This window comes from Streptomyces sp. NPDC049541, assembly GCF_044465725.1.
Classification (GTDB): domain Bacteria; phylum Actinomycetota; class Actinomycetes; order Streptomycetales; family Streptomycetaceae; genus Streptomyces.
Genome location: NZ_JBITLY010000004.1, coordinates 675,100 through 730,224, shown reverse-complemented (window position 1 = coordinate 730,224; position 55,125 = coordinate 675,100). Strand labels below are relative to the sequence as shown.

Sequence of the window (55,125 nt, the reverse complement as noted above, 5' to 3'; positions counted from 1 at the left end):
CGCGGATCGCGGGCCGGGTGCCGTACGTCTACACCGCCCAGTACGAGGGCGGCGAGCGCACCCCCGGAGTCTTCCTGACCGGCGAGACCGATGGCGCCCAACTGCTCCCTGCGATGCGGCTGTTGGCCGAGGCGACCGGGGCGCGGCGTTGGTGCACGGTGGGCAACGACTATGTGTGGCCGCGGGTGACCGCTCGTGCCGCGCGACGGTATGCCCGCGCCTGTGGTGGCCGGGTGCGGGACGAGGTCTTCGTGCCGCTGGGGACGCACGAGTTCGGGCCGGTGCTGCGCCGGATCGAGCGGAGCGAGGCCGATGCGGTGCTGATGCTGCTGATCGGGGACGACGCGGCCCGCTTCAACCGGGCGTTCGCCGCATACGGTCTCCACCAGCGGTGTCTGCGCCTGAGCACCCACATGGACGAGAACATCCTGCTGGCCACCGGCGCCGAGGCCACCGAGGGGCTCTGGGCGGCGGCCGGGTTCTTCGAGACGCTCGCGACCGCGGAGAGCCTGGACTTCAGCGCCCGTTACGCGGCCCGCTTCGGGGTGCAGGCACCCGTCGTGGGGAGCCTCGGCGAGTCCTGCTTCGAAGGGGTACGGCTGCTGGCCGCGCTGGCCGAGCGGACGCGGTCGCTGGACGTCCGGGCGATGTGCGCCGTCGCGGACACGGTGTCCTACGAGGGCCCGCGGGGCGTGCTGCGGCTGGACGGCAACCATCTCACCCAACGGCTGTATCTGGCACGGGCGGACGCCTTCGACTTCCACATCGTCGCCCAACTCTGACTCCCCGCCCTCCAGTTGGAGCTGGTCGGCGCACCCCTCAGGCCGCTGTCCCGCGTGGCCGTTGACAATACCCTGCCGCAGAAATAGTTTCTATGGGAAGTATCAAGCGAGGCAAGTCGCCATCCATGACGCAGGCCGCGCTGGGCACCTGCCCTCCCGCCTTCCCACCCGGTGGCGCGAGACGGGCACCGACGAATCCCCGCCGGACCGTACGCAATCGCGAAATTCACCCTACCCCGTAAACAGCCGTCACCCACCCGGCCGTTCGACGGAGAATTGCGTCCGGAATCCGCACGGCACCACTCATCCTCAGCCGCGGATAGCAACGAAGTTACCAGCTCAGAGAGCACATCCAGACACCCTGACCACCTTCTTCAATTCGGGATACCCTATTTTCTACGCGCGTCACATAAAGGGATCGTCAAAGAACTCGCCTTTAAAGAACGCGAAACGCTCAAGAAACAGAAGGCCCTGACTCTTCCCTGAAAACACCCGGGGTCATCCGGGTCGTGTCCCTGCGTCCGGAAGAGGGAAGAGTCGTGACGGAGATCGTCGACAAGGAAGCGCCACCGGCGAGTGCGGGCGGACGGACGTACAACAACTGGGCACAGAACGACACGTTGGAGGACTACTCGCTGCGCTACGCGCCGAAGTCCTTCCGCCGCTGGACCCCCTACGTGGTGGCGACCACGGCGCTGGGCGGCATCGCATACCTCGCCGACTTCGCCATCGGCGGCTCCATCGCCATCTCCAACGGCTTCTCCAGCGCCATGGTGGCCATCCTCGCCGCGGCGGTGGTCATCTTCCTGACCGGCATCCCGATCTCGTACTACTCGGCGAAGTACTCCATCGACATGGACCTGTTGACCCGGGGCGCGGGCTTCGGCTATCTCGGGTCCACGCTCACCTCGGTCATCTACGCCAGCTTCACCTTCATCTTCTTCGCCCTCGAAGGCTCGATCATGGCGCAGGCGCTGGAGCTGGGGCTGCACATCCCGCTCGCCGTCGGCTACTTGATCTGCTCCCTCATCATCCTGCCGCTGGTCATCTACGGCATGACGGCGCTGTCCAAGATGCAGGTGTGGACGCAGCCGGTCTGGCTGGTGCTGATGGTCGCGCCGTTCGTGTCCATCGCCATCCAGGAGCCGGGCAAGTTCTCGCAGTTCACACACTTCGCCGGCAACTCCCCCACCGGCTCCAGCATCAGCATGCTCGGCATCGGCGCGGGCGCCGGCGTGGCGCTGTCCCTGATCGCGCAGATCGGCGAGCAGGTCGACTACCTGCGGTTCATGCCCGACAAGACGCCCGAGAACAGCCGGAAGTGGTGGGGCGCGGTGCTCTCGGCCGGCCCGGGCTGGGTGGTGCTCGGCGCGGCCAAGCAGATCGGCGGGGCGTTCCTCGCCTTCTACATCGCCGGCAGTGTGGGCCTGGCCAAGGCCAACGAGCCCATCCAGCAGTACGTGCACGGCTTCAAGACCTTCGCCGCGCCCGTGGCCCTGGGCCTGGCCACGTTCTTCGTGATCCTCTCCCAGATAAAGATCAACTCGACGAACGCCTACTCGGGTTCGCTGTCCTGGTCGAACTTCTTCTCCCGGCTCACCCATCGTCATCCCGGTCGGGTCGTCTACATCTTCCTCAACGTCGGGATCGCCCTGGCCCTGATGGAGGGCGGCGTGTTCGGCTTCCTCAACACGGTGCTCGGCTTCTACTCCAACGTCGCCATCGCCTGGATCGGCGCGGTCGTCGCCGACCTCGTCATCAACAAGCCGCTGAAGCTCAGCCCCTCGTACATCGAGTTCAAGCGCGCCCACCTCTACAACTTCAACCCTGTCGGCTTCGGTTCGATGCTCATCGCCTCGGCCGTCTCCATCGCCGCGTACTTCAACGCCTTCGGCGACTACGGCAAGGCGTACTCCCCGTTCATCGCCCTGTTCCTGGCCATGGTGCTCTCGCCGCTCTTCGCGGTGCTGACCAAGGGCAAGTACTACATCGCCCGTGTCGACGACCTGGAAGAGCCGCTGCTCGGCGCCGACGGCCTGCCGTCGGCGGTCACGCTCACCTGCACCGTGTGCACCACCGACTTCGAGCGGCCCGACGTGGCCAACTGCTCCTTCCACTCCGGGGCCATCTGCTCCCTGTGCTGCAGCCTGGAGAAGGACTGCCACGACTCCTGCAAGAGCGGCGCCGGTACCGGACCGGTCATACTCGCCATGCCGACCGTCCGATCCGCGGACTGACCCCCACCCGCACATCCATGAGTGATCGGCTCCGGCCCGCGTCCTTCGACGCGGGCCGGAGCCGATGTCGGTTGCCCTTCGGGCGGTGGGTCCCCGCCCTGGCCTGCGCACCACCGCCACCCGCGAACTGTCCGGAAGACCTGCCCCCCACACAAGTCGGAGCCGCGGGTCGTTCAGTTCCCGGCCATCCCGGCGATATCGAGGCACCGGAAGCGCGGGAGGAGCACGAGCGCGCGCCGGACGTCGACCGCGCACCCAGCCGAGGCGGAGGCGCGCGTCCGGCCGCGTCGCGCCGGGTATCCCTCGGACGGTCCCTGCGGCCGGCGGTTTCGGACACCGATGCGCCGCGACCCCACATTCACGGAGGTGGAGCAGCATGCCCGAGACCAACGGACTGGAGCCCGTGGCGACCTTCTGCGGCAACTGCGACTGCGGTTGTCCCCAACTGTTCGTCGACCCGAGCGCCCCCGCCGAACAGCGAATCATCCTGACCGACGACTTCGGCCAGCGTGTGCAGATGAGCGCTGACCAGTTCTCCCACCTGGTCTCCGAGGCCAAGGCCGGCAAGCTCGACGGCATCGCCGTGCCCTGATCCCCGGCTACCGCGACTCCGGTCGTCGTCGCCCCGGTGATCGCCTGCGACAACCATCACGAAGAACGCACAGGTCCCACGCACAGCTCACCGCGGCACCCGCCGCCGGTGGAGGGCGACTTTACGGTGGCCGAACGGCGTAGCGATGCCGCGGCAAACGGCGGGGCCCAACTTACCTGTGCATGACGACGGGTTGGCTCAGTTCCGCGCGGCCGGTGATCAGGACCCAGGTCCGGTGGCTGGTCCGGTCCCTGGTGGTGTGCGCCGCGGTGTGGGCGGTTTCCCTCGCAGGTGCCGCAAACGCCTCGGCGCATGCCGCCCTGTTGTCGACCGACCCCGCCGCTAACGCGATCCTGGCCACCGCACCCCCGCACATCACGCTGACCTTCGGCGAGGGAGTGGGCATCGCCGACGACTCGGTCCAGGTCTACGGCCCGAGCGGCAGCCGTGTGGACGACGGCCCCCCACAGCACGCCGCGGGCGGCGACGCGATCGTGCGCGTGGCGCTGCGGGGCGGTCTGCCGCACGGGACGTACACGGTGACGTGGCACGTCGTGTCCGCCGACACGCACCCGGTGGCCGGGGCGTTCGTCTTCTCCGTCGGCGCTCCGTCCGGTCGTCTCACGGCCCCGCGGACCGGCTCGCCGAACGCGAGCGCGGCCGGTGTCCTGTACGGCCTGGGCCGGTACGCGGACTACATCGGCTACATGGTGCTCGTCGGAACGGGCGTCTTCGTCCTGCTGTGCCGGCCGACGCGGCAGGCGATACGGCCGCTGCGCCGGCTGCTGCTCACCGGCGGGGCGGCGACGGCGCTGTCGACGCTCGCCCTGCTGGTGCTGCGCGGCCCGTACACCGAGGAGCAGGGGCTGGACCGGGTGCTGGACGTCACGCTGCTCCGGAACACCCTGGACAGCACGGCAGGCATCTTCCTCCTCGTACGGCTGCTGCTCCTGCTGGGGACAGGTCCGTTCCTGCTCCTCCTGGCCGGGCGCTTCGGCTTCCCGTCCGCACTCGGCGAGGAGGACGCGAGGAAGGGGCGGGCCCGTCGGCTCGGCCTGTCCGTCGCCGTGGCGGTCACGGCCTTCGGCCTGGCGGTCACCTGGTCCCTGGCCGAGCATGCCTCGGTCGGCCCTCAGGTGCCGCTGGCGGTGCCCCTCGATGTGCTGCACCTCGTGGCGATGGCGGTATGGCTGGGCGGCCTCCTGGCCCTGCTGACCGTCCTGTACCGCGCGCCCGCCGATCAATCCGCCGATGCCGAGACAGCACGGTGCTTCTCCGTCGTCGCGCTCGTCGCCGTCGTCACGCTCGTCGCCACCGGCCTCTATCAGTCGTGGCGTCAGGTGGGTTCCTGGGATGCGCTCGTCACGACCGCGTACGGGCGGTGGCTGCTGCTCAAGGTCTACGGCGTGCTGATGATGCTGACGGCCGCCTTCTACTCCCGGCGCTGGACGGCGGGGCTGCGTGCGAGGGCCCGCGTCCGGGAGAGCGAGCCCGTGCCGGTGATGGCGGGTCACTCCGGCGGCACCCGGCCCGAGCGCATCGGTGACGCCCCGTCCTCGACGGCACCGCTCTCCACGGCCTCGGACACGGTCGGCTCCTACCGGCGGGCCCTTCGCCGGACGGTCGGCATGGAGGCGGTCGTCGGCATCCTCGTGCTCGCCGTGACCACCGTGCTCACCAACACCCAGCCGGCGCGAACGGAGGCACACGGCGCCGCCGCCTCGCAGGCGGGGCCGGTGCACGTCGCCGTCCCCTTCGACACCGGTCAGGCCGACGGCACAGGCCGAGGAACGGTCGAGATCACGCTGGCCCCGGGCGGTCCGGGAACAAACGCCCTCAAGGCCGTCGTCCTGGGCCCGCACCACACCGCCGTGCACGTCCCGGAACTGGACGTCGCCTTCGCCCTCCCGGCGCGCGGCATCGACCGACTCAGGGCAGTCCTCAAGGAATCCGGGAACGCCTGGGTGGCACGGGGGCTCCAGCTGCCCGCCCCGGGAACGTGGCAGCTCTCGGTCACCGTACGGACCACCGCCATCGACGAGGTCACCCGGACCAGGACGGTGCGGATCCCCGGAGAGGGACGGTAAGCCTTGGCCCGCGTCGTCCAGCTCACGGAGCACTCCCGCCGACACAGGCCCCCAACTCGCCCGTGCCGCACGGAAGTTCACCACCCGGCGTCGAGGGCACTGCGGAGCCTGCGGGCCGCCGTGTTCGCCGCGGTGTGCGTGACGCTCGCGGCGGCCGGACACAGCCTCGCGGGACATCCGGCGCCCGCCTTGTGGGCCGACGGCATCGGCTTCGCCACGGTCTTCGCCCTGGGCTGCCCGCTCGCGGGCCGCGAGCGGTCGCTGGCCGGGATCTGTGCCGCCATGGCCGTGGTCCAGGTCGGCCTGCACATGATCTTCGACGCCACGTCCCTTCACACCGGGCCCGCCACGCCTGGTGCACCCGGCTCCATGACGGCGTCCGTGATGACGCAGCACGGAGCCGACGGACGGGCGATGACGGCGCACGCCGCGGCGGCACTGGTGGCCGCCTGGTGGTTGCGGCGCGGTGAGGCGGCCGTGTGGTCGCTTCTGCGACAAGTTGCCACGCTGGCCCGCGGTTCCGGCCTCCGGTGGCCGGTGACCGTCGCCCTCGCCGAGCCGCCGCCCCACACGGTCGTCCGGGGGCGTGACGCGCGGCAGCGATGCATGCGGCAGCTCCAGCTGCGGCATGCCGTGACCCGCCGGGGACCTCCTTCGAGGGGGCCGGTCACGGCCCCGCCCCGGTGAGCCGTCCTCGTACGGCTCCTTCACCCGCACCCGCCACGAACGGCGGCCCCCCTTCGACGCTGCACCGGCGCACTTCGCTGCCGCCGGTCGCCCCTACAGACCCTTTCGGAGTCCTCGCATGTCTGCGACCCCTCTCGCTTCCACCCCCCTGCGCGGGCTGCGGCGCCTGGCCGTGGTGGGCGCCCTGACCACCGCCGGTGTGCTGGCCGGTGCCGGCGCGGCGTTCGCCCACGTCACCGTCCACCCCGACAGCTACCCGCAGGGCGCCTCCGACGGCACGTTGGCCTTCCGGGTGCCCAACGAGGATGACCACGCCCGCACCATCAAGGTCGACGTCGTCTTCCCCGCCGACCATCCGATCCCCTCTGTCCTGGTCAGTCCGGTTGCGGGCTGGACGGCCCGGGTGAAGAACACCCACCTCAAGACGCCGATCAAGACCGACGACGGCGACATCACGAGTGCCGTCTCCGAGATCGTCTGGACGGGCGGCGGGATCGCCCCTGGCGATTACCAGGACTTCACCGTCGCCTTCGGGCAACTACCGAGCGGCACTGGTCAACTGGCGTTCAAGACACTGCAGAGCTACTCGGACGGCAGGATCGTCCGCTGGATCGAAGAACAGCAGCCCGGCCGTCCCGAGCCCGAGAACCCCGCCCCGACGCTGAAACTGACGGCAGCGACCACCTCCGACTCCGACTCACCGGGCGCCGCCTCGACCGCCTCCGCGAAAGCCAGTGACTCCACCGCCCGTGCCCTGGCCGTCGGCGGCCTCGTCGTCGCCGTACTGGCTCTGATCGCGGGCGGCCTGGCCCTGTCCCGAGCTCGTCGCGCTCGCCAGTAACCGCACCTGGTGCAGGGGCTCCGACCGGAATCAGGCGGTCGGAGCCCCTGGGGCGGCCGGTGCTGCACGGGCACTGGCGCCCGACGACGGCGACGGTCCGCGGCAGCAGCGGGTAGTTCACCGGGGGCGGGTTGCGGCGTCGCCCGAGCAGACTGCGCACCGCCTCGGTCAGGCGCCGGCGGGCCGGGCCGTGGGCGGCGGCCGGGGCGGCCTGGTAGCGATCGCCGCAGGCTTGTGGCAGCGCTCGTCCGGCTTCGGGCCCGACGAGGTCCGTAGCGCCCTCGGCCCCAGGTCGGAGCTGGCGCAGGTCACCGAAGCGGTGCGCGAGGCGGCCGACGAGATGCCGCCGGGGGATGCGACACCGGGGAACACCGCAGCGACACATATCGACTTGCGCAAGCTCTAAACTGATCGTCGTGGAAACGATCGGCATGACGGGGTGGGAGACCGCGGTGCTCACCGGAGGGCCCGCGGACGGACTGCGGATGAAGGTCTCCGACCGGCCGCGGGTGATCCAGGTGACGTATCCGTGCCAGGTGGAAGCCGGACCGGAGGGTCTGCGCGCGGACGGGGTGTACCTCTACCGCCGCGACTACGGCGTCACGAGCGAGCCGCTGCGGTACGGCTTCGACATAGCCAGCCCCTGATGCACGGGGCGCGCTGAGATCAGCGGGCCGGGTGGCTCTCCGCGGCGCGGCGTACTCACGCCGGGCGCAGGGCCGACGAGGTGACTTTTCGGCCATCGAGAACCAGTACTCTTCCGCCTGCGTCGTACGGCAGTGTGCCGACGGCTCGACCTGTGGGGGGACCACATGAGCAGTGAGATCTACTTCAGCAACAACTACCGTGACCTGTGTGAACGCAACGGCACCGGGGCCGGTTTCCAGTTCGAGTTCTCCTGCTCCCGCTGCTACGACACCTGGCGGTCGCCCTTCGAGGCGTATGTCGGCGAGCGGGCCGCGAGCTGGCTCCAGAAAGGGGCCGACGTCGCCTGGAGCCTGCTCGGCAACACGGGCAGGGGTGTGACGTCGGCGGCCGACGGGCTCGCGGGGGCCGGCTGGGGACAGGCCCGCGACCACGCCTTCCAGCGGGCGATCAACAATCCGCAGGGGCACTTCAACCGCTGCGCCCGCTGCACCAACTACGTCTGCGGGCGCTGCTGGAACGCCGCGCAGGGACTGTGCCTGCACTGCGCCCCCGACACCGCGGCCGAGGCCATGGCGGCCCAGCAGCGTGGGCTGAACGACATGGCCTCGCAGCGGTCCTACGCCGCGGGCCAGCAGGCGGGGCAGTCCTACGACCCGTCCACGCCCCGGCAGTTGGTCTGTCCGCAGTGCCGTACCGAGACCCATGGAGCCGCCTACTGCTCCGGCTGCGGCTACCACCTCGCCCAGTCCGACCGGTGCGCCTCCTGCTCCGGCGTCGTGCCGACCGGTGCGGCCTTCTGCCCGGGCTGCGGCACACGCCAGTAGCCGGCCCGGCAGAGGCAGCCGCGTACGCCTGCGCCGGGGTCATCGGCACGCCGTTGAGCTGCACCGTCCTGCAAGGGCTCAACCGGCTGTGACCACGCTTCCCGCCTTGGCCCAGTTGGCGTTCAGCTGGTCCAGGTAGGACTGCGCCTGGCTGCCCGGGGTCGCGCCGCGCGCGAAGGCGAGCATGTTGCCCGCGCCCGTGTTGTAGCCGAGGGCCAGCAGTTCGTTCTTGGTGTACGCGCCGCGCCAGGTGGCGGGCAGCTGGGCCGCGAGGTCGTGCAGGTACCAGGCTTCGGCCTCGATGGCCAGGTCCCGGTCGTCGGGCAGCTCCTCCCACCGCCGGTCGGCGAAGTCCCGCCCCTTCTTGACCTCGTCGAAGGTGGCGCGGTGCATGTTCGCGATGCCGAAGGCGGCGTCCGGCTTGTACTTCTGCCAGGCCCGCTCGAGGGACGGGTCGTGGGGTTTGTACGACTCGTTGTAGAGGATCGCCATGAGCAACTGGGCGCTGACGCCCGTCTGTCGGGCCCGGGTGCGGACCTGGGAGGCGTAGTCGGCCGGGTCGTACGACGAGGCCGTCGTCGCCGAGGTCGAAGGAGCCGCCGTGGCCGCCGGTGTGGAGACGGATGCTCGTGCCCGGGGTTGCGCGTCGCCCTGCGGGGTCCCTGCCGCACGCACCATCACGTACAGCGCCAGGGCGAAGACCACAACCGGGCACCACCGCCGGCGCTTCGGCGTCTTCGACTCGGACATGCCTCGCCCTCTCCTGCAGCGCGCCCCGTTGGCCGGCACCCTTCTACAACAGGCGCATTAAGACCTGCGTGAGGCGCCGCTGTGTCCGCGCCGCAGCCTGGTCCGGCTCGGTCCCGCCGTAACGGCCGCGGCGGACTCAGACACCTGCCGCGTTCAGTCGGCGCACCGGTGCTGCGGCCTTTCGCGTCCGGGCGGTCAGCTGCCCGACCATCACGCGGACCACGGTCACGACGTCCGGGTCGTCCACGTAGTAGACCTGCCGGCGGCCGTCGCGTCGGGCGCGGACGAGCCCGGCGAGCTTCAGCTTCGCCAGGTGCTGGCTGACCGCGGGCAGCGCGCCGCCGACCCGGTCGGCAAGATGCGTGACGTCGCTCTCGCCCTGGGACAGCGCCCACATGATGTGCAGCCGGGCCGACGAGGCAAGCAGTCCGAAGGCCTCGGCCGCCTCCGCCAGGAGCTCGGCGGACGGATCCTCATAGCCACCGACGTTCCGCGCCACAGTCGTCTCCCGCCCCCAGCCTCGTCACAGTGCCCGCACACGCGCGCACCCAGTGTAGGCGTACGGCCTCGGTGTACAGGTGGTACCGGGTACCCGGCCGTCCCCGTCGGAGGCCGGGCAGGCCGCACTTCCCCGGGTCATTCCTCGTAGTAGTTATTGACGATCACGTCCGGTTCGTCGTCGTCGAACGCCTCGTTCAGCAGCGCGCCGCCGACCAGACCGGCCGCACCGGCGCCGATGAGCGCTCCGGCGCCGAAGCGGCGACCGCCGCCCTGCTGCTGTTGGTGGTGGTCCGCGTACGGCTGCCCGTAGCCCTGCTGGGGATAGCCCTGCGGCGCGGGCTGCGGGTAGCCCTGCTGGGGCGGCGTGTAGAACGGCGGCGGCGTGCTCTGCACGCGCTGAGCGCAGCCGCCGCACGCCTGGATCGGCCGGGGCACTCCCCACTGCGGAAACCAGGTCACGGTCGTCGTGCCGGGGCCGTGGTGGGGGTCGAAGAAGCACGTCACGGGGGAACCTCCGGTGGGTTGCGAGGTGGGGGCGAACGCCGGTGGCGGCGGGGAGACGACGGTCGGGGTGGGGGGCGCGGGCGGCACGTACGCAGGACTGCTCACCGGCGCCGCGGCGCTGGGAGCCGAGTCGGGGGGCGTGTCGCGCAGGACGTTCACGCCGTAGTCGGTGGCAATGCCGGCCAGCCCGGAGGCGTAACCCTGGCCCACCGCCCGGAACTTCCACTCCGACCCGTGTCGGTACAACTCGCCCACGACCAGGGCGGTTTCGCTCGACAGGCCGCCGGAGGCGAGGTCGTAGCGGGCCAGTTCGGTGCCCGCTTCCCGGTCGAGGACGCGGATGTGGGCGCGGTGCACCTGCCCGAAGCTCTGGCCGCGGGTGGCGGCCTCATAGAGGGAGACGAGAAAGACGATCTTCGTGACGCGGTCCGGGACCAGGGCGAGGTCGACCTGGATCTGCTGGTCGTCCCCGCCGACCGCACTGCCGCCACCGGAATGACGGACCGAACCGTCGGGACTGGTCAGGTTGTTGAAGAAGACGAAGTGCTCGTCGGAGAGCACCTTCCCGGACTGGTCGCACAGCAGGGCGCTGGCGTCCAGGTCGTAGCCGGTGTCCGCTTGCCAGCCCAGCCCGACCGTGACCGCAGTCAGGCCCGGGGCCTGCTTGCTGAGCGACACGTTGCCGCCCTTGGTCAGGGACACACTCATGCACGTCCTCCGCAGTTGCCGTTCCGCTTTCCGCGGGCCTCTTGGTCAACTCGACCCTAACCTTTCACTTGCTGGGTTGCGCAAATGTCTTGATCAGGTGACAGAACCTCAACGGCTCGTCTGCAGTGACCAGCAGGCTCTCGTCAACGCGCCCCGGCCGTTCCTAGGCTTGCGCAAACACGCAACACGCAGCATCAGGACTCGGCGGACCCCGCCCGGCCCGACCCGACTGGAGGACAACACCGTGGGCATCATCAGCTGGATCATCCTCGGCCTGCTCGCCGGAGCGATCGCGAAGGTCCTGCTGCCCGGCCGCGACCCGGGCGGTCTGATCGGCACCACCCTCATCGGCGTCGCCGGTGCCTTCGTCGGCGGCTGGCTCTCCGCGCGGTTCCTCGACCGCCCGGTGGAGAAGAACTTCTTCGACCTCTACACCTGGGGCGCGGCCATCGGCGGCTCCCTGATCCTGCTCATCGCCTACCGGATCCTGTTCGGCAACTCCCGCGACTGACCTGCGGACCGGCCCGCGTGGCGCCACGGCGAAGGTCTGGCCGGCGCCCCCGGTCCTTTGGTGAGGCTGGCGGACAGGCGGACGGGGCGGTGGGTGCAACGGGAGCACGCGGCCGTGCTCAAGGTGGCAACGAGCTGTTGCATCCGCCGGTCGAGCCGTGGCACCGGACTGCGGAGCGTGGGTGCCGCGTTCGACGATGCGGCCCTGGTCGAGGACGACGATCTGGTCGGCGTGGCGCACGGTCGACAGGCGGTGCACGATGGTGATGGTCGTGCGACCGGCGGCCAAGCAGTCCAGCGCCTCCTGCACCGCCCGCTCGGTGCGGGTGTCCAGCGCGCTGGTGGCCTCGTCACCGGCACCCGGGCGTCATGACGGTGTCATAGCCTCCGGCAGGCTTTCCACCAGGCCGTGGAGCTGCGCCGCGCGCGCCGCGGCGGCGAGTGCCCCGTCCGTGGCGCCGGGGCGGGCGGCGCGCAGGTGGTCCGCGAGGCTCGCGTGAGAGAGGTAGAGGCGCTCCGACTCCAGCGAGAACTCCTCGGTGAGGGCTGCCCGGCGGCCCAGCACCCGGCCGAGCAGAAGCCGTCGAGCGAGAGCCACTCCTGGACCAGCGAGGAGAGCGCGGCGAGCGGTTCTCAGGGTCCTGCCACCGCGACGGTCGAGCACCGAGATGCACCGGACCGTCGAGCAGACGGGGCATCGGCTCCGCCGGTACCTCGGCGCGTGGGACGAACCGAATCTGAAGGCAAGGCGGGTTCTGCTGGCGGCCCCGACGTGCTGACGATAGAAAAAAACCTGCGCCCGACAGCGTTCTGCACGCCGTTGCCCGCCTGCCCGATGCCACAAAGGAGTGCGCCATGGGAACGTATGAGGATGTCTTCCGTTCCAGTACCGAAGACCCGGAGCGCTTCTGGCTGAGGGCCGCGGAAGGCATCGACTGGGATGTCGCTCCGCAACACGCCCTGGACTCCTCCGGTGCACCCTTCTACCGGTGGTTTCCCGACGGACGGCTCAATGTCTGTTTCAACGCGCTCGACCGGCATGTCGAGGCCGGCCTGGGCGATCAGCCCGCTCTCGTCTACGACTCCCCCGTGACCGGCACGCGGCGCACCTACACCTACGCGCAGCTGAGGTACGAGGTGGCAGCCTTCGCCGGAGGCCTGACGCGGCTCGGAGTGGGGCACGGCGACCGGGTGGTCATCTATATGCCGATGATCCCCGAGGCGGCCGTCGCCATGCTGGCCTGTGCCCGCATCGGTGCCATCCACTCGGTCGTCTTCGGCGGGTTCGCGCCGCCCGAACTCGCCGTCCGCATCGACGACGCCACCCCGAAGGTGATCGTCTCCGCCTCCTGCGGCATCGAGGGCAAGCGGGTCATCCCGTACAAGCCGCTGCTGGACCGCGCGATCGAGCTCGCCGGACACCGGCCGGAGAAGAGTGTGATCGTGCAACGGCCGCAGGAGCCGGCCGAGTTGGGGCCGGACGACCTCGACTGGGCCGACCTGGTCGCCACCGCGGCGCCCGTCGACTGTGTGCCGGTGGCCGCCACGGACCCGCTCTACATCCTCTACACGTCCGGGACGACGGGAAAGCCCAAGGGGGTCGTCCGCGACTGCGGCGGCTACGCGGTGGCCCTGCACTGGTCGATGGGCGCCGTCTACGACATCGGCCGGGGCGAGACCATGTTCACCGGCTCCGACGTGGGCTGGGTGGTCGGGCACTCGTACATCGTCTACGGGCCGTTGCTGGCCGGCGCCACGACCGTGCTGTACGAGGGCAAGCCGGTCGGCACCCCGGACGCGGGGCAGTTCTGGCGGGTCGCCGCCGAGTACGGCGTCAAGACCATGTTCACCGCGCCCACCGCCTTCCGTGCCATCAGGAAGGAGGACCCCAAGGGCGCCCTCGCCGCGGAGTACGACCTGTCCCGCCTGCGCTACCTCTTCCTCGCCGGCGAACGCCTGGACCCCGAGACCTACCACTGGGCGAGCGCCCTCCTCGACATCCCGGTGATCGACCACTGGTGGCAGACGGAGACCGGCTGGCCCATCGTCGCCAACCCGGTCGGCATCGAGGCCGCCCCGGTCAAACCCGGCTCGCCCACCCGTCCGCTGCCGGGCTGGGACGTCCGCGTCCTTGACCCCTCCGGGCAGCCTGTGCCGCCCGGCGTCGACGGCGCGATCGTCGTCAAACTGCCCCTGCCGCCCGGCGCGTTGCCCACCCTCTGGAACGACGACGAGCGCTTCATCGGCTCCTACCTCTCCGCCTTCGACGGCTACTACCTCACCGGCGACGGCGGGCACATCGACGCCGACGGCTATGTCTTCGTCATGGGCCGCACCGACGACGTCATCAACGTCGCCGGACACCGGCTGTCCACCGGCAGCATGGAAGAGGTCCTGGCCACCCATCCCGATGTCGCCGAATGCGCCGTCATCGGTGTCGCGGACGCCCTCAAGGGCCAGATCCCGCGCGGCCTCGTCGTCCTGAAGGCGGGCACCGTCCGCGAACCGGCCGAGGTCGAGGCCGAGCTCGTCCAACTCGTGCGCGAACATATCGGCGCCGTCGCCTCCCTCAGGGACGTCGCCGTCGTACCGGCCCTGCCCAAGACCCGCTCCGGAAAGATCCTGCGCAAGACGATGCGCGGCATCGCCGACGGCCTGGACGAGCCCATCCCCTCCACGGTCGACGACCCGAGCGTCATCGAGGACCTGCGCCCCGTACTGCGCCGCGGCCCCGGTCACCACGTGTGAGGGACACTCCTCGCCGGCGGACCGGATCCGTGACGCGGGCCCGTCCGCGGGCCCCGGGTCACCCCCGGCCGTCGGCGGGGGCGAGGACGATGTCGAAGCGGACCTGTGTCCAGGTGCCGTCGACGGCCCGCCCGTCGGGTGTCGGTGTGCCCGGCGGACGCCGGTCGAAGTCCTTGACCAGGGACTCCTTGACGCCGAAGACCGTGTCGGAGTCGAGCAGTTCGTCGCCCCGGACGAAGATGTGCGTGACCAGGGCGCGGCAGCCGGGCGCCTCGACCATGAAGTGCAGGTGCGAGGCCCGCATCGGGGAGCGGCCGGTCGCCGCCGGCATCCTGCCCACGGGGCCGTCGTGCGGGAACGGGTACGGCGTCGGTGTGGCGCCCCAGTGGCTCCCGCCGGCGTCCGTGAACAGGTGCGCGCGGGCGGCCACCCGGTCGTCGTACCGGACGTCGTAGAACCCGTCCTCGTCCGCCTCCCACACCTGGATCGCGGCTGCTGTCGAGCGGGCCCGGACGCACCGGCCGGAGCGCCGTGGAGCGCGGGACGATCTAGGCTGGAGGCAGCCGCTGGAAACCAGCCCTGACGGGCACGGACGTCCGGACGGAGGCATGGCGCGTGGAGATGGCCGGCAACCAGGACGCCCCCACTGCCGTTGCCGTGGTGGGCCCCGACGGTTTGGTGAGCGGCTGGAGCGAGGGGGCTCGGCTGCTGCTGGGCTGGACGGCGCAGGACACCGTCGGCCGCCCCGTGGCCGATCTGCTGGTCGACCCGCCACCCGGCTTCCCCGAGGGCTACGGCGCCGGCCCCGACCCCACGGGCTTCGTCCCCCTGCGCCACCGGGACGGCTCCACGCTGGACGCCGTGGTGGCGGCTCACCCGTTGTTCGGCCCCGACAGCCGGGGGCTGGGCCACGCGCTGACCATCCAGCGCTGGGGGCGGCGCCCCGTGATCGCCGACCGGGCCTTCGAGCAGAGCCCCTTCGCTCTGGGCGTCTACGACCCCGAGCTGCGGTTCCTGTGGATCAACGCCTCCTCGGCCCGGGTGATCGCCCACACCGAGGAGCAGGTGCTCGGCAAGAAGTACCGCGACCTGTTCCCCGAATTCGACCGCACGCTGTTTCCCGAAAGGGACGACAAGCCCTACACCGACGCGCTCGCCCAAGTGGCGAGGACGGGCGAGCCCATGCGTCTCATCACCGTCTTCCAGCCGCTCGGCAGCAACTACGCCAACGCCTGGGCCACCAGCATCTGGCCCGTCCGGGATGCCGAGGGCAGGGTCCGCGCGGTCGCCAACTGGGGATTCGACATGAGCGCCGAGTACTGGGCTCGGCAACGCCTGCTCCTCCTCAACAAGGCCAGCGGCGGCATCGGCCGGACACTCGACGTGATCGGCACCGCCCAGGAACTGGCCGACACATCCGTGCCGGGATTCGCCGACCTCGTCACCGTGGATCTCTTCGACGAGGTGCTGCGCGGGGAGGAGCCCCCTTCGGTGTCCGCGTCGGGCCCCGGAGAGACGATCGTGCTCAGCCGTGCCGCCCGGCACAGGGCGAACGAGGACACCGAGCCCGCCCCCGGTCCCACGACGCCGGTCGGCCACCCTCCCGGTTCTGTCGCCGCCCGCTGCATGACCACGGGTCGGTCCACGGTGGAACTCGCCGGCGAGCCCGGCGAGGGCGGCGAATGGGCCTTCGGGCCCGGGCTCGCCGCCGACCCGGCCCACTGGCCGCCGGACAACCCGGTGATCGAGGAGTCCCTGGCCGCGGAGGGGCTGACCGGCCGGATCACCGTGCCGCTGCGGGCCCGCGGCGCGCTGCTCGGCGTCGTCGCCTTCTCCCGCCTCGACCGGCCGGAGGCCTTCACCGCCGACGACCTGATCCTGGCCGAAGAGCTGACGGCCAAGGCAGCCGTCGCCATCGACAACGCCCGCCGGTACTCGCGTGAGCGCACGACGGCGCTGACCCTGCAGCGCAGCCTCCTGCCGCAGGGGCTGCCCAAGCAGGAGGCGGTCGAGGTGGCGTCCCGCTATCTGCCCGCCGGGACCGGAGCAGAAGTGGGCGGTGACTGGTTCGACGTCATCCCGCTGTCCGGCGCCCGGGTCGCCCTGGTCGTCGGCGATGTCGTCGGTCACGGACTGCACGCCTCGGCCAGCATGGGCCGGCTGCGCACGGCGGTCCGTACCCTCGCCGACGTCGACCTGCCGCCGGAGGAGCTGCTGACCCACCTGGACGACCTGGTCCTGCACCTCGCCAGCGACCTCCAGGCCACCGGCGACTTCCAGCAGACGGGCGAGTCGGGGGCCACCTGCCTGTACACGGTCTACGACCCGGTCTCCCGCCGTCTCACGCTGGCCAGCGCCGGCCATCCCCTGCCGCTGATCATCTCCCCGGACGGCACCAGGAGCCCGGTACCCGCCCATCCGGGGCCACCGCTCGGCATCGGGGGGCTGCCTTTCGAGGCCACCGAGCTGGAGCTGCCCGAGGGCAGCCTGCTGACCCTCTACACCGACGGACTGCTGGAAAGCCGCGAGCGCGACGTCGACGAAGGGATCGCCGAACTGCACACGGTCCTGAACCCTTCGACGACCTCACTGGAAGCCCTGTGCGACACGGTGATCGACGCCATGCTCCCCGAACGCCGTACGGACGACGCCGCCTTGCTCCTCGCTCGCACTCGCGCGCTGGATCCCCGCCACGTCGCAGACTGGGACGTCGAGCCCGACACCGCCCAGGTGCCGCGCGCCAGGAAGTTCGCCGTCGACCAGGTGGACGCCTGGGGCCTGGAGGAGGCCTCCTTCGTCACGGAACTGGTCGTCAGCGAGCTGGTCACCAACGCCATCCGATACGGCGAGCCGCCGATCAGGCTGCGGCTGATTCGCGACACCGCCCTGATCTGCGAGGTCTCCGACGCCAGCAACACCGCTCCGCACCTGCGCCGGGCCCGCGCCTTCGACGAGGGCGGCCGGGGCCTGTTGCTCGTCGCCCAGCTCACCCAGGGCTGGGGCACCCGGCACACGACCAACGGCAAGACCATCTGGTGCGCGCAGTCCCTCCCCGAGCCGCACTGATCGCCGGATCTAAGGGCCCGAGCCGTCCTCCAGCTTCTCGAAGAAGAACTCGTGTTTCAGGAAGGAGACGTCGTACTCGTGACCGGGTTGCGGTGGCAGCAGTTGGGAGGCCTGGAACAGACGCCACCCGTCGTGCAGTGCGGCAAGCCCCGTGGGATAGGGCGGCTCGTCGCTGTCACCGGTCGTGGGACGGGTCCGGGCGGTCCCGTCGTACCGGGACCAGCCCACGACGTCGGAGTCCAGCGCCGACGTCGCGAGATAGAGGACCAGAACCTGCTGCCTCATGCGTGACTCCTCGTCAGGGTCGGCCGGTTGCTGACGCGCGTGACCCAGTACTCGACATCGAACGAGTCGTCACCGGTGAGGGCCCGCCACAACAGGACCCGGTTGTAGATCTCCAGTCGGCCCGTGGCCTGCTCGTACCAGGGGAAGTGCGTGTTGAGTTCCGCGGTCACCGCAGGGTCGTGCAGGTCGGAGAGGTCCCACAGACGTACCTGCGGCACGGTCGGGTTGAGACGGAGCTTGTACATGGAGCGGCGGTCCGCGGTGTCGTTGCGGCGGCCGCCGTGCCAGATGCCGTGGTGCACGAGCACGACCGTGCCTGCCGGGCAGGTCAGACGGGTCTGCCCCTTGAGGTTCTGGACACGGCCGACGTCCGTCTCGTTGATCCTGCGCAGATGGCTTCCGGGCACGCTGAGGGTGCCGCCCATCCCGGCGGTCACCTCGTGCGGGTAGTACATGAGCTGGATGTCGAACGCATCCGGGCGCACATCGATGATCGCGTCCGCATGGAGCGGCTGTGCCTGCCCCTCGTACGGCTCGCGGACATGAACCGCCTGGTGGTCGACGGTCGGCTCGGGGCCGACCAGGCTCTCGACGGCGCCCGCCACGACCGGCAGGGCGAGCAGCTCGTGGACGAAGGTGTCCGGCGCGAACGCCTTGCGCAACGGGGTGCCGTAGGACACTGCCGGCAGACCCTCGGTCAAGACCGCGACGGCCCGTTCATTGATCCCCTGCGGCACCACCCCGTCCAGGCGCAGGAATCCCTGCGCGACGAAGCGAGCCACCTGAACCGATGTCAGGAGTTGCTTGCTGGTTGACATACGACGAACGTACGGGCCCCGGCCCGCTCGGTCGTGGGCTGAAATCGTCCAGTGCTGGTAGTTTTCCATCCTCGTGAAGCATGTGACGCTACGGCTCGACGAGGCGCCCGGCGTGGTCGCTGCCGGCATCGGCGTACACGGCGTCTCCACCGCCCACGACGTCTTCCGGCTGCCCGACCTGTGGCAACTGCACCTCTACCACTACGAGGGTGCTCTGTCCCTCGGGCAGTCGGTCCACCCCATACGTCCCGGCCACGTCAGCCTGGTGCCGCCCAACACCGAGGTGCACTTCCATTACCGGGGCAGGTCGGAGCATTTCTACGTCCATCTGCGGCTGCCCGACGGCGGAACCGCGCGGGTGGTGCCGGTGATGCAGGACGCCGCGACCGAGAGCGCCCGCCTGGCCGATCTGCTGCGACACGCCGTCACGGCCATGCCGACCTCTTCCCTGCGCGCCACGGCCGAGGTCTGGACCGCGCTGTGGCGCATCGCCGAGTTGCCGAGGGGGGAGAGAGCCGGGCGCCGCCACCCCTTCGTGGCCGCCGCGCAGGCCTACGTCGAGGAACACCTGGCCGGACCGCTGTCCGTACCGGAGGTCGCGCACGCCGTCGGCATCTCCCACACGCACCTGACGCGCGTGTTCCGTGCCGAGACCGGCCGCACGGTCGTGTCGTACATCCGGCACCGACGCCTTCAACGCGCCCGCCACCTCCTGTTGTCGTCCACGCTTTCCATCACCGCCGTCGCCGCGGCCGTGGGCATCGCCGACCTCCAGGCCTTCAACAAGGCCTGCCGCCGTGAACTCGGCGCGAGCCCACGTGACGTACGAGCACAGGCCCTTGCGGGGCTGGACCGCCGAGAACCGTGAGTGACGCCGACGGCGGGCCACAGGATCTGCGGCAGCCCGCAGGCCGTCACTCCCCCGGCGAGGGCGGCGGCCTTCATCGGCGGAAGACGGGCGGCCTGCTCCTCAACGGCGGGCCACCGGCGGATGCGCTCGCTCGGCGTGGGTCACCCGCGGTGGAACCGGCCCGGTGACCTCCACGGTGGCCGGACGCAGCAGTTGCTCGCCGAGCCGGTAACCGGGACGGAGGACCGTCGAGCACACCAGGCCCTCCCGATCCGAGACCTGGTACGTCAGGGCGTCGTGACAGGCGGGGTCGAACGGATCGCCCGCCTCGCCGAACGACGTGACGCCCAGCGAGCCGAGCTGGTCCTTCAGGCTGTCGGCGATGTCCTTCAGGCCGGGCGTGAGCGGCTCGTGTGCGCACGCCCGGTCGACGGCGTCCAGGACCGGCAGCAGCGCCCGGAACACGTTCGCCACCGCGATCTCGCGCACGGCCAGGCGGTCCCGCCGCACCCGCTTGCGGTAGTTGTCGTACTCGGCCTTCACCCGCTGCAGGTCGGCGGTCCGCTCCTCCACCAGGCGCCGCAGCTCCTGCAGTTCGGTGCTCAGCGGCCCACTCCCGGTCATCGTCAGCCGGCCTCCGGCTTGTCGTCGTCGACGATCTCGGCGTCCACCACCTCGTCCTCCGACGAGCCACCGGCCGTACCGCCCGCGGACGCCCCGGCCGCGCCCGCCGGCTGCTCGGCCCGCGACTTCTCGTACAGGGCCGTGCCGATCTTCTGTGCGGCCTGCGAGGCACGGTCGATCGCCTGCCGGATCGCCGCCGTGTCCGTGCTCTCGTCCTTCAGCTTCTCCTTCAGGTCGGCCAGCGCGGTCTCCGTCTCGCTCTTCGCGTCGGCGGGGATGTTGTCCGCGTTGTCCGTGAGGAGCTTCTCCGTCGAGTAGACGAGCTGCTCGCCCCGGTTGCGGGTCTCGGCGGCCTCCCTGCGGCGCCGGTCCTCCTCGGCGTGCTGCTCGGCCGCGCGCACCATGCGGTCGATGTCGTCCTTGGGCAGCGCGGAGCCGCCGGTGACGGTCATCTTCTGCTCCTTGCCGGTGCCGAGGTCCTTGGCGGAGACGTGCATGATGCCGTTGGCGTCGATGTCGAAGGCGACCTCGATCTGCGGCAGTCCGCGCGGGGCCGGGGCGATGCCGGTCAGCTCGACCGTGGGCTCGCCGCCCTCGAGGACCGAGACCACCGAGTTCGTCGTTCCCAGGTCGATACCGACCGAGCGCGCCATCTCGCTCTTCCTCCTCACCCATGCGCTGCTTCACGTCTGTGGTCAGCCGGCGTCATCCGGACGGCCGCTCCCACCGGACGGGACCGGCGCGCAGCAGGGGCTCGGGGCGGGCCTCCCCCAGCAGCACCACAGACCGCGGGGCGGGACCGGCCGGCCGCACGAACACGGGTGCGCGGTCGTCTGCCCGCTCCGTCGTCCGTTCGTACGTCCGGTCGTAGGCCGCGCGCAGGGCCGGATCGCGAAGCGTCTCGTACGCCGCCCGTGCCTCACCGAACCGTTCGGCGGTGGCCGCGTCCACACGAGTGTCGGGGCGCAGCTCCCACACCCTGGCCCGGAAGGCGGAGGTGATCGCCTCGGCGGTTGCCGAGGGCTCCACCCCCAGCACCGCATACAGATCCGCTCCGCGGTCTTGCGCCTGCCTCCCGGCCACTTCCTCACCTCCTGCGAGCTGCGGCTTCGCCCTCACTTGCCTCCAGTCCCGAAATAAAACTTGAGCGCGTTGTTGTCAAGGCTTGATTTGGCGCACCGGGCACATCACGCCACGTCGGTCAAGCCATGGCAGAGGCGAGTTTCGGCCACGACTTCCTCAGCAACAGCATATGAACGCCCCAGAAAGAGCAAAGGAACGTCTCTGATTCAACAACCATCTTGTTGTCGTGACCCCGACATCCATACGGTCTGCGCGATCACGGTGCACACCCGGCACCGAGGTCGTACCCGCGCACCCCCCACAGCCCTTCCCGGTTCACCCACTATGCGAAGGACGTACGTTGCGCAGAACCGTTTCCCTCGCCGCCGTGGCCACGCTCGCCACGGCCGCCCTCGCCCTGGCCGCCCCGGTCGGCCAGGCAGCCCAGGCCGGCGCCTCCCCGTCCCACGGTGTCACCGTCGCCCATGCCTGCGCGACCCCGACGAAGAAGGGCGAGATGGCCTGCAACGCCCTTCAGGTCACCTCCGGCACCCCGAAGTCGGCGCACGCCGAGAGTGACCTGACGGCCGCCGCCGCGCCCTCCGGCTACGGCCCCGCCTCGCTGCAGTCGGCGTACAACCTGCCCTCCGGGAGCGGGGGTTCGGGCCAGACGGTGGCGATCGTCGACGCCTACGACGACCCCAACGCCGAGGCCGATCTCGCCACCTACCGCTCCCAGTACGGCCTGTCCGCCTGCACCACCGCCAACGGCTGCTTCAAGAAGGTCAACCAGAGCGGCGGCACCAGCTACCCGCGCGGCGACTCCGGATGGGCCGAGGAGATATCCCTCGACCTCGACATGGTCAGCGCGGCCTGTCCGAACTGCAAGATCCTGCTGGTGGAGGCCAGTTCGGCGAGCATGACCAACCTCGGTACGGCCGTCAACACCGCCGTGCGACTGGGCGCGAAGTTCGTCTCCAACAGCTATGGCGGCTCCGAGTCCTCCAGCGACTCGACGTACGACTCCAGCTACTTCAACCACCCGGGCGTCGCCATCACCGTCTCCTCCGGCGACAACGGCTACGGCGTGGAGTACCCGGCCGCGTCCAAGTACGTGACGGCGGTGGGCGGTACGTCTCTGAAGACCGCGTCGAACGCGCGTGGCTGGTCCGACACCGTATGGAGCGGTGCGGGCTCCGGCTGCTCCACGTACGACGCCAAGCCCAGCTGGCAGAAGGACACCGGCTGCACCAGCCGCACGGTGGCGGACGTGTCCGCGGTCGCCGACCCGAACACCGGTGTCGCGGTCTACGACAGCTACCGCTCGGCCACCGGCTGGATGGTCTTCGGCGGCACCAGCGCCTCCTCCCCGCTGATCGCGGCGACGTACGCACTGAGCGGTGCACCGTCCGCCGGTTCCTACCCCGCATCCTTCCCGTACGCGCACACCTCGGCGCTGTACGACGTCACCAGCGGCTCCAACGGCAGCTGCGGCGGTTCCTACCTCTGCACCGGCACCACCGGGTACGACGGCCCGTCCGGGCTCGGCGTCCCGAACGGGACGGCCGCGTTCACCGGCTGAACATGACGTGACCCGGCCGGAGCCGACGGCGACGTCGGCTCCGGCTCATCCCAAAAGGTCGCGTCCTTCACGAAGGTCGACGTGCCGTCGTTCGCGTCCAAGCGGCCCCGGAAGTCGTAGGGGCGCAGGTAGTTGCCGGATGCGTCGCGGAAGGAGAAGGCGTTCGAGTCGGCGAGGCCCGCGACGACCGTGAAGGTGGACGCCGTCTTCTCGGCCAGTAACGCGTGGGGCAGTTCGCCGACTGGAAGGAGCGCGTCACGTTCTTCGCGAGGCTCGGAGCGGCGGACACCGTCTCCTTGACGACCGTGAAGTGGCGTGCCGTGCCGGAGATCGAGGGCAGCGCCTTCGGGGCCGTCCACGTCGCGAAGGTGTCGTAGCTGTGGAGCTGGATCACGGACGGGCCCTCGCGATAGCTGCCCCAGCCCGCCCAGTCGCCGGTCCGGGTGATCGTGAACGGGCCGGGTGAAGATCCACTCGTCGCTGGTGAGCGAGCAGGCCACGATGATGCTCACGCTGCCGTCGCTGTCGACGAACCACTCGGGCGCCCAGGCCCGGGACAGGTGAGGAACGGGACGATGGCGTAGCGGGTGGCGGAGCCGCTCGCCGGTGCTGCGGCCGATGCCGTGCCGAGCAGGCCGGGCAGTTCGCCCAGAGTCCAACCGAAATCCAGCCGAAACGTGATGTTCGATATGTCGGACACAGTTCGACAAGTCGACCGGGAGGTAAAGGTGGGGCGTTTGTGCGTCAATGGATTGAGCAGGACTGGATGGCGCCTGCGTGGTGGCTGTCCTTCCGGCGAATCGCCGCCGAGGGAAGGGATGTTCGAGATGCCGTACCGCTTCGGCCCATAGGACGTTACCGTTCAGTAGACAACGCCGTCCCGGAGAGGTGTCCCGTATGACGCTCGACCGTGCCGCAGGCCTGGCGGAGTCCGCCCGAGCTCTTGCCGAGGGGGAGACCACCTCCCGCGCACTCGTCGAGCAGGCCCTCGCGCGGATCGAGGCGACGCAGTCCACCCTCAACGCCTTCCGGATCGTGCGCGCCGAAGCCGCCCTCGCCGAGGCCGACGCGGCGGACGAACAGCTGGCCGCCGGGGTGCGCACACCGCTGCTCGGCGTGCCCGTCGCCGTCAAGGACGACATGGACGTGGCCGGCGAGCCGACCGCCTTCGGCTGCGACGGGGAGTTCCCGCCGGTCGCCGAGGACGGCGAGGCCGTACGGCGGTTGCGCGCGGCCGGGGCCGTGATCGTCGGTAAGACCAACACCTGCGAGTTCGGACAGTGGCCCTTCACCGAAGGGCCCGCCTTCGGCGCGACCCGCAATCCGTGGCACACGGAGCACACGCCCGGCGGCTCGTCCGGCGGGTCGGCCGCCGCCGTGGCCGCCGGTCTGGTGCCCGCCGCGCTCGGTTCGGACGGCGCCGGATCCGTGCGCATCCCCGCCTCCTGGACCCACCTCGTCGGCATCAAGCCGCAGCGCGGCCGCATCTCCACCTGGCCGCGCGGCGAGTCCTTCCAGGGCATCACCGTCAACGGCACCCTTGCCCGCACGGTCGCGGACGCCGCCCTGCTCCTCGACGCCGCGAGCGGCAACCACGAGCGCGATCCGCACCGGCCGGCGGCCGTCAACGCCCTGGAGGCGGTGGGCCGCGAGCCCGGGCGGCTGCGCATCGCGCTCTCCCTCAAACCGCCGTTCACCGCCGTGCCCGCCCGCCTGCAGCCGGAGGTCCGCGCCCGCGTGCTCCAACTGGCCGAGCAGCTCAGCGCGTTGGGGCATGTCGTGGAGGAGGCCGACCCGCCCTACGGGCAGATCGGGCTCACCTTCGTACCCCGCGCCACCGCGGGCATCGCAGAGCGCGTGGCCGAGACGCCGTTCCCCGCTCTCCTGGACCGGCGCACCCGCGAGGCGGCCCGCCTGGGGCGGTTGCTCGGCGGGGTACCGCTCAAGGCGGCGCGGCGCGCGGAGGCGGTGCTGCAGCGTCGTATCGGCGCCTTCTTCGAGTCGTACGACGTGGTCCTCGCACCCACGACCGCCGCTCCCCCGCCGCGCATCGGCGCGATGCTCTCGCTGAGCGGTTTCGCCACCGACCGGGCGATGATCGCCGCCTGCCCTTACGCCTGGCCGTGGAACGTGCTGGGCTGGCCCGGGGTCAACGTGCCCGCCGGGTTCGTGAACGGCGGACTGCCCGTGGGGGCGCAGCTGCTCGGGCCGGCCGGCAGCGAACCCTTGCTGATCTCGCTCGCCGCGCAACTGGAGGCGGAGCTGCGCTGGCACGAGGCGTGGCCGCCGCAGCGGGCCGTCACGGACTCCCCGGCGGCGTAGGCGGGTTCGGCCCGTACGCTGTGGCCATGGACGATGCGTCGATGGTCGGGCTCATGGGGCGGGTCACCGGTACGGTCGGGCCCGGGCTCGTCGGCGAGGTGATCGTCCGGGTGCGGGGCGGGGCCGAGCACTTCCTCGCGTACGCCGCCACCGGAACCGACCGGATCGAGCGGGGCACGGTCGTGATGGTCGTCGAGTACCTGCCGCCCAGGACCGTCTACGTCACCGCCGCATACGACAGTTGAGCATGCTCCGCCCCAGGTGAGAGCCTTGGCAAGGGGGGACGTCAAGAAAACGACAAGGATTCACAGGCGTCTTCTCACCGGCCTCGCGCAGGAGCACACTCCCTTCGTTCGGTGCCGAAAGGGCACCATGCAAAGGGGGCGTATGCCGATGGTTGTCGGCGTCGTTGCGGGAGTGGTGGTTGCCTCCATTCTCGTTCTGATCGGTCTGTTCAAGCTCATGTGGCGCGTCGCCGAGCCCAACGAGGCGCTCGTCATCTCCGGCTCGAAGCACAAGACGGAGGGGCTCGGCGAGGGCATGGGATTCCGCATCGTCACCGGGCGCGGCACGCTGGTGCTGCCCGGTGTGCAGGCGGTGCGCAAGCTCTCGCTCGACCTGAACGAGACCGAACTGCATGTGGACTGCGTGACCCACCAGGGCATTCCGCTCAAGGTGCGGGGCGTGGTCATCTTCAAGGTGGGCGACGACTACGTGTCGATCGCGAACGCGTCCCGCCGCTTCCTCGACCAGCAGAAGCTGATGGCGGAGCGGGTGCACAACGTGTTCGCCGGTCATCTGCGCTCCATCGTCGGCGGGTTGACCGTCGAGGACATGATCCGCGACCGGGAGAAGCTCACCGCGCAGACCCGGGCCGCCTGCGGCACGGAGATGGAGAAGCTGGGGCTCATCGTGGACTCCCTGCAGATCCATGAGATCGAGGACCCGACCGGGTACATCCAAAACCTGGCCGCACCGCACGCCTCCGCCGTCCAGCGGGACGCGCGGATCGCGCAGGCGGAGTCGAACCGGCTGGCCACCGAGGCCGAGCAGCAGTCGTTCGCGCGGATGGCGGAGGCGACCCGGGACAGCGAGATCCTGCAGGCCGGTTACCAGGCCGAGCGGGACAAGGCGGCCGCACAGGCACGGCAGGCGGGCCCGCTCGCCGATGCCGCCGCCCGGCAGGAGGTCGTCGTCCAGGAGACCCGGGTCGCCGAACTCGAGGCGCACCGGCGGGAACAGCAGCTCCAGGCGGACGTCCGCAAGCCCGCGGACGCCAAGGCCTACGAGAAGCGCACGCTGGCCGAGGCCGAGCGCGACGCGCGGATCTCGGCGGCGCAGGCCAAGGCGAAGGAGACGGAGCTGGCGGCCGCCGCTGAGGCGACCCGGGTCAAGACGGCCGCGAGCGCCGAGGCCGAGGCGACCAAGGCACGCGGTGCGGCGGCCGCCACGGCGACCAGGGCCACCGGTGAGGCCGAGGCGGCCGCCGCGCAGGCCAAGGGTCTGGCGGACGCCGAGGCCACCAGGGCCAAGGGCCTCGCCGAGGCGGAGGCCATCAAGGCGCGGGCCGCGGCCCTGGCCGAGAACCAGGAGGCGGTCGTCGCCCAGCAACTCGCCGAGAACTGGCCGGAGATCGTCAAGGCGGGCGCGTCCGCTTTCGGCAGCGTCGACAACATGGTGGTGCTCAACGGCGCGGACGGCATGGCCGAGATGCTCGCCAAGGCGCTCACCATGGGCGGCGCCGGCCTCGGCCTGGCCCGCCAGCTGCTGGCCTCGATGAACCAGAACGGGCAGACCCCGCACGGCACTTCGCCCTCCCTGAACGGAATGGCGGTACCGCCGTCGCAGAAGGTACCGGTGGAGAAGGAGGGATAACCGCACCCGGCGCAGGTACGACAGCAGCCCCCGGGGGCCCTCGTTTTCGAGGGCCCCCGGCCTGCTGAGGCGCCCCGCCCCTCTAAGGTGCCTGCGTGACTGCGTTTACCGATGAGAACGTCCCGGGCCGCTTCGGCCCCACCGCCACCACCGAGGCCGACCCCCGCCAGGTCGGCAGGGTGCGCACCGAGTACTCCCCCGCGCACGACGGCGACCCCGACCCCGGCGAGATCGTGTGGACCTGGGTGCCCTTCGAGGAGAACGACGGCCGCGGCAAGGACCGCCCGGTGCTCGTCGTCGCCCGTGAGAGCGCCGGCACGCTGCTCGCCGTACAGCTGTCCAGCAAGCGGCACGACGACGACCGGGAGTGGGTGGCGATCGGCAGCGGGCCCTGGGACCGGTCGGGGCGCGACTCATGGGTCGACGTGGACCGGGTGCTGCGGCTGCACGAGGACGGCATGCGCCGCGAGGCCTGCGCCCTGGACCGCGGCCGGTTCAACCTGGTGCGGCAGCGGCTGGCGGAGCGCTACGGCTGGAGCTGAACACGGGGCCCCGGCCGGTCAGGCCGGGGCCCCGCGCAGTCATACCGGTTCGGGCCGGGGCTCCAGTTGCCGTACCGGAGCCGGCGTCGGCTCCCACGCTCCGGTGGTCCGTACATAGTCGTAGATCACCGAGATCATCGCCAGCAGGAGCAGCGGCCCGAACAGCCACGCGTGCCTGGCCATCTCCATCGGCAGACAGCGGTACGACACCAGCAGGGCGGCGAAGACCGTTGCGCCGTGGGCGACCAGCTGGATCCCCGACCGGTCCCAGCCGCGGGTGTGCGCGCGCAGAGCTGCCTCGATGGTGAGCGTGAACACCGCGCCCGCGATGAGGTCCGCGCCGTAGTGGTAGCCGAAACCCAGCGTGGCGCAGAGCGTCGCGATCAGCCAGAACGTGCCGGCGAAGCGCAGCGCCCGTGGGCCCTTCCGGGAATGGATGAAGATCGCGGTGGCCCATGCCGTGTGCAGGCTGGGCATGCAGTTGCGCGGTGTGTACGCGTCGAACGGCATCGGATGCGGGGCATGGAGCGGCGGGGCCGTGCCCGGCCACAGGTCGGCCACCGCCCAGTGCACGGTGGGCAGTGCGTCCGGCGCCAGGTCGGGCGAGGGCCACTGGTCCGTGCCGGTGCCGTAGGCGAAGATCGGCCCGACCACCGGGAAGATCATGTAGATGGCCGGTCCGAGGAGGCCGATCACCAAGAACGTGCGCACCAGATGGTGACTGGGGAAGCGGCGCTCGGCGGCCACATTGCGCAGTTGGTACAGCGTCACGACGACGGCGGCCACCGCGAGCTGGCCGTAGACGAGGTCGAGAAGATGGAAGCCGACGGGACCAGTGGCCTTGACGACCCGGCCCACCAGCCAGGACGGATTGCCCAGCGCGTGATCGGCGGTTGCCACGTACTGGTCGAGCACCATGTGGCGCGACTTCGACGTGATGAGCAGCCAGGTGTCACCGGTCTTGCGCCCGGCCACCAGCAGCAGGGCCAGCCCGACGCCCTTCAGCAGCAGGACACGTTCCTGGCCGGTGCGGCGTGTGACGGCGATGACGGCGCAGCCCAGAATCACCCACAACGCACCGTTTCCGAACGGATGATGCCCCTCGGTCACCTTGACATCGCACGCCCAGCGCACCACCACGAAGACGATGTCGATGCCGATCGCGGTACCCGCCGCGATGAACCGTTGCCGCCGGGTGAGCACCACCATCATCAAGCCCATGCTGGCGTACAGCAGGAAGCCCGATTTCGGGGGCAGTACCACCTCCTGCGCCTGGGTCGTGAGTGGCCCCGGCAGGCCGTAGTGGCGCGCGGCGACCTCCAACGCGAGGAGGAATCCGAGCACCACTACACCCGCCGCGGTCCACAGCAGCGTCCGCGGCCGCCACCTGGTGGCGAAGGGAGAACTGGATCTCGTTCGCGGGAACCACCGCGATTCTCTGGGTATCAATTGGCTGGCCGATTTTTCAGATGTTGGTTGGTCAGGTCGCTTTTCGTGCTGGTCGGCAAGGTTTCTCGGCAGAGGGCGGACTGGGGCGGCGATCGTCGTGGGCTCGAACATGCTATCGGGGCGGCGCAAGTGGGTTTCGCTGGTCACGGACGCTCTCTCGACGCCCGCACCGACTGAGAAGACCCGTGCGGCCCGAAGAAGGTTCCCTCACCCGGCAGTCAGCAGACCGATTCCCAGGACGATCAGGGCCGCGACCTTGGCGGCTTCGAGGGCGACGTAGTACAGGTGGTCTCGCGAGCGGGGCAGGTCCTCGCCCGCCAGGACCCGGTCCGACCTACGGTTGAGGCGCGGGCGTACCGCGAGCAGTTGCGCGAGGAGCAGCACCACCACGGCGGCGGCCGACGTCACGACCCGGCCCGGCGGATCGCCCGCCGCGACGGCGGCCACGACCACGACGGCGAGCACGGCCTCGGTGAGGTTCAGCGCCCGGAAGACCAGCCGGCCGATCCCCAGCCCGACGGGAAGGGTCACGCCCGGCGCACGGAACTTCAGCGGTGCTTCCAGGAAGGAGATCGCCAGCACCATGCCGAGCCAGACGAAGGTGATCGCCGCCGCCACCGCGGCCCACGTGGGGTACATCAAGGATGCCTTTCTGCTGTCTGCTGCGGTGCGGGCGCCAGACGGGCCAGGCATGCATCGGGTTCGGCGAACGGTTCCAGCTCGGTCACGCTCAGCGGGGCACGCAGTTCGGCCAGCGCGCCCTGCATCAGCGCCAGATGCAGGGGGCAGACCAACTGGCCGTACTCCTCGGCGAGTTCGAGGAAGGGGCAGTGCCGCAGCCGGATCCGTGCGGGGACCTTGCCGCCTTCCGGGTCCGGGGCGAAGCCGAGACCGTCCAGCAGCTCGACGAGCCGGCCCGCCGACTCCTCGGGGGTGGGCCGCCGGGACGGGGGCGGCGCCTCGACCAGGGAACGGCCCCAGGCTCGGCCGGCCTCCATCGCGGTGGACCGCGCGTCGGGCCCCTTGGCGGCGATCCGGCCGAGCAGCATCTGCGCGAGCAGCCGATAGCTGCGGACTCCGCCACGGTCCATGCCGGGCCTCGGGGCGTAGACGGTGCGCGGCCGCCCGGGCCCCGAGGGCTCCAGTACACGCCGCTCGACCAGGCCCGCGCCGACCAGGGCCTCCAGGTGGAAGCGGACGGTGTTGGGGTGGACGCCGATGCGCTCGGCCGTCTCCGCGACGCCGAGCGGGGCCGCGGCCGTGCGCAGCACGTCGAGGACCTCGCGCCGGCGCGGGCTTCTGCGCGCCCCTGACATCCCCCACTCCCCTCCCACCTGCGACCATTTTCTCCAAATAATACTTGTAATAATTGGTGGGCAAGCAGTGGGACCGGCGAGTGCGGACAACTGGAGGGGAGCCGATGAGCAAGGCCGAGAGGCAGGTCGGCCAGGATGCGGAGGCCGCGGTCCCGCGCATCCTGGGCAACACCGACGCCTTGAGCGCCACGGCTTCCAGCGATACCGCGGTGCTGTGGAAGCTCGCCGAGAGCGGACGCCAACTCGACGCCAATGTGGTCCGCTTGACTCCGGGCCGCCATATCGCCCCGCACGCGGAGCCCGACCTGGACGTACTGGTGCTCGTCGTCGCGGGCGACGGCGTCCTCGGCGCCGGTCCGCAGGACGAGCCGCAGGCCCTGAACACCGGCACCCTGCTCTGGCTCCCCCACGGCTCCACCCGCAGCATCACCGCGGGGGACGACGGCCTCGCCTATCTGACAGTCCACCGCCGCCGCCCCGGCCTTCAGATCGGCCAGGCTCCCTGAGACCGCGCCGCACGGCCCTCCAGGGCATGTGCGAGAGCAACTGGAAGCGAAGCTCTGGGTCGGGGAACTCGGACCGTCTTTCGTCCGTCTTCCTCTGTGAGTCCCCCGCAGCATCCCCCGTCTGCGGGGGGCTCACCGACTCGACTGTGTCTGCTCCACGGGAAACGCGTGTGCGAACGCGCCTCGGACCGTGTGGCCCGTCGTGCGGTCCAGGATCCCGAACGTCACCCGCTCGAAGGTCCGGGTGAAGCGGCCGCCGGGGCCGAGAAGCACCCGGAAGGCGTCCGCCACCTGGGCCGGGTCGTTCTGGAAGACCCCGCAGCCCCACGCGCCCAGCACCAGTCGCCGGTAGCCGTTGAGGGCGGCCGTCTCCAGCACCCGCTCGGCGCGGGCGGCCAGGGCCTGCGGCAGTTCGGTGGCGCGCTGCGGCGCCGTACGCCTGATCACTCCCGCGTTCGGGGCGGCGGCGGTCAGGAAGCCCGCGGTGTACGGCTCGTCCAGCAGGCGGCCGCGGTCGTCGCGGAAGACGGGCACCTCCGGGGAGTGGATGACCCGGTCGGTGTAGAACGGGTCGCGGTGGGTGCGGTGGTGGTCGTAGAACTCCGGGGCCCGCAGCAGGCAGGTGTACAGCGCGGAGGCGCGGCACAGGGCCTCTTCCTGGGCCTGGGCGCCGTTGCGGAAACCGCCGCCGGGGTTGCGGGCCGAGGCGAAGTTCAGCACCGCGACCCGCCCGCCGATCCGGCGCGCCGCCTCGAGGCTGCTCTCGCCCGTGACCTCGAAGAACGTATCGGCAGTGGCGGCCGGTGACACCTGCACGGGCTCCGGCCCGTACATCCGCGTACCGGACCGCGCCGCCTCCACCGCCGCGGCAAGGGACACCTCGCGCCCGTTGGACGCCTGATACGCGCCCGCCGCCACGATCTGTTCCGTCTGCCGCGCGATGCCGCGCAGGCGCGCGCTCATGGCGCCACCCCCGTGTGCGCCATGCTCGCGCGCCGTGCGCGCTCCCCCGTCGTGCTCATGGACCGATCGTGGGCGATCCTGGACATGCGGTGCAACAGAGTTTCCGCGTCCGCGAACGCCCAGGAACGCCACAGGAAACGCCCGGAACGAGGAGATTACCGAGCCGGAACATGCCGATACGCACCCTTGTGCGATGCGGCGGGAGGGTCTTGGGTGGGACGAGTGCTGCCGTCCGGGTACCTGACGGGCCGGGCCGACGGCACGGTCGAATCTCAGGAGGTTCCCGACATGTCAGATACGTCGAGCGCCGCTCCGGCGAGCGACTGTAAGGAGCCCCGCACCGCCCTCACCCCAGCCGAGGTGGAGGCACTGGTCCGGGGCATCTGTTTCAAGACCGGACCGCCCCGCACCGTCGGGGTCGAAGTGGAATGGCTCGTCCACGAGCTGCGCACACCGCAGCTCCCCGTCACACCCGAACGACTCGAAGCGGCCTACGCCGCACTGCGGACCGTGCCCCTGAGGTCGGCGCTCACCGTCGAGCCCGGCGGCCAGCTGGAGCTGAGCTCGCCGCCCGCCACCTCCCTGATGGAGTGCATCGGTACCGTCTCCGCCGACCTCGACGCCGTCCGCTCGGTCCTCGCCGGGCAGGATCTCGGACTCGTCGGCATCGGCCACGATCCCTGGCATCCGCCCCGCCGTTTCCTGCACGAGCGGCGCTACGACGCCATGGAGACCTGCCTGGACCGCACCGGCCCGTCCGGGCGCCGCATGATGTGCACCTCGGCCTCCGTCCAGGTCTGCCTGGACGCCGGACACGAGGAGCCCGGCCCCCTCGGCCACGGCCGCCGTTGGTGGCTGGCGCACCAGCTGGGCGCGGTCCTGGTGGCCGCCTTCGCCAACTCCCCGCTGGCCCGACACGAACCCACCGGCTGGCGCTCCACCCGGCAGTTGCTGTGGCTGGAGATCGGTCCCGGCCGCGCGGGCGCACCCCCGCTGGACGGCGATCCCCGCCGGGCCTGGGCCCGGCACGTCATGGACGCGCCGGTGATGTGCATACGGGGGGACCACGGGCCCTGGGACGTTCCGGAGGGGCTGACCTTCCGGGAGTGGACCAGGTCGGGGGCGCCGCGACCGCCCACCCGCGAGGACCTCGACTACCACATCACGACGCTGTTCCCGCCGGTCAGACCGCGCGGCTTCCTCGAACTGCGCATGATCGACGCACAGCCCGGCGAGGACGGATGGATCGTCCCGCTCGCCGTGACGAAGGCGCTCTTCGACGACCCGGAGGCCGCGGAGACCGCCTATCGCACCGTGAAGCCCCTGGCCGAACGGGCGCTGACGCTGCCGGCGCCGCACAATCCGCTGTGGATCGACGCGGCCCGAAGCGGCCTGGCCGACCCCGAGCTGCAGGAGGCGGCCGTCACCTGCTTCACGGCAGCGCTCGAGGCCCTGCCCCGGCTCGGCGCCACCACCAGGGTGACGGATGCCGTGTCGGCGTATCTGGACCGCTATGTCAGCCAGGGCCGCAGCCCCGCCGACGACCTGCTGGACCAGGTGCGCGGCACCGACCGGCGCCCGCACGGGAAGGACCTCCGCACATCATGACCGACCCCGCCCTCGACGAACCCTCGATCGACGCCGAGACCCTGCGCGAGCGGGCCCTGACCACCCTGACCACCGCTCGCGCCCGCACCACGCTCCTGACCAGCTGTGTCGAGGAGCCCGACCTGACCGCGCAGCACTCTCCGCTGATGTCGCCGCTGGTGTGGGACCTGGCGCACATCGGCAACCAGGAGGAGCTGTGGCTGCTGCGGGCGGTCGCCGGCCGGGAGGCGATGCGCCCCGAGATCGACGGCCTCTACGACGCCTTCGAGCACCCGCGCTCCGAGCGGCCCTCGCTGCCGCTGCTGCCACCCGCCGAGGCCCGCACCTACGCGGCCGAGGTGCGCGGCCGGGTGATGGACCTGCTGGAGAACGCCGACTTCCACGGCACCCGGCTCACGGATGCGGGCTTCGCCTTCGGGATGATCGCGCAGCACGAGCAGCAGCACGACGAGACGATGCTGATCACCCATCAGCTCCGCAAGGGCCCGCAGGCCCTGACCGCCCCGGACCCGGAACCCGTGCCGCTGTTCACGGGCCCGGCCGAAGTGCTCGTCCCGGGCGGCCCGTTCACCATGGGCACCTCCACCGAGCCGTGGGCGCTGGACAACGAACGCCCGGCGCACCGGCGCGAGGTGGCGTCCTTCTACATCGACACCACTCCGGTGACGAACGCCGCCTACCAGGCGTTCATCGACGACGGCGGCTACGACAACGAGCGCTGGTGGACGGCGGCCGGCTGGGCGCACATCCGCGAACACTCCCTGCACGCCCCGCTGTTCTGGAAGCGTGACGGCAAGCAGTGGCTGCGGCGCCGCTTCGGCGTCACGGAGGCCGTACCGCCCGACGAGCCGGTCCTGCACGTGTGCTGGTACGAGGCCGACGCCTACGCCCGCTGGTCCGGACGCCGGCTGCCCACCGAGGCCGAGTGGGAGAAGGCCGCCCGCCACGACCCCACGAGCGGCCGCTCGATGCGCTACCCGTGGGGCGACGCCGACCCGGCGCCCGAGCACGCCAACCTCGGGCAGCGGCATCTGCGCCCGGCCCCGGCCGGCAGCTACCCCGCGGGCGAATCCCCGCTCGGCGTACGACAGCTGATCGGCGACGTGTGGGAGTGGACGTCGAGCGACCTGGCGCCCTACCCCGGCTTCGAGGCCTTCCCGTACAAGGAGTACTCGGAGGTGTTCTTCGGGCCCGAGTACAAGGTGCTGCGCGGCGGTTCGTTCGCCGTGGACCCGGTGGCCTGCCGGGGGACGTTCCGCAACTGGGACTACCCGATCCGGCGGCAGATCTTCTCCGGGTTCCGCACCGCCCGCTCCGCGGGAGACGTCTGATGTGCCGTCACCTGGCCTACCTGGGGCCCGAGGAACCGCTCGGCCGCGTCCTCGTGGAGCCCGCCCATGGCCTCTACCGCCAGTCGTGGGCGCCCCGGCGGCAGCGGTACGGGACGGTCAACGCCGATGGTTTCGGGGTGGGTTGGTACGCCGCGGGCGACCCGGTGCCGGCCCGCTACCGCCGGGCCGGGCCCATCTGGGCGGATCTGTCCTTCGCCGACCTGGCCCGCGTCGTGCGCTCGGGGGCGGTTCTGGCCGCCGTACGGGATGCGACCCTGTCGGGCGCCGACGCGGAGGCCGCGGCGGCGCCGTACGCGGCCGGTCCCTGGCTGTTCAGCCACAACGGCGCCGTGAAGGGGTGGCCGGGCTCGCTGGCGCCCCTGGTGGCAACCCTGCCCGCGGTCGACGTGCTGTCGATGGAGGCCCGCAACGACTCGGCGCTCGTGTGGGCGCTGGTTCTCGCACGGCTGCGCGCCGGCGACGACGAGGCGCAGGCGCTGGCCGACACGGTCGTGGAGGTCGCCGAGGCGGCCCCCGGCTCCCGCCTCAACCTGCTGCTCACCAACGGCGAAACGATCACCGCGACCACCTGGGGCGACACCCTCTGGTACCTGTCCCGGCCCGGCCGCGGCACCGTCGTCGCCTCCGAGCCCTACGACGACGACCCGCACTGGCAGGAGGTCCCCGACCGCACCCTGCTCGCGGCGAGCCGCACCGACGTGCTGCTCACCCCCCTCAAGGAACCGAGCGACGCCTCGGCCCCCGCACTGCCGAAGGAGCCCCGTACGTGAGCCCGTTCCTTCTCACCCGCACCCTGCCCGAGGACGCCACGGACGCCGCCCTGCGCGCCGACGTCCTGCACGGCCTCACCGGCACCCCCAAGACGCTGCCGCCGAAGTGGTTCTACGACGCCCACGGCAGCGAGCTGTTCGAGCAGATCACCGAGCTGCCCGAGTACTACCCGACGCGCGCCGAGCGGGAGATCCTCATCGCCCGCTCCGCCGAGATCGCCGCGGCGACACGCGCCCGCACCCTGATCGAACTCGGCTCCGGGTCGTCGGAGAAGACCCGCTATCTGCTGGACGCGCTGAGCGAGCTGCACACGTACGTGCCCGTCGACGTCAGCGAGAGCGCGCTCACCCAGGCCGGGCAGGCGCTCGTCGCCGAGCGTCCAGGCCTCCAGGTCCATGCGCTCATCGCCGACTTCACGGCGAGCGTGACGCTGCCGGACACGCCGGGCCCCCGGCTGATCGCGTTCCTCGGCGGCACGATCGGCAACCTGCTGCCGGTCGAACGGGCAGCCTTCCTCGCCTCGGTCCGCTCCCTCCTGTCCCCCGGTGACGCGCTGCTGCTCGGCACGGACCTGGTCAAGGACGAGCAGGTGCTGGTCCGGGCGTACGACGACACGGCCGGAGTGACGGCGGCCTTCAACAAGAACGTCCTGGCGGTCGTCAACCGCGAGTTGGGCGCCGATTTCGACCCGGACGCCTTCGACCACGTAGCCCTGTGGGACAGCGCCAACGACTGGATCGAGATGCGCCTGCGCTCGCGTGCAGCGCAGTCGGTGAAGATCCCCGCCCTCGACCTCGCCGTCGACTTCGACGCGGGCGAGGAGCTGCGCACCGAGGTGTCGGCGAAGTTCCGCAAGGAGGGCGTACGGAGCGAACTGTCCGCGGCGGGGCTGGAGCTGGCCCACTGGTGGACAGACGCGGAGGGTCGGTTCGCGCTGTCGCTGAGCGTGGCGCGCTGACCTCTGCACCCTGGGCCCGACAGCCGTTCCCGGCGGTCGGGCCCGTCGGTGGTGAGTGGCCCGACAGCCCTTGCCGACGACCGGGTCCCATAACCTCGTGCAGGGAGATGTCGGATGCCGCGAGGAGGCCATGGTGCTCGAGAGGGGCACGCGGTTGCTTGCGGGCGCCATGCTCGTGGCCTGCATGCTGCTCGTCGGCCCCAGCGTCCCGGGCGGCGCCCTCTTCGCCAGGTCACTGCCCGCCGACGCCGCCACGGATGTCGTACCGAACCGGGTCATGACGTGGAACCTCTGCAACCCCTGCGAGGCGGGCAACGTCGACCGGGCGGCGGAGATAGCCACGTATGCGCCCCAGGTCATCGGCCTGCAGGAAGCGTGCGTGAGTGACGTCGAGCGGATCCGGTACTACCTGAAGCGCCTCTACGGGCTGGTCTACCACGTCGAGTACGGGCCGGTCCTACGGAGTTGGGGACGCTGCGGTGGGGCGCCGTGGAGTCCGGGAGGTTTCGGCCAGGCGGTCCTCTCGGCGGCGCCGATGACGGACCGCGTCACCGTGGAATACCCCGACGGCGGCTCCGAGGGCCGTGGCTACATGGCCGTCACCACCACGGTGGACGGCCGACCCATCCGAGTCTTCAACACCCATCTCGCCCAACGGCGTCAAGAGGCAGTCCGCGCGGAACAGACCGCCGCGCTCGCCACCGAGGTCGCCCGGCACGACCGCGCCATCGTCCTCGGCGACTTCAACGCCGTACCGGACGCGCCCGAACTGGCCAGGATGTGGGCACTGGCCGCGGACGCGGACCCCCGGTGCCGCCCCTCGCCCGTCGGCACCTGCGAGCCGACCACCGACTGGTCCAGCAGGTTCGACTACGTCTTCCTGCGAGGCATCGCCCCGCTCGCGCACCGGGTGCAACCCACCTCGTACTCGGATCACCACCTGCTCTTCGCCGACCTGGACGCGACGTAGGCCCATTCACCGACTTCAGCAGTCGACACATCCTTCGAAACATTCGAGATATCCCGCCCAATGACGGTCCAGATATCCGTTCCTCTGGCAGATAACTGCTGCCCAACTCTACGAATGTTTCGCGATCAATGCCGAAACCATTGACGCTTGACGGGGACAGGCCAACACTCTTGGAACCAAAACCCGGCCTCAGTCCGGCCTCGGACGACGAGGAGGAACCCGCACATGGACATCGCACCCGCACACACGATGAGCCGCAGGGGCGCCTGCGCGCTGCTGCTGGGCACCACCGCGGCGCTGGCCCTGCCCGGCACCGCCCGCGCCGCCACGGTCGTCACCACGAACCAGACCGGCACCGACAACGGCTTCTACTACTCGTTCTGGACCGACGCCCAGGGCACGGTCTCCATGACCCTGAACTCCGGCGGCAACTACAGCACAAGCTGGAGGAACACCGGCAACTTCGTCGCCGGCAAGGGCTGGAGCACCGGCGGGCGCAGGAACGTGAGCTACTCGGGCAGCTTCAACCCATCCGGCAACGGCTATCTGTCGCTGTACGGCTGGACGTCGAACCCGCTCGTCGAGTACTACATCGTCGACAACTGGGGCAGCTACCGGCCCACGGGGGCGTACAAGGGCACGGTCTCCAGCGACGGCGGCACCTACGACATCTACCAGACGACGCGGTACAACGCGCCGTCCGTCGAGGGCAACCGGACCTTCAACCAGTACTGGAGCGTGCGGCAGTCGAGGCGGACCGGCGGCACCATCACCACCGGCAACCACTTCGACGCCTGGGCCCGCGCCGGAATGCCCCTCGGCAGCTTCAAGTACTACATGATCCTCGCGACCGAGGGGTACCAGAGCAGCGGCAACTCCAACATCACGGTGTGGGGGTGAGCACCGGACGAGGTCTCCCGTTACGTCCCTGGACGACGACGCTGGCCGCCGTCGCCCTGGCCGCAACCGGCGCCCTCACCCTCCACGCCGCCCCGGCGCAGGCCGCCACCTGCAACGGCTACGTCGGACTCACCTTCGACGACGGCCCGTCCGGCAACACACCGGCCCTGCTGGGCGCCCTGAGGCAGAACGGGCTGCGGGCCACGATGTTCAACGAGGGCCGCTACGCCGCCGCCTACCCGGCGCAGGTGAAGGCCCAGGTCGCCGCGGGCATGTGGGTCGGCAACCACAGCTACACCCACCCGCACCTGACCCAGCTCGGCCAGGCGCAGATCGACGCGGAGATCTCCCGCACCCAGCAGGCCATCTCGGCAGCGGGAGGCGGCACACCGAGACTGTTCCGGCCGCCGTACGGGGAGACCAACGCGACCGTGAAGACCGTGGAGGCCAAGTACGGTCTGACCGAGGTCCTCTGGCAGGTCGATTCGCAGGACTGGAACGGCGCCAGTACGGACGCGATCGTGGCCGCCGCCAGCCGGCTCACCAACGGACAGGTCATCCTGATGCACGACTGGCCCGCCAACACGGTCGCCGCGATCCCCCGTATCGCGCAGGGCCTGGCCGCCCGCAATCTGTGCGCAGGCATGATCTCGCCGCAGACAGGCCGCGCCGTGGCCCCGTCCTGACCGGGACCACCCGCACGAACACCGGCCGCCATCCCGGTCACGATCCGACGGGGTGGCGGCCTTCGACGACCAGCATCACGACCAGTACGGCGACGAGCAGCAGGACGTAGGCGAGGGAGTGGACGCGGTCCGGGACCCGGGCGGTGAGCCGCCTCGCCGACGCGATGGTGGGCAGCGAGCCGAGAAGCAGTGCGGCTCCCGCGGTGAGGTCGACGTAGCCGAGTTGGCCCGTGCAGGCCGGTGCGGTCGGGGCGAGGGCGTAGACGAGGGTCGCGGCCACGGCGACGGGGACGCTGAGCGGGTTGGCCATGGCGGTCGCCTCGGCCATGGGCAGGCCCCTGCGGCGCAGCAGTGGGACCGTCATGACGCTGCCGCCCACGCCCAGTCCGGCGGCCACGAGACCGATTCCGGTTCCGCCGAGGGTGGTCGTGGCCCGGCCCAACGGCTTCGGGCGCGTGCGGTCCGCAACCGTGAGGAAGCCCTTGCGCAGCAGACTGTCGGCGATCGTCACCAGCAGGTAGGCGGCGAACAGCAGGCGCAGTGCCGTACCGCCGATCAGGGTGGCCGCGAAGGACCCGGCGCCCGCGCCGACCGCGATGAACGCCGCCAGCGGCCACACATACGCGCGGCGCAGTCGGCCTTGACGCCACTGGGCCAGCGCCGCCGCCATCGAGTTGACGACCATGACCGCCGCCGAGGTCGCCACCGCGATGTGCATGGCGTCCGCGGCGGAACACGCCGTGACGCTCAGGACGCCGTAGACGACGGGAACGGTGATGAAGCCGCCGCCGAAGCCGAAGAGGACCGTCGTCAGGCCGGTCACGCAGCCGAAGAAGAGGAGGGTGGAGAAGGAGATCAGCACTGGTCAAACGCTAGGGATCAGGTCATGTGGCGGGCAATCGTTGAACTGCCGTTCTCCTACGCGCAGCAGACACAACGCGTGGCCGTGCGTAGTCTCGCGGCATGCGCAACATCCCAGTCGCTGAGGTGGACGACCTCGGCCGTGCCGTGCTGGCCATCGGCACCGACTACCCCCGCGAGCATCTGCTCGTCTGGCACGAGCACCGCCGTGCCCAGGTCCTGTATGCGGCCACGGGTGTCATGCAGGTCGAGACGGACGACGGCAACTGGACGATTCCCACGGCCCGCGCGGTGCTGATCCCGCCCCTGACCAGGCATCAGGTCACGATGACGGGCGTCAGCACCCGCAGTCTCTACATCGAACCCGCCGCCGTGCCGTGGTTTCCCGCCCGCTGCCAGGCCGTGGATGTCTCCGACCTGCTGCGGGCGCTGATCCTGGCCGCCGTCGACATGGACCCGTGCTACGCCGAGCACAGCCGCGACGCGGCACTCGCCGCCCTCCTCCTGCACGAGCTCAGGCACCTCGCCCCGCTGCCCCTGGATGTGCCGTTGCCGTCCGAGCCGCGGCTGCGCGGGCTGTGCGAGGCGTTCCTGCAGAAGCCGGACATCCACGACCCGCCGGCACGCTGGTGCGCGGCCCTCAACATCAGCGAACGCACCCTCGCCCGCCTGTTCCGCAGCGGCACCGGTCTGAGCTTCTCGCAGTGGCGCCAACGCGCCTGCATCCTGCGCTCCCTGCAGCACCTCACCGCGGGCATGCCCGTCACCCGCATCGCGGCCCTGCTCGGCTACGACAACCCCGCCGCCTACACGGCCGCGTTCAAGAAGCTCCTCGGCCGACCACCCACAGCGCACAAGCCACAACCGACCCCATGAAAAAGGCGTTATAGGGGCACCGGGTGAACGGTGGGCGGTAGGCGGGACGTAAAGACATATGCCGGGCCTGCGTCGAACGTCAGGCGATCCCGTAGCGATAGGACGAACTTGCCGAACACGGTTTCCCCGACATCCGAAGACCCGCCACGGAGGTCCCTGACCGGCAACTGGCCCGTGGCCAGGCGTCTGCGGGCCGTGCTGCTGATCCCCGTCATCGTCGCCCTCGTCCTCGGCGGCATCCGGGTCAAGCACTCCGTGGACACCTGGCAGGCAGCCGACGATGCGGTCCGGGTGGCCGAGTTGGTGCAGGCGGCGAACAAGTACGCAAGCGACGCGATCAACGAGCGTGATGTGTCGGTCATCCCGCTGCTGAGGGGCGAACGGACCGCCGCCGCCGTGGTGCAGGCCCGCAGGACCACCGACGAGGACGCCGAGGCATTCGACCGTGCCGTCGACCGCATGCCGCAGAACTCCGGCCTCCTGCGGCGCGTCGGACTGGTCCGCGCCGGCGAGAAGCAGTTGCCGACGGTGCGCGCGAACGCCTTCACCTCACGCCTGACCGGCGTGCAGACCGAGGAGAGCTACCACCTCGTCCAGCATCCCCTGATGGAGATCTCGAACGAGCTGGGCTTCGGCAGCAACAACCAGGCCAGCTTCGGCCGCACCCTCTACGCCATCTCCCTGACCCAGGCGGCCGAGTCCCTGATCCGCTCCATCGGCACCCATCTGCTGGCCGAGGACCGCGGCACCCTCGCCCCGGGCGAACTGGACAGCCAGCTCGCGTCCTTCCGCTCGTACGCCTACCTCGAGAAGGTCGCGCTCCAGGAGTACGCGGGGGCCGGCACCGCCGACGACATGGCACGGCTGCGCAAGGCACTGGCGGACGCGGCCGCGCAAGGCCAGCAGCAGCGGGCCGACGCAGTGGCCAAGGCAAAGGCGGCGGGCCGGAGTTACGTCACCCCACCCGACCTGGACAAGATGGTCGGGGAGATCGCCGCCGGCCGGACGACCGCGCAGCTCACCGCCGAGGGCATCACGCCCGAGTCGTTCTTCGCCGCGTCCACGCTCGGCTTCGACGCCTATCGGAGCATCGAGGTCCACCTCACCGACACGGCCCTCGCGGGCGCCCGCGACATCGCCGACGACGCCCGCCGTGACGCGATCATCAACGCGGTGCTCGTCATCGCGTCGGTGCTCGTCGCCTTCCTCCTCGCCGCCTGGGTGGCGCGCACGATGACCCGCCGGATGCGCCGGCTGACTGCCTCCGCCATCGAGATCGCCGGGCAGCGGCTGCCCGCACTGATCACCCGGCTCTCGCGGGCCGCACCCGTCCAGGTCGACCCCCGGGTCGCCCCCATCCCGATCACCAGCACGGACGAGATCGGCGAGGTCGCCCGCGCCTTCGACCACGTCCACCGCGAGGCCGTGCGGCTCGCCGCCGAACAGGCCCTGTTGCGCGGCAACATCAACACGATCTTCAGCAACCTGTCGCGGCGCAACCAGTCGCTGATCGAGCGTCAACTGGCCCTGATCACCCACCTGGAGGACCACGAGACCGACCCGGACCAGCTGGAGAACCTGTTCCGGCTGGACCACCTCGCCACCCGGGTCCGCCGCAACGGCGAGAACCTCCTCGTGCTCGGCGGTGAGAAACCCGCCCACCAGTGGGACCAGCCCCTGCCGCTGATCGACGTCATCCGTGCCGCCTCCTCCGAGGTGGAGCAGTACGAGCGCATCACCTTCTCCGGCATTCCGGAGGCCGAGATCCACGGCCGGGCCGTGACCGACCTCGTCCATCTGCTGGCCGAGCTGCTGGAGAACGCCACCTCGTTCTCCTCCCCGCACTCGGAGGTGCGCGTGACCGCCGTCCATCTGCCGGACGGCCGCATCATGCTCGAGATCCACGACCAGGGCATCGGCCTGCCCGCGGAGGACTTCGCGATGATCAACCGCAAGCTGGCCGATCCGCCGACCGTGGACGCCGAGATCTCCCAGCACATGGGACTGTTCGTGGTCGGCAGACTGGCCGGCCGGCACGGGATCCGCGTCCAGCTGCGTCCCGCAGGCGAGCAGTCCGGAACGACGTCGCTCGTCATGCTGCCGGACACGATCACCTACCGGACGGCGGCCGAGGAACCCGATACCGAAACGCTGGTGCTGGCCGCCGTGAAGGAGGCCTCCTTCACCCCCGGGGAAGCGCCGCCGGCCGGGCTCGACGGGTTCCAGGGGTACGAGGCCTGGAACGACCGCCCGGCCGACACGCCACCGCCCAGCCGCGACGAGGCCGCCCGCAAACCGCGGGCCAAGGGCGCTCGCTCGCGACGGCGCGCGCGCCGCACTCCCAAGCAGGAAAGCAGCCCGGACGTGTCGCGCTCCGTGCCGCCTTGGGGCACGGTGGAGTGACGCGTGACGCAGGTGTCACGGAGAGGAGCACCCGCATGACGAACCACACCTACCGGGTCACTGAGATCGTCGGCACCTCACCCGACGGAGTCGACCAGGCCATCCGCAACGGCATCACCCGCGCCTCGCAGACCCTCCACAACCTGGACTGGTTCGAAGTCACCCAGGTCAGGGGCCAGATCGAGGAAGGCCGGATCGCCCACTGGCAGGTCGGCCTGAAGGTGGGCTTCCGCTTGGACGAGTCGGCCTGACGGTGGGTTCGGCGGCCGCCGAACCCACCGGGCGGACGGCGCACTGCGGCCGCGCTGAGCCTGCCGGGCCCACCAAGCCCCATGGGCCCCCGCAGACAGGCGCCAGCATGCCGGGCAGGAGGCGCCCACCGGGGCGGCCGCGAGGGCCCGCCGGTCGTCGCACTGGTGCGTGACGAGCCGGGGCACCTCAGTCGGCCGCCGAGGAGAAGCCGGGCGGCACATTCCCTGGCCGGACGGACCCCTCAGGTCCGCCCCTCCACCTCCTGCGCCCTCTCCAGGGCGGCCGACGGGGCCGTCCAGTGGGCCCGTACGACCGCGAAGCCGGCCCGTTCGGCGTCCCCGCACACCAACTCGTCGTCGTCCACCAGCACGCGGACCTCCCGGGTGCGGGCCAGGCTGCGCAGGATCTCCAGCTTGGTGCGGCGGGCGGGCCTGCGATCGTCGTTGCGGCGCATGTGGACGTGCCCGTCGGGCAACCCCTGCGCAGCGAGCCAGTCCAGCGTGTCGCGCCGGCAGCGCTCGGGCCGGCCGGTGAGATAGACGATCTCGCACTCCTTCGCGCTCTCCCGCACCAGCGCGATGCCCTCCGGGATCGGCGGGTCGTCCGGTGCGGCGGCGAAGAACGCGTCCCAGTCGCGCGGCTTGCGTTCCAGGAACCGCTGGCGGTGGGCCGTGTCGGCGAGGGTGTTGTCGAGGTCGAACACGGCGATCGGGCGCTTGCTGCTGTCGGTCACACGCCCACCCTAAGGATTGGTCAGCGATGGGCGGCCAGCACTGCACCGAGGCCTTCCTGCAGGTCCTTGACGAAATACTCCGGAACTTCCAGCGACGGGAAGTGTCCCCCGGCTTCCGGCGAACTCCATCGGACGATCTGCCGGTACCGCTCCTGTGCCCAGGGACGCGGGCACTTCTCGACGTCGCGGGGATACATGGTGACCGCTGACGGGACGTCGACCCGGAGTTCCGGATCGAGCGAGTGGTGGCTCTCGTAGTAGATGCGGGCCGCCGACGCACCCGTCCGCGTCAGCCAATACAGGGTGATGTCGTCGAGAACGCAGTCCCTGGAAATCGTCTCGAACGGGCTGGACTCCCAGTCCGACCACTCGGCGAACTTGTCGAGGATCCAGGCGAGCAGGCCGACCGGTGAGTCGACGAGCGCGTACCCGATGGTCTGAGGCCGGGTCGCCTGCTGCTTCGCGTAGGCCGCCCGGTGACGCCAGAAATGACGGGTCTCCTTGGCCCACCTGCGCTCGCCCGCCGTCAGCCCGTCCGTCGACAGCCCGGGCGGCCCCTCCGCGAACGTCGTGTGGATACCGAGAACGTGCGCCGGGAACCTGCCGCCGAGAACCGTGGTGACATTGCCTCCCCAGTCACCGCCGTGGGCCAGGAACTCGCCGTATCCGAGCCTCCCCATCAGTTCCACCCACGCGGCCGCGATCCTTTCGGTGCCCCACCCGGTGGTGGCCGGCTTGTCGCTGTAACCGAAGCCCGGCAGCGAGGGGACCACGACGTGGAACGCCGGCTTATCCGCATCTTTCGGATCCGCCAGTTCGTCCACCACATCGATGAACCGAGCAATGCTGTCCGGCCAGCCGTGCGTCATGAGCAGAGGAGTGGCGTCCGCACGCGCGGATCGGCGGTGCAGGAAGTGGATTCCCAGATCGTCAATGGTCGTACGGAACTGGCCGATCGCGTTGAGGCGCTCTTCGAACGACCGCCAGTCGTACCCGGTGCGCCAGTAGTTCACGACGTCGACGAGGACAGCGAGAGGAACGCCTTGTTCCCAGCGGCGAGGGCCGGGCATGGCGGGATGGACCGTCTCGGCCTCCGGTAGCCGCGCCGCGGCCAATCGCGCGCGCAGATCATCGAGGTCGGCGTCAGTCGCGTGGGCTTCAAATGCTTGTACGTCGTCGGCTGGACGGGACATGAGACCTCCTGGCCATTGCGGAACCGGCTAAGACGGTTCTAACAGTCCTTCGAGGCGCACCGCAACCGGCTAAGGTGGTTCCATGCGTGACGGGTTCCCCGACTTCCGCCTCGGCAGCGTCCTGGCGACCAGCTTCACCGGCACTCTGTCGGAGCGTCACGGCGACGCCGTGGAGCGCATTCCGACCCCGCAGCGACTCGTCGACTGGCTGACCGTGAGCGGCCTCGCAGTGGACTCCTGCACCCCCGCCCAGCTCGACCGCGCCCGTGAACTGAGGGAGTCGATTCACGCCGTCGCGACAGCCGCCGCACTCCAGGACGCACTTCCTGCGCCCGCCGTCCAGGTCATCAACGACTGCAGCGCTCAGGGCCGGGCCGCGGCGTTCCTGACGGCCGAGGGCAAGCGGCAGTGGCGGCTCAGTTCGGCTTCCCCCGTGGAAGACGCCCTCGGCGTGATCGCCGCCGACGCGATCAGCATCATCGCGGGCGAACGCGACGGAAAATTGGCCTTGTGCGCCTCACCGACCTGCCGAGCGGCCTTCTTCGACACCAGCCAAAGCCGCACCCGGAAGTGGTGCGACATGAACACGTGCGGGAATCGCCAGAAGAAGGCGCGCTTCCAGGCCAAACAACGCAATCCCAGGTCAGCGGAGTGATCGCGCCTTGGACACGCCTCAGTCAGACGCGTCAGGGGCGCTCTGCAGGAAGTCGACGAGGGCCGCGGTGAGTTCGGCGGGGGCGTCCTCCTGGACCAGGTGGCCTGCGCCCGTGATGGGTTCGAGGCGGGCGCCCGGGATGCGGGCGGTGAGTTCGTGGCCCTTCGCCGGGGGGATCCAGGTGTCCTCCTGGCCCCAGCACACCAGGGCAGGGATACCGATCTCGCCGTAGCGGTGCTGTATCTCGTCGGTGTGGCGCTGGTCCGCCTGGGCGATCTGCCGGTAGAACGCCGCCTGGCCCACCTCCCCGAGCCAGGGCCGCGCGAGCCGGTCCAGCACGGCCGGGTGCAGGCCGGGGCTGCTGGCTGAGCTGATGTATTCGCGTACCAGGGCGCGGTGCAGGGCGGGCGGCAGTTGCTCGAAGACCTCGCAGTGCCCGCCGACCAGCCGGAAGAACGGTGATCCCCAGGGCGCCAGCGCGACCGGGTCGACCAGGGCGAGCGCCCGGTAGCGGGCTCCGTGCAGCAGATGCGCCCGCAGGGAGACGGCACCGCCGAAGTCGTGGGCGACCACGAGCGGTTCGGCAAGTCCCCAGTGCGCCAGGAGTTGGGTGAACACCCGACCCTGGGCGGCGAGGGAAACGTCCTGCCCGGCGGACATCTGCGATGCGCCGTAGCCGGGCATGTCCCACACGAACACCTGGTGCCGGCGCGCGAGCGAACGGGCCACGGCCCGCCAGACGTACGAGGAGAAGGGGGTGCCGTGGCAGAGGACGACCGGGTTTCGTCCCGGCTCGCCGAGGTGGTCCCAGCGGACGTCACCGGAAGTGCTGCGGTAGGTCTTGGTCAGCGGCCAGTCACTCACGGGGCAACTCCTGGGGTCTGTCTTTCCGTCAGGCTCTTTGATCGGTTTCGTCGGTGACACCTGGGATAACATCACCCGGGCTGTTGATCGTCCCGGTAGCCGTCCTACCGAAGAGGGAGCCATGTGGCGAACGCTGGCCGGTGTGGTGTCCGGTCTGCTCATGCTCTTCGTCGGCAGTCTCGCCTTCAACGCGGCATCCGGGCAGAGCCATTGGCCGGGACCGCTCGACCTCGTGCGGGTCCACCCGTGGTGGGTGCTCCTCCTCCTGATTCCCGTGTCGCTGATCGGTCTGTGGCAGGCGCCGCGCCGCGACCGTGGTGAGAGTCCGCGCGCGCCCATGACGTACCAACTGCCGCCGCGCAACACCGACTTCACCGGCCGCGACGCCACGCTGCGGGAGCTGAGGCAGCGCCTCACCTCGGCGGACGACGTCGCGAGGCTGGTCGTGCACGGGATGGGCGGGGTCGGAAAGACGCAGCTGGCGGTCGAGTACGCCTACCGCTACCTCGAGAAGTACCGGTTCGTCGCGTTCGTACATGCCGAGAACCCCGATCGGGTGGCAGGGCAGTTCGTCTCTCTGGCCGGGGAGCTGGGGCTGACCGAAGCAGACTTCGACCAGGTCATCCCGCGGGTGTACGGCAAGTTGGTGGACCGCAGGCCCTGGCTGATCATCTTCGACAACGGGGAGCAGCAGGACACGCTCGCCCACGCGCTGCCGCCGGGTGGCCTGGCGAGCAACGGCCATGTCATCGTCACCACCAGGGTGAGGAACTGGTCGAGGTGGGCCGGTCTCATCGACCTGGACGTGTTCGCCAGGCATGAGTCGGTGGGGCTGCTGACCCATCGGGTGCCCAGCCTGACGGCGGCGGTGGCGGACCGGATCGCCGAGGAACTGGGAGACCTGCCGCTGGCGTTGGAGCAGGCAGCCGGGCACATGGACTACAACCAGACGCCACCTGACGACTATCTGGCGCTCGTGACGTCCCAGCTGGAGGAGATGGTCTCGCTGCGTGCGCCGGGAGACCTGTCGGCGGTGAAGATCGCGGCCCTGTGGCAGCTCAGTGTGCAAAGGCTGCAGGCGGAGCGGCCGCAGGCGGTGCGGCTGCTGAGGCTGTGTGCCCTGCTGGCGCCGGAGCCGATCCCGCTGGACCTGTTCACCCGCAACGCCGCGATCCTGGACGTGGGCGCGGCCGACCGGCTGATGTGGGACACGACGGTGGGTGCCCTGGCCGGTCTGGGGCTCGCGCGGCGGGGCGACGCGTCCCTGGTGGTGCACCGGCTGGTGCAGGCCACCGTCCGGGCCGACATGCCGCAGGAGGTGCGCACCGACGCCCGGGTCCAGCTGTGCCGGGCGCTGGTCGCGTCCGTGCCCCACGACATCCACGGCGACCCGGACGCGCGGCCACGGTGGCAGGAGCTGCTCCCGCACGTCCTCACGGTGACCAAGGACGATCCACCGGCCGAGTGCGCTGCGGAGACGGCGGTACTGCTGAGACTGGCGTCGGAATTTTTCATCCAGATCGGGGACTACCGGATGGCGCTGCGCCTGTGTGAGCGTGCCCTCGCGATCGACGAGTCGCTGGAGGGCCGGGATGCGGAGACCGGATTCGATCTGATCACCCTGGCCCAGATCCACCGGGAGCTCCACGCGCCCGAGAGGGCACGCCCACTCGTGGAACGCGCGCTGGCACTGCATGAGTCCTGCCTGCCGGCGAACGACCCCGCCATCGCGACGGACCTGGCCACGCTGGCACGCACGCTGTGCCTTCTCGGTGAACACGAGGCGGCGCTGCCCCTGGCCGAGCGGGCGCTGGAGATCGACGAGGCGGCGCACGGTCCGGACGACCCGTATGTGAGCTTCGACCTGATTGCACTGGCGAACGTCCACGTCGACCTCGGCAACCACGAGGCGGCCCTGCCGCTGATCTCACGGGCGCTGCGGATCCGCGAGGCCGTGTACGCGCCGGACCACCTGTACATCGGCTACGTCCTCGTGTTCCAGGCCCAGGTCCTGCACGCGCTGAACGACCCGACCGCCGTGGATTTCGCGCGCCGGGGCGCACAGATCCTGCAGACCCGACTGGGCAGGACCCACGCCAAGACCGAGGACGCCTTCGCTCTGGTCGACCGGCTACGGTGACACCGTCGTCCCGGCGCCTCCGCATTGGCCTCGGACAGCCGCGTGACCTGGGCCGATCCAAGGTCGTTGACCCGGCTATGAAGAAGCTCAGCGCGCTTGCCGTCCTGACCATGACCGGCCTTGCGCTCGCCACCCCAGCCCACGCCGCCGACGACGACAACCCCCGCGGCCACATGACCGTCAGCCACCGAAGCCCCCTCGCCACCGGCCTCTGCAAGGAGGCACTCGCCCTCGTCCCCGTGTTCGCAACCGGAACCGACCAGGCGGTGGACGACGCCTGCAACAACCGCGACCACGCCGGCGACTGACGCGACCAGTCCACTCGCTCCGGCTCCGCGACGCTGCCGCCGGCGGCGGGCAACCTTCGGGCTTCAGCGCGGACCCGGCCCCGCGCGCGGCCAGCGGTTCGCTGCCGCCGCAGTTCCTGATGGCGCAGAGCGGCGCGAACATCGGTGCCGTTCTGATCCGATCGCCCCGGTGCGGCGGGACGCAGGGCGGATGGATCATGCTTCTCCCATGCCATCCGCCTTTCCCTCTCCCCGCCGCACGTTGATCGGCGCCGCCCAGCAGCGCCCCTGCACCCTCGTCGTCTGCCGGGGCTGCTGCTGCGGCGACCCGCGCAAGCACCCCGGCGCCGACCACGCCTGGCAGCTCGAGCGGCTGCGCGCCGCGGCTGCCGAGCATGGCTTCCAGGTCCGTACGACCGACTGTCTCGGCCCCTGTGACCAGGCGAACGTCATCGTCGTGCAGCCCTCGGCGGCGGGGCGCCGGGCCGGTGGGCGGGCCACCTGGGTCGGATTCGCCATGGACGACGACTGCACCGAGGAGCTCATCGGCTGGGCGGCGGCGGGAGGTCCGGGGGTCGCCGAACCGCCCGTGACGCTGGAGCTGCAGTTCATCCAGCCGCCTCGGGACGCACGCGTGCGCAGCCGCCGGTGAGCCACCGACCATCCAATTGTTAATGGGATCCATTTTCATGTAGCGTCCTCGGTGCTTGCCCACCGAGGAGGTTTCCCATGGCTGTCCCCAAGCGGAAGATGTCCCGCAGCAACACCCGTCACCGCCGCGCCCAGTGGAAGGCGACCACCCCACAGCTGGTACCGCTCACCCTCGACGGCGTGCGCCACCTCGTACCGCAGCACCTGGTCAAGGCGTACGAGCGCGGGCTGCTGCGCCCCGAAGGCTGAGCCCGCGATGCCGTACGACAAGCCGCATGCCCGTCTGCCCGTCACCGTTCTGTCCGGCTTCCTGGGGGCGGGCAAGACCACGCTCCTCAACCACGTTCTCGCCAATCGCGAGGGCCTGCGGGTGGCCGTGATCGTCAACGACATGAGCGAGGTCAACATCGACGCCGCGTTGGTGCGCGGCGGTGAGGCCGCGCTGTCGCGGACCGAGGAACGTCTCGTCGAGATGACGAACGGCTGCATCTGCTGCACCCTGCGCGACGACCTGCTGGAGGAGGTGGACCGGCTGGCCCGCGAGGGACGCTTCGACCACCTCCTGATCGAGTCGTCCGGGATCTCCGAGCCGATGCCGGTCGCGGCCACCTTCGCCTTCGCCCGCGACGACGGCGCCACTCTCGGGGATGTCGCCGAGCTGGACACCATGGTCACGGTCGTGGACGCGGCGAACTTCCTGCCGGAGCTGGCGGGCGGCGACGAACTCGCCGAGCGCGGCCTCGCCCCGTACGAGGACGACGAGCGCACCGTCAGCGATCTCCTCGTCGACCAGGTCGAGTTCGCGGACGTCATCGTCCTCAACAAGCTGGACCTGGTCGACTCCCGCGCCGCCGACGGGCTGCGGGCGACGCTCGCCCGCCTCAACCCCCTCGCCCGCATCGTCGCGGCCACCCACGGACGCGTGGACCTCCGCCAGGTCCTCGGCACCCGTCTGTTCGACCTCGAACGCGCCCAGCAGGCGCCGGGCTGGGTGCGGGAGCTCAACGGCGACCATGTGCCGGAGACGGAGGAATACGGCATCTCGTCGACCGTCTTCCGCTCCGAGCTCCCCTTCCATCCGGGCCGGTTGTGGACCTTCGTCACCGAGGAGCTGGACGGCGGCGCATTCGGCCGGGTGCTGCGTTCGAAGGGCTTCTTCACCCTGGCGGGCCGCTCGCAGGTGACGGGGCTGTGGTCGCAGGCCGGTTCCGTGGCCCGCTTCGAGCCGTCGGCCGTGCGGGACCCCGAAGCGCCGTTTGCGCAGGAACTTGTCCTGATCGGCGTCCAGTTGAATGCCGACAGGATTCAAACCGCCTTGACGAACTGCCTCATGCGGCCCGGTGAACGCCCCCCGGACGTCGACCCGTTCCCCGCCTGGGACACGTACGGCAGCGACGACTTCTGCGCGCCCGAGCAGCAAACCGGCCATGCGCCGACTCCTGTCGACCTCCTGGACACGGTCCGAACTCGTGAGGATGCTCAAGTGCAAGCGGTGTGACAGCGCGGCACGCCACCGTGGGCGCGCCCGCCACCGTGACGAAGCGCGCCGAGAAGCTCCTGGCGGCCGAGCCCACCCCGGACGAGGTGAAGCAGCTGGAGAAGGCACCGGAGGATCACCAGGACCTCCTGTGACCGGCAGCCGCAGGTGGGCGGGAATGCCGTGGCCCGTCACGCGTTGACATCCGTGTGAGTTCCCTGATCGCCGCCACCCGCTTCTCCGTCCTCGACCGCTCCCGCATCCGCGAGGGGCACACGGACGCGGAAGCGTTGCGCGACACCGTGCGGCTGGCCCAGGAGCTGGAGGAGCTCGGCTATCACCGGTTCTGGGTGTCCGAGCATCACGGGGTGCCGGGCGTGGCCGGTTCCGCGCCCACCGTGCTGGCCGCCGCCGTCGCGGGAGCCACGCGCAGGATCCGGGTCGGCACGGGCGGTGTGATGCTGCCCAACCATCAACCCCTGGTCGTGGCCGAGCAGTTCGGGGTGCTGGAGTCGCTGTTCCCCGGGCGGATCGACATGGGGCTGGGGCGGTCGGTCGGCTTCACGGGTGGGGTGCGCAAGGCGCTGGGGCGGGACAAAGGCGACGCCGAGGACTTCGGGGCGCAGCTGGAGGAGCTGCTCGGCTGGTTCCGCGGGACGTCCCCGACGGGTGTGCACGCGCGTCCCGCGGAGGGTCTGACCGTGCCGCCGTTCGTGCTGGCCATGGGCGAGGGCGCCGCGGTCGCCGCCCGCGCGGGCCTGCCGATGGTCATCGGCGACCTGCGAGGCCGCGAGAAGATGCAGCGCGGCATCGACCACTACCGCGCCCACTTCCGGCCCTCCCCGTGGGCGAGCGAACCGTACGTGGTCATCTCGGGCACGGTCGCCGTGGCCGCCACTCCCGAGGAGGCTCGGCGGCTGCTGGTCCCGGAGGCGTGGTCGATGGCGTACTCCCGCACACACGGCACCTTCCCGCCGCTGCCCCCGGCCGAGCGCGTCGAGGGGCTGGCCATGACCGAGAAGGAACGCGGGTTCTACGAGTCCGGGCTCGCCGGCCACCTCGCGGGCACCGAGGAGCAGGTCGCGCACGAGCTGGAGACGGTGCTGAAGGAGACCGGCGCGCAGGAGGTGCTGGTCACGACCAGTACGTACGACCGTGCGGCGCTGGTCGACTCCTACCGGCGCCTCGCCCGGATCACCTCCCGGTAGTGATCACCATCCGGAAGCGGGCGGTGCCGGAGAGCATCTTCCGGTAGGCCTCGCCGGCCTGGACCAGGGGCAGGGTCTCGGTCATCGGGCGGATGCCGTGCAGGGCGCTGAAGGCCATGGTGTCCTGCACGTCCTGTGCGGTGCCGGACGGGTGGCCCCGGATGATCCTGCCGCTCATGAGCAGCTGGACCGGGCTGATGCCCAGGGGTTCGGGGTCCGCCCCGATGGCGACGAGTTCGCCGCGGGGTGCCAGGCCGTCCACGGTGGCCGTGATGGCCTGGGAATTGCCCGCCGTGGCCAGCACCACCCTGGCGCCGCCGAGGGACTGCAGCGCCTCCGCGACGGGGGTGGCCGCCGTGCTGTCGACGTAGTGGTGGGCGCCGAGCTGCTTGGCGAAGTCGGCCTTCTCGGCACCGCGGGCGATCGCCACGGTCTCGAAGCCCATCGCCGCCGCGTACTGCACGCCCAGGTGCCCCAGGCCGCCCAGGCCGAGCACGGCGACCAGATCGCCCGGCCGGGCGGAGCTGCGCCGCAGCCCGTTGTAGGTGGTCACGCCCGCGCAGGCCATGGGCCCGGCGTCGGTCGCGGACAGGGCGTCCGGGATCCGGGCCAGGGCGTCGACCGGGGCGATCAGCATCTCGGCGAAGCCGCCGTCATACGCCCAGCCGGGCACCTTGAGGTTCACGCAGACGACGAAGTCGCCCTGCCGGCAGGGCGTGCAGTGGCCGCAGCTGCCGCCGAACCAGCCGACCGTCACCCGGTCGCCCGCCTGCCAGCCCTGTTCAGCGGCGCCCTCGCCGAGCGCTTCGATCCGTCCGGCGATCTCGTGTCCGGGGACCACGGGGAAACTGATGCCCGGCACGCCGCCGTTCACGAACAGGGTGTCGCTGTGGCAGACCCCGCAGGCCTCCACCGCCACCCGTACATGACCCGGGCCCGGCTGCGGCACCTCGCGCTCGACGATCTGGAACGGGCCGCCGGCCTCGATCGCCTGCGCGACTCGATAGGTAGTGCTCATCTGTCCCTCCGGGGTGGGCAGGAACGGGGCGAAAGCCCCGGGGTCCAGCACATCAGCTCGAAGCCGATCCCGCGCGCGAAACAGACGAACCGATCAAGGACGACGACCCGGCCTCACGAAATGGCCCGCAGCCCCCCGCGGGGTCGGCGGCGGAGTTGCTCGACGGCCTGGGCCGTCTGTTCGTCCGCGGGCAGGAGGACGACCAACTGCTGGGCGTCCGAAGGGAGTTCGAGCACCTCGCGGGTCAGTCGGAGCTCGTACCCGGACGGGTGGTCGAGGCGGAGGTCCCCGCGCTGCGGCACCACATGACGGTGCAGACGGCGTGTGAAGTCGGGGCCGGCGACGGGGGCGAGTTCCGTGCTGAACCACTCGGAACTCTCGGCCGACGGTGCCAGCCACAGGTCGAAGGCCTGCTGGTCGGCGATGTCGTCCCAGTCGGCGAAGAACGTCCGGGCGCGCGGGTCGGTGAAGACGTAGCGGGTGAGGTTCGGGGTGTCCGCGTCGAGCAGTCCGGTGTCGCTCATCACCGACGCGTAGCCGCTGGTGTGGGCGAGGACGTCGCCCAGCCGGTTGGTGACCATGGCGATGCCCGGTTCGAGGAGGCGGAGGGTCTCCAGGACCGTGGGACGAACATCGCGGCGGGGAGGCGCGGGCTGGGTGTGCGCGACACATTCGCCGCCGGTGATCTTCGCGAGGTAGCGCAGATGGTTGCGCTCGGCCGCATCGAGGCTGAGCGCATCGGCGAGCGCGTTGACCACCGCCACCGACGGGTTGCGGTCCCGTCCCTGCTCCAGACGGGTGAGGTACTCGACGCTGATGCCGGCCCGCGCGGCGAGATCCAGCCGCCGCAGACCCGGTGAGCGGCGGCGGCCGTGATGGGGCAGTCCCAGCGATTCGGGCTGGATGCTGTCGCGCTTGGCCCGGACGAAGTCCCCCAACGGTGTCCCCATGGGACGAGCATAGGTCGCCGTGCGCCGGTCGCGGAGGGCTCAGCCTGGCCCTGTGGGGGCCAGCCTGCGCACGGTCTGGCTGACGTCAGGGCGCGGCGTGATCGTGGTGGGCATGGACAACAACGAGCAGAGCAGGCACCAACTGGTGATCATCATCGGAAGCGTCCGGGACGGACGGTTCGGCCCGGTGGTGGCCTCGTGGGTGGCCGAACAGGCGGTCGCTCACGGCGGTTTCGACGTGGAGGTCGTCGACCTGGCCGAGATCGACGTCCCGTTGGCGCTGCCCGCCGTGTCGCCGAAGTACGCGGGGGACGCCTACCCCCGTCCGGCCGGGATGGCGGCGCTGACGTCGGCCCTGCAGGGCGCCGACGCGTTCGTCGTGGTCACACCGGAGTACAACCACAGCTATCCCGCCTCGCTGAAGGCGGCGATCGACTGGCACTTCACCCAGTGGACGGCCAAGCCCGTCGCCTTCGTCAGCTACGGCGGCGCGGCAGGCGGCCGGCATGCCGTGCTGCACCTGGAGAACGTGCTGACCGAGCTGCACGCGGTGACGATCCGCGACGGTCTCGCCTTCCCGAACTACTTCACCGCCTGGCAGGACGGCCGTCCCCTCGACCCCGGCGCCGCCGG

At 70.8% G+C, this 55,125-nt stretch carries 57 protein-coding genes and 3 pseudogenes (2 of these 60 cut by a window edge); 39 read left to right on the top strand and 21 right to left on the bottom strand.

The genetic code is table 11. The annotated features are described in order from the left end of the window. The 9 genes from ACIBW9_RS19215 to ACIBW9_RS19175 form a co-directional block, all read left to right on the top strand. A protein-coding gene (locus tag ACIBW9_RS19215) for a substrate-binding domain-containing protein (protein WP_398956437.1) crosses the window boundary here: on the top strand, positions 1-782 show its 3' portion. 301 nt of this gene lie to the left of the window's left edge; 782 of the gene's 1,083 nt are visible here — the last part of the coding sequence; its start codon lies off the left edge, out of view; the stop codon is at positions 780-782. A 539-nt stretch (positions 783-1,321) separates the two neighbouring features. Then, complete coding sequence (locus ACIBW9_RS19210; protein ID WP_398956435.1) at positions 1,322-3,019, top strand: purine-cytosine permease family protein; 1,698 nt, start codon at positions 1,322-1,324, stop codon at positions 3,017-3,019. 376 nt (positions 3,020-3,395) lie between these two features. After that, complete coding sequence (locus ACIBW9_RS19205; protein WP_398956433.1) at positions 3,396-3,611, top strand: hypothetical protein; 216 nt, start codon at positions 3,396-3,398, stop codon at positions 3,609-3,611. A gap of 182 nt (positions 3,612-3,793) precedes the next feature. Continuing rightward, a complete protein-coding gene (locus tag ACIBW9_RS19200; protein ID WP_398956430.1) occupies positions 3,794-5,698 on the top strand; it encodes a copper resistance CopC/CopD family protein in 1,905 nt (634 codons plus the stop codon). 120 nt (positions 5,699-5,818) lie between these two features. Next, positions 5,819-6,385 (top strand): hypothetical protein, encoded by a 567-nt coding sequence (locus tag ACIBW9_RS19195; protein ID WP_398956428.1) that lies wholly within the window; start codon positions 5,819-5,821, stop codon positions 6,383-6,385. Between the two features lie 118 nt (positions 6,386-6,503). Beyond that, the gene (locus ACIBW9_RS19190; RefSeq protein WP_398956426.1) at positions 6,504-7,226 is read left to right on the top strand and encodes a YcnI family protein; all 723 of its coding nucleotides are present in this window, start codon (positions 6,504-6,506) and stop codon (positions 7,224-7,226) included. Positions 7,227-7,458: 232 nt separating this feature from the next. After that, positions 7,459-7,632, top strand: coding sequence for a hypothetical protein (locus tag ACIBW9_RS19185; RefSeq protein WP_398956424.1), 174 nt, complete (start codon positions 7,459-7,461; stop codon positions 7,630-7,632). A 25-nt stretch (positions 7,633-7,657) separates the two neighbouring features. Then, a complete protein-coding gene (locus ACIBW9_RS19180) occupies positions 7,658-7,873 on the top strand; it encodes a hypothetical protein (protein ID WP_398956522.1) in 216 nt (71 codons plus the stop codon). Between the two features lie 165 nt (positions 7,874-8,038). Further along, positions 8,039-8,698: a zinc ribbon domain-containing protein gene (locus ACIBW9_RS19175; RefSeq protein ID WP_398956422.1), complete on the top strand. Its 660-nt coding sequence runs from the start codon at positions 8,039-8,041 to the stop codon at positions 8,696-8,698. A gap of 78 nt (positions 8,699-8,776) precedes the next feature. On the opposite strand, the gene ACIBW9_RS19170 is transcribed toward ACIBW9_RS19175, so the two are convergent. The 3 genes from ACIBW9_RS19170 to ACIBW9_RS19160 form a co-directional block, all read right to left on the bottom strand. After that, the gene (locus ACIBW9_RS19170; protein ID WP_398956420.1) at positions 8,777-9,448 is read right to left on the bottom strand and encodes a transglycosylase SLT domain-containing protein; all 672 of its coding nucleotides are present in this window, start codon (positions 9,446-9,448) and stop codon (positions 8,777-8,779) included. 136 nt (positions 9,449-9,584) lie between these two features. Then, a complete protein-coding gene (locus ACIBW9_RS19165) occupies positions 9,585-9,947 on the bottom strand; it encodes an ArsR/SmtB family transcription factor (RefSeq protein WP_398956418.1) in 363 nt (120 codons plus the stop codon). Between the two features lie 137 nt (positions 9,948-10,084). Then, on the bottom strand, positions 10,085-11,161 hold the full coding sequence (locus ACIBW9_RS19160) for a TerD family protein (RefSeq protein ID WP_398956416.1): 1,077 nt from the start codon (positions 11,159-11,161) through the stop codon (positions 10,085-10,087). A gap of 244 nt (positions 11,162-11,405) precedes the next feature. On the opposite strand from ACIBW9_RS19160, the gene ACIBW9_RS19155 reads away from it, so the two are divergent. Both ACIBW9_RS19155 and ACIBW9_RS19150 read left to right on the top strand, forming a co-directional pair. Continuing rightward, entirely contained in the window at positions 11,406-11,672 is a 267-nt protein-coding gene (locus ACIBW9_RS19155; protein ID WP_398956414.1) for a GlsB/YeaQ/YmgE family stress response membrane protein, read from the top strand. A 177-nt stretch (positions 11,673-11,849) separates the two neighbouring features. After that, a complete protein-coding gene (locus tag ACIBW9_RS19150; RefSeq protein ID WP_398956525.1) occupies positions 11,850-12,044 on the top strand; it encodes a hypothetical protein in 195 nt (64 codons plus the stop codon). On the opposite strand, the gene ACIBW9_RS19145 is transcribed toward ACIBW9_RS19150, so the two are convergent. Further along, positions 12,039-12,269, bottom strand: a complete 231-nt coding sequence (locus tag ACIBW9_RS19145) for a hypothetical protein (RefSeq protein ID WP_398956523.1) — start codon at positions 12,267-12,269, stop codon at positions 12,039-12,041. The genes ACIBW9_RS19150 and ACIBW9_RS19145 overlap by 6 nt on opposite strands. A gap of 257 nt (positions 12,270-12,526) precedes the next feature. On the opposite strand from ACIBW9_RS19145, the gene ACIBW9_RS19140 reads away from it, so the two are divergent. Further along, entirely contained in the window at positions 12,527-14,419 is a 1,893-nt protein-coding gene (locus tag ACIBW9_RS19140) for a propionyl-CoA synthetase (RefSeq protein WP_398956412.1), read from the top strand. Positions 14,420-14,477: 58 nt separating this feature from the next. Here ACIBW9_RS19140 and ACIBW9_RS19135 read toward each other — a convergent pair. After that, positions 14,478-14,912, bottom strand: a pseudogene (locus tag ACIBW9_RS19135) (hydroxyquinol 1,2-dioxygenase); the annotation flags it as partial. 128 nt (positions 14,913-15,040) lie between these two features. Here ACIBW9_RS19135 and ACIBW9_RS19130 point away from each other — a divergent pair. Next, entirely contained in the window at positions 15,041-17,485 is a 2,445-nt protein-coding gene (locus tag ACIBW9_RS19130; protein ID WP_398956520.1) for a SpoIIE family protein phosphatase, read from the top strand. A gap of 9 nt (positions 17,486-17,494) precedes the next feature. On the opposite strand, the gene ACIBW9_RS19125 is transcribed toward ACIBW9_RS19130, so the two are convergent. Together ACIBW9_RS19125 and ACIBW9_RS19120 are read right to left on the bottom strand one after the other, a co-directional pair. After that, complete coding sequence (locus ACIBW9_RS19125) at positions 17,495-17,770, bottom strand: hypothetical protein (protein WP_398956410.1); 276 nt, start codon at positions 17,768-17,770, stop codon at positions 17,495-17,497. Next, positions 17,767-18,588, bottom strand: coding sequence for a phytanoyl-CoA dioxygenase family protein (locus ACIBW9_RS19120; RefSeq protein WP_398956408.1), 822 nt, complete (start codon positions 18,586-18,588; stop codon positions 17,767-17,769). Before ACIBW9_RS19120 ends, ACIBW9_RS19125 begins: the two co-directional genes overlap by 4 nt. A gap of 82 nt (positions 18,589-18,670) precedes the next feature. Between ACIBW9_RS19120 and ACIBW9_RS19115 the strand changes: the two genes are divergently transcribed. After that, positions 18,671-19,456 carry a helix-turn-helix domain-containing protein gene (locus ACIBW9_RS19115; RefSeq protein ID WP_398956518.1) on the top strand — a complete coding sequence of 262 codons (786 nt, stop codon included), beginning with the start codon at positions 18,671-18,673 and terminating at the stop codon, positions 19,454-19,456. Between the two features lie 102 nt (positions 19,457-19,558). On the opposite strand, the gene grpE is transcribed toward ACIBW9_RS19115, so the two are convergent. From grpE to ACIBW9_RS19100, 3 genes and pseudogenes are all read right to left on the bottom strand, one after another. Next, complete coding sequence (grpE, locus tag ACIBW9_RS19110; protein WP_398956405.1) at positions 19,559-20,062, bottom strand: nucleotide exchange factor GrpE; 504 nt, start codon at positions 20,060-20,062, stop codon at positions 19,559-19,561. A 2-nt stretch (positions 20,063-20,064) separates the two neighbouring features. Continuing rightward, positions 20,065-20,637: pseudogene (locus ACIBW9_RS19105) on the bottom strand (Hsp70 family protein); the annotation flags it as partial. Between the two features lie 130 nt (positions 20,638-20,767). Further along, positions 20,768-21,145, bottom strand: a complete 378-nt coding sequence (locus ACIBW9_RS19100) for a J domain-containing protein (protein ID WP_398956404.1) — start codon at positions 21,143-21,145, stop codon at positions 20,768-20,770. Between the two features lie 340 nt (positions 21,146-21,485). Between ACIBW9_RS19100 and ACIBW9_RS19095 the strand changes: the two genes are divergently transcribed. Further along, on the top strand, positions 21,486-22,706 hold the full coding sequence (locus tag ACIBW9_RS19095) for a peptidase S8 (protein ID WP_398956402.1): 1,221 nt from the start codon (positions 21,486-21,488) through the stop codon (positions 22,704-22,706). Between the two features lie 53 nt (positions 22,707-22,759). Here ACIBW9_RS19095 and ACIBW9_RS19090 read toward each other — a convergent pair. Next, positions 22,760-23,278, bottom strand: a pseudogene (locus ACIBW9_RS19090) (AbfB domain-containing protein); the annotation flags it as partial. 325 nt (positions 23,279-23,603) lie between these two features. On the opposite strand from ACIBW9_RS19090, the gene ACIBW9_RS19085 reads away from it, so the two are divergent. From ACIBW9_RS19085 to ACIBW9_RS19070, 4 genes are all read left to right on the top strand, one after another. Continuing rightward, a complete protein-coding gene (locus tag ACIBW9_RS19085; protein ID WP_398956400.1) occupies positions 23,604-25,028 on the top strand; it encodes an amidase in 1,425 nt (474 codons plus the stop codon). A 26-nt stretch (positions 25,029-25,054) separates the two neighbouring features. Then, a complete protein-coding gene (locus ACIBW9_RS19080) occupies positions 25,055-25,273 on the top strand; it encodes a hypothetical protein (protein WP_030934944.1) in 219 nt (72 codons plus the stop codon). 142 nt (positions 25,274-25,415) lie between these two features. Beyond that, positions 25,416-26,903 carry a flotillin family protein gene (locus tag ACIBW9_RS19075; RefSeq protein ID WP_398956397.1) on the top strand — a complete coding sequence of 496 codons (1,488 nt, stop codon included), beginning with the start codon at positions 25,416-25,418 and terminating at the stop codon, positions 26,901-26,903. A gap of 95 nt (positions 26,904-26,998) precedes the next feature. Next, positions 26,999-27,445 (top strand): type II toxin-antitoxin system PemK/MazF family toxin, encoded by a 447-nt coding sequence (locus ACIBW9_RS19070; RefSeq protein ID WP_389085929.1) that lies wholly within the window; start codon positions 26,999-27,001, stop codon positions 27,443-27,445. Positions 27,446-27,484: 39 nt separating this feature from the next. On the opposite strand, the gene ACIBW9_RS19065 is transcribed toward ACIBW9_RS19070, so the two are convergent. The 3 genes from ACIBW9_RS19065 to ACIBW9_RS19055 all read right to left on the bottom strand — a co-directional run bounded on the left by ACIBW9_RS19065 (position 27,485) and on the right by ACIBW9_RS19055 (position 30,210). Continuing rightward, the gene (locus ACIBW9_RS19065; protein ID WP_398956515.1) at positions 27,485-28,816 is read right to left on the bottom strand and encodes a phosphatase PAP2 family protein; all 1,332 of its coding nucleotides are present in this window, start codon (positions 28,814-28,816) and stop codon (positions 27,485-27,487) included. 285 nt (positions 28,817-29,101) lie between these two features. After that, positions 29,102-29,533, bottom strand: coding sequence for a hypothetical protein (locus ACIBW9_RS19060; RefSeq protein WP_398956395.1), 432 nt, complete (start codon positions 29,531-29,533; stop codon positions 29,102-29,104). Further along, positions 29,533-30,210 (bottom strand): helix-turn-helix transcriptional regulator, encoded by a 678-nt coding sequence (locus ACIBW9_RS19055; RefSeq protein ID WP_398956393.1) that lies wholly within the window; start codon positions 30,208-30,210, stop codon positions 29,533-29,535. Before ACIBW9_RS19055 ends, ACIBW9_RS19060 begins: the two co-directional genes overlap by 1 nt. A 104-nt stretch (positions 30,211-30,314) precedes the next feature. On the opposite strand from ACIBW9_RS19055, the gene ACIBW9_RS19050 reads away from it, so the two are divergent. Continuing rightward, on the top strand, positions 30,315-30,716 hold the full coding sequence (locus ACIBW9_RS19050; RefSeq protein ID WP_398956391.1) for a hypothetical protein: 402 nt from the start codon (positions 30,315-30,317) through the stop codon (positions 30,714-30,716). A gap of 132 nt (positions 30,717-30,848) precedes the next feature. Here ACIBW9_RS19050 and ACIBW9_RS19045 read toward each other — a convergent pair whose 3' ends face one another. Then, a complete protein-coding gene (locus tag ACIBW9_RS19045; RefSeq protein WP_398956389.1) occupies positions 30,849-31,679 on the bottom strand; it encodes a TIGR02452 family protein in 831 nt (276 codons plus the stop codon). Positions 31,680-31,967: 288 nt separating this feature from the next. On the opposite strand from ACIBW9_RS19045, the gene egtA reads away from it, so the two are divergent. The 7 genes from egtA (at position 31,968) to ACIBW9_RS19010 (ending at position 38,924) form a co-directional block, all read left to right on the top strand. Continuing rightward, the gene (gene egtA, locus ACIBW9_RS19040; protein WP_398956387.1) at positions 31,968-33,287 is read left to right on the top strand and encodes an ergothioneine biosynthesis glutamate--cysteine ligase EgtA; all 1,320 of its coding nucleotides are present in this window, start codon (positions 31,968-31,970) and stop codon (positions 33,285-33,287) included. Next, positions 33,284-34,618, top strand: coding sequence for an ergothioneine biosynthesis protein EgtB (gene egtB, locus ACIBW9_RS19035; RefSeq protein ID WP_398956385.1), 1,335 nt, complete (start codon positions 33,284-33,286; stop codon positions 34,616-34,618). Before egtA ends, egtB begins: the two co-directional genes overlap by 4 nt. Then, positions 34,618-35,409, top strand: a complete 792-nt coding sequence (gene egtC, locus ACIBW9_RS19030) for an ergothioneine biosynthesis protein EgtC (RefSeq protein ID WP_398956383.1) — start codon at positions 34,618-34,620, stop codon at positions 35,407-35,409. The genes egtB and egtC overlap by 1 nt, the downstream gene beginning before the upstream one ends. Then, complete coding sequence (gene egtD, locus ACIBW9_RS19025; RefSeq protein ID WP_398956380.1) at positions 35,406-36,368, top strand: L-histidine N(alpha)-methyltransferase; 963 nt, start codon at positions 35,406-35,408, stop codon at positions 36,366-36,368. The genes egtC and egtD overlap by 4 nt, the downstream gene beginning before the upstream one ends. A 130-nt stretch (positions 36,369-36,498) precedes the next feature. Next, the gene (locus ACIBW9_RS19020) at positions 36,499-37,338 is read left to right on the top strand and encodes an endonuclease/exonuclease/phosphatase family protein (RefSeq protein ID WP_398956378.1); all 840 of its coding nucleotides are present in this window, start codon (positions 36,499-36,501) and stop codon (positions 37,336-37,338) included. A gap of 225 nt (positions 37,339-37,563) precedes the next feature. Next, positions 37,564-38,238, top strand: coding sequence for a glycoside hydrolase family 11 protein (locus ACIBW9_RS19015; protein WP_398956377.1), 675 nt, complete (start codon positions 37,564-37,566; stop codon positions 38,236-38,238). Next, complete coding sequence (locus tag ACIBW9_RS19010; protein ID WP_398956375.1) at positions 38,235-38,924, top strand: polysaccharide deacetylase family protein; 690 nt, start codon at positions 38,235-38,237, stop codon at positions 38,922-38,924. The genes ACIBW9_RS19015 and ACIBW9_RS19010 overlap by 4 nt, the downstream gene beginning before the upstream one ends. 37 nt (positions 38,925-38,961) lie before the next feature. On the opposite strand, the gene ACIBW9_RS19005 is transcribed toward ACIBW9_RS19010, so the two are convergent. Further along, complete coding sequence (locus tag ACIBW9_RS19005; RefSeq protein WP_398956373.1) at positions 38,962-39,786, bottom strand: sulfite exporter TauE/SafE family protein; 825 nt, start codon at positions 39,784-39,786, stop codon at positions 38,962-38,964. Between the two features lie 101 nt (positions 39,787-39,887). Here ACIBW9_RS19005 and ACIBW9_RS19000 point away from each other — a divergent pair, with 101 nt between their 5' ends. The 3 genes from ACIBW9_RS19000 (at position 39,888) to ACIBW9_RS18990 (ending at position 43,315) form a co-directional block, all read left to right on the top strand. Continuing rightward, on the top strand, positions 39,888-40,661 hold the full coding sequence (locus ACIBW9_RS19000) for an AraC family transcriptional regulator (RefSeq protein ID WP_398956370.1): 774 nt from the start codon (positions 39,888-39,890) through the stop codon (positions 40,659-40,661). 174 nt (positions 40,662-40,835) lie between these two features. Next, on the top strand, positions 40,836-43,064 hold the full coding sequence (locus ACIBW9_RS18995; RefSeq protein ID WP_398956368.1) for a nitrate- and nitrite sensing domain-containing protein: 2,229 nt from the start codon (positions 40,836-40,838) through the stop codon (positions 43,062-43,064). 35 nt (positions 43,065-43,099) lie between these two features. After that, positions 43,100-43,315, top strand: a complete 216-nt coding sequence (locus tag ACIBW9_RS18990; protein ID WP_099933078.1) for a dodecin — start codon at positions 43,100-43,102, stop codon at positions 43,313-43,315. A gap of 242 nt (positions 43,316-43,557) precedes the next feature. Here ACIBW9_RS18990 and ACIBW9_RS18985 read toward each other — a convergent pair whose 3' ends face one another. Beyond that, a complete protein-coding gene (locus ACIBW9_RS18985; RefSeq protein ID WP_398956366.1) occupies positions 43,558-44,049 on the bottom strand; it encodes an HAD family acid phosphatase in 492 nt (163 codons plus the stop codon). A 20-nt stretch (positions 44,050-44,069) separates the two neighbouring features. After that, complete coding sequence (locus ACIBW9_RS18980; RefSeq protein ID WP_398956364.1) at positions 44,070-45,242, bottom strand: epoxide hydrolase family protein; 1,173 nt, start codon at positions 45,240-45,242, stop codon at positions 44,070-44,072. 82 nt (positions 45,243-45,324) lie between these two features. Between ACIBW9_RS18980 and ACIBW9_RS18975 the strand changes: the two genes are divergently transcribed. Then, the gene (locus tag ACIBW9_RS18975) at positions 45,325-45,897 is read left to right on the top strand and encodes a CGNR zinc finger domain-containing protein (RefSeq protein WP_398956362.1); all 573 of its coding nucleotides are present in this window, start codon (positions 45,325-45,327) and stop codon (positions 45,895-45,897) included. Positions 45,898-45,915: 18 nt separating this feature from the next. Here the strand turns inward: ACIBW9_RS18975 and ACIBW9_RS18970 are convergent, their stop codons facing one another. After that, the gene (locus ACIBW9_RS18970) at positions 45,916-46,761 is read right to left on the bottom strand and encodes an alpha/beta fold hydrolase (RefSeq protein ID WP_398956360.1); all 846 of its coding nucleotides are present in this window, start codon (positions 46,759-46,761) and stop codon (positions 45,916-45,918) included. Positions 46,762-46,882: 121 nt separating this feature from the next. Here ACIBW9_RS18970 and fxsT point away from each other — a divergent pair, with 121 nt between their 5' ends. The 7 genes from fxsT to ACIBW9_RS18935 all read left to right on the top strand — a co-directional run bounded on the left by fxsT (position 46,883) and on the right by ACIBW9_RS18935 (position 52,524). After that, the gene (gene fxsT, locus ACIBW9_RS18965) at positions 46,883-48,901 is read left to right on the top strand and encodes an FxSxx-COOH system tetratricopeptide repeat protein (RefSeq protein WP_398956358.1); all 2,019 of its coding nucleotides are present in this window, start codon (positions 46,883-46,885) and stop codon (positions 48,899-48,901) included. 77 nt (positions 48,902-48,978) lie between these two features. Continuing rightward, entirely contained in the window at positions 48,979-49,209 is a 231-nt protein-coding gene (locus ACIBW9_RS18960; RefSeq protein WP_398956356.1) for a hypothetical protein, read from the top strand. A 208-nt stretch (positions 49,210-49,417) separates the two neighbouring features. Further along, positions 49,418-49,840 (top strand): (2Fe-2S) ferredoxin domain-containing protein, encoded by a 423-nt coding sequence (locus ACIBW9_RS18955; protein WP_398956354.1) that lies wholly within the window; start codon positions 49,418-49,420, stop codon positions 49,838-49,840. A gap of 77 nt (positions 49,841-49,917) precedes the next feature. After that, positions 49,918-50,088: a 50S ribosomal protein L32 gene (gene rpmF / locus ACIBW9_RS18950; protein WP_115910778.1), complete on the top strand. Its 171-nt coding sequence runs from the start codon at positions 49,918-49,920 to the stop codon at positions 50,086-50,088. A 7-nt stretch (positions 50,089-50,095) separates the two neighbouring features. Continuing rightward, positions 50,096-51,337, top strand: coding sequence for a GTP-binding protein (locus ACIBW9_RS18945; RefSeq protein WP_398956352.1), 1,242 nt, complete (start codon positions 50,096-50,098; stop codon positions 51,335-51,337). Then, positions 51,334-51,471, top strand: a complete 138-nt coding sequence (locus ACIBW9_RS18940; RefSeq protein WP_398956350.1) for a hypothetical protein — start codon at positions 51,334-51,336, stop codon at positions 51,469-51,471. The genes ACIBW9_RS18945 and ACIBW9_RS18940 overlap by 4 nt, the downstream gene beginning before the upstream one ends. 54 nt (positions 51,472-51,525) lie before the next feature. Further along, positions 51,526-52,524 (top strand): LLM class flavin-dependent oxidoreductase, encoded by a 999-nt coding sequence (locus ACIBW9_RS18935; RefSeq protein WP_398956347.1) that lies wholly within the window; start codon positions 51,526-51,528, stop codon positions 52,522-52,524. Here the strand turns inward: ACIBW9_RS18935 and ACIBW9_RS18930 are convergent. Next, positions 52,511-53,542 carry an alcohol dehydrogenase gene (locus ACIBW9_RS18930; protein ID WP_398956345.1) on the bottom strand — a complete coding sequence of 344 codons (1,032 nt, stop codon included), beginning with the start codon at positions 53,540-53,542 and terminating at the stop codon, positions 52,511-52,513. The two genes, ACIBW9_RS18935 and ACIBW9_RS18930, sit on opposite strands and share 14 nt — an antisense overlap. A gap of 113 nt (positions 53,543-53,655) precedes the next feature. After that, positions 53,656-54,492 carry a helix-turn-helix domain-containing protein gene (locus tag ACIBW9_RS18925; protein WP_398956343.1) on the bottom strand — a complete coding sequence of 279 codons (837 nt, stop codon included), beginning with the start codon at positions 54,490-54,492 and terminating at the stop codon, positions 53,656-53,658. A 112-nt stretch (positions 54,493-54,604) separates the two neighbouring features. On the opposite strand from ACIBW9_RS18925, the gene ACIBW9_RS18920 reads away from it, so the two are divergent. Then, positions 54,605-55,125 carry the 5' portion of an NADPH-dependent FMN reductase gene (locus ACIBW9_RS18920; protein ID WP_398956514.1) on the top strand. The gene runs 85 nt beyond the window's last position, so 521 of the gene's 606 nt are visible here — the first part of the coding sequence; the start codon lies at positions 54,605-54,607; its stop codon lies beyond the right edge, outside the window.

What these genes read in the sequence shown, in the direction of transcription:
- ACIBW9_RS19205 (WP_398956433.1), top strand. Translation starts at nt 3,396, where the DNA reads ATGCCCGAGACCAACGGACTGGAGCCCGTGGCGACCTTCTGCGGCAAC.
- ACIBW9_RS19200 (WP_398956430.1), top strand. Translation starts at nt 3,794, where the DNA reads ATGACGACGGGTTGGCTCAGTTCCGCGCGGCCGGTGATCAGGACCCAG.
- ACIBW9_RS19190 (WP_398956426.1), top strand. Translation starts at nt 6,504, where the DNA reads ATGTCTGCGACCCCTCTCGCTTCCACCCCCCTGCGCGGGCTGCGGCGC.
- ACIBW9_RS19180 (WP_398956522.1), top strand. Translation starts at nt 7,658, where the DNA reads ATGACGGGGTGGGAGACCGCGGTGCTCACCGGAGGGCCCGCGGACGGA.
- ACIBW9_RS19175 (WP_398956422.1), top strand. Translation starts at nt 8,039, where the DNA reads ATGAGCAGTGAGATCTACTTCAGCAACAACTACCGTGACCTGTGTGAA.
- ACIBW9_RS19170 (WP_398956420.1), bottom strand. Translation starts at nt 9,448, where the DNA reads ATGTCCGAGTCGAAGACGCCGAAGCGCCGGCGGTGGTGCCCGGTTGTG.
- ACIBW9_RS19160 (WP_398956416.1), bottom strand. Translation starts at nt 11,161, where the DNA reads ATGAGTGTGTCCCTGACCAAGGGCGGCAACGTGTCGCTCAGCAAGCAG.
- ACIBW9_RS19140 (WP_398956412.1), top strand. Translation starts at nt 12,527, where the DNA reads ATGGGAACGTATGAGGATGTCTTCCGTTCCAGTACCGAAGACCCGGAG.
- ACIBW9_RS19130 (WP_398956520.1), top strand. Translation starts at nt 15,041, where the DNA reads ATGGCCGGCAACCAGGACGCCCCCACTGCCGTTGCCGTGGTGGGCCCC.
- ACIBW9_RS19125 (WP_398956410.1), bottom strand. Translation starts at nt 17,770, where the DNA reads ATGAGGCAGCAGGTTCTGGTCCTCTATCTCGCGACGTCGGCGCTGGAC.
- ACIBW9_RS19120 (WP_398956408.1), bottom strand. Translation starts at nt 18,588, where the DNA reads ATGTCAACCAGCAAGCAACTCCTGACATCGGTTCAGGTGGCTCGCTTC.
- grpE (WP_398956405.1), bottom strand. Translation starts at nt 20,062, where the DNA reads ATGACCGGGAGTGGGCCGCTGAGCACCGAACTGCAGGAGCTGCGGCGC.
- ACIBW9_RS19085 (WP_398956400.1), top strand. Translation starts at nt 23,604, where the DNA reads ATGACGCTCGACCGTGCCGCAGGCCTGGCGGAGTCCGCCCGAGCTCTT.
- ACIBW9_RS19080 (WP_030934944.1), top strand. Translation starts at nt 25,055, where the DNA reads ATGGACGATGCGTCGATGGTCGGGCTCATGGGGCGGGTCACCGGTACG.
- ACIBW9_RS19075 (WP_398956397.1), top strand. Translation starts at nt 25,416, where the DNA reads ATGCCGATGGTTGTCGGCGTCGTTGCGGGAGTGGTGGTTGCCTCCATT.
- ACIBW9_RS19060 (WP_398956395.1), bottom strand. Translation starts at nt 29,533, where the DNA reads ATGTACCCCACGTGGGCCGCGGTGGCGGCGGCGATCACCTTCGTCTGG.
- ACIBW9_RS19055 (WP_398956393.1), bottom strand. Translation starts at nt 30,210, where the DNA reads ATGTCAGGGGCGCGCAGAAGCCCGCGCCGGCGCGAGGTCCTCGACGTG.
- ACIBW9_RS19050 (WP_398956391.1), top strand. Translation starts at nt 30,315, where the DNA reads ATGAGCAAGGCCGAGAGGCAGGTCGGCCAGGATGCGGAGGCCGCGGTC.
- ACIBW9_RS19045 (WP_398956389.1), bottom strand. Translation starts at nt 31,679, where the DNA reads ATGAGCGCGCGCCTGCGCGGCATCGCGCGGCAGACGGAACAGATCGTG.
- egtA (WP_398956387.1), top strand. Translation starts at nt 31,968, where the DNA reads ATGTCAGATACGTCGAGCGCCGCTCCGGCGAGCGACTGTAAGGAGCCC.
- egtB (WP_398956385.1), top strand. Translation starts at nt 33,284, where the DNA reads ATGACCGACCCCGCCCTCGACGAACCCTCGATCGACGCCGAGACCCTG.
- egtC (WP_398956383.1), top strand. Translation starts at nt 34,618, where the DNA reads ATGTGCCGTCACCTGGCCTACCTGGGGCCCGAGGAACCGCTCGGCCGC.
- ACIBW9_RS19020 (WP_398956378.1), top strand. Translation starts at nt 36,499, where the DNA reads ATGGTGCTCGAGAGGGGCACGCGGTTGCTTGCGGGCGCCATGCTCGTG.
- ACIBW9_RS19015 (WP_398956377.1), top strand. Translation starts at nt 37,564, where the DNA reads ATGGACATCGCACCCGCACACACGATGAGCCGCAGGGGCGCCTGCGCG.
- ACIBW9_RS19000 (WP_398956370.1), top strand. Translation starts at nt 39,888, where the DNA reads ATGCGCAACATCCCAGTCGCTGAGGTGGACGACCTCGGCCGTGCCGTG.
- ACIBW9_RS18990 (WP_099933078.1), top strand. Translation starts at nt 43,100, where the DNA reads ATGACGAACCACACCTACCGGGTCACTGAGATCGTCGGCACCTCACCC.
- ACIBW9_RS18980 (WP_398956364.1), bottom strand. Translation starts at nt 45,242, where the DNA reads ATGTCCCGTCCAGCCGACGACGTACAAGCATTTGAAGCCCACGCGACT.
- ACIBW9_RS18975 (WP_398956362.1), top strand. Translation starts at nt 45,325, where the DNA reads ATGCGTGACGGGTTCCCCGACTTCCGCCTCGGCAGCGTCCTGGCGACC.
- fxsT (WP_398956358.1), top strand. Translation starts at nt 46,883, where the DNA reads ATGTGGCGAACGCTGGCCGGTGTGGTGTCCGGTCTGCTCATGCTCTTC.
- ACIBW9_RS18960 (WP_398956356.1), top strand. Translation starts at nt 48,979, where the DNA reads ATGAAGAAGCTCAGCGCGCTTGCCGTCCTGACCATGACCGGCCTTGCG.
- ACIBW9_RS18955 (WP_398956354.1), top strand. Translation starts at nt 49,418, where the DNA reads ATGCCATCCGCCTTTCCCTCTCCCCGCCGCACGTTGATCGGCGCCGCC.
- rpmF (WP_115910778.1), top strand. Translation starts at nt 49,918, where the DNA reads ATGGCTGTCCCCAAGCGGAAGATGTCCCGCAGCAACACCCGTCACCGC.
- ACIBW9_RS18945 (WP_398956352.1), top strand. Translation starts at nt 50,096, where the DNA reads ATGCCGTACGACAAGCCGCATGCCCGTCTGCCCGTCACCGTTCTGTCC.
- ACIBW9_RS18930 (WP_398956345.1), bottom strand. Translation starts at nt 53,542, where the DNA reads ATGAGCACTACCTATCGAGTCGCGCAGGCGATCGAGGCCGGCGGCCCG.
- ACIBW9_RS18925 (WP_398956343.1), bottom strand. Translation starts at nt 54,492, where the DNA reads ATGGGGACACCGTTGGGGGACTTCGTCCGGGCCAAGCGCGACAGCATC.